At 67.9% G+C, this 56586-nt stretch carries 54 protein-coding genes (1 of these 54 only partly in view); 31 read left to right on the forward strand and 23 right to left on the reverse strand.

Going from position 1 to position 56586, the window contains the following annotated elements:
• The first annotated feature begins 323 nt into the window (after positions 1-323).
• The 6 genes from OC534_RS14370 to OC534_RS14395 all read left to right on the forward strand — a co-directional run bounded on the left by OC534_RS14370 (position 324) and on the right by OC534_RS14395 (position 5046).
• Positions 324-800, forward strand: coding sequence for a DUF2244 domain-containing protein (locus OC534_RS14370; RefSeq protein ID WP_017356556.1), 477 nt, complete (start codon positions 324-326; stop codon positions 798-800).
• A gap of 86 nt (positions 801-886) precedes the next feature.
• Positions 887-1747, forward strand: coding sequence for a cytochrome c oxidase subunit II (gene coxB, locus OC534_RS14375; RefSeq protein WP_262072018.1), 861 nt, complete (start codon positions 887-889; stop codon positions 1745-1747).
• A 65-nt stretch (positions 1748-1812) separates the two neighbouring features.
• Positions 1813-3423: a cytochrome c oxidase subunit I gene (ctaD, locus tag OC534_RS14380; RefSeq protein WP_153164999.1), complete on the forward strand. Its 1611-nt coding sequence runs from the start codon at positions 1813-1815 to the stop codon at positions 3421-3423.
• 7 nt (positions 3424-3430) lie between these two features.
• Positions 3431-3565, forward strand: a complete 135-nt coding sequence (locus OC534_RS14385; RefSeq protein ID WP_017356559.1) for a hypothetical protein — start codon at positions 3431-3433, stop codon at positions 3563-3565.
• A complete protein-coding gene (locus OC534_RS14390) occupies positions 3562-4149 on the forward strand; it encodes a cytochrome c oxidase assembly protein (protein ID WP_017356560.1) in 588 nt (195 codons plus the stop codon). Before OC534_RS14385 ends, OC534_RS14390 begins: the two co-directional genes overlap by 4 nt.
• A 21-nt stretch (positions 4150-4170) precedes the next feature.
• A complete protein-coding gene (locus tag OC534_RS14395) occupies positions 4171-5046 on the forward strand; it encodes a cytochrome c oxidase subunit 3 (protein ID WP_017356561.1) in 876 nt (291 codons plus the stop codon).
• Positions 5047-5085: 39 nt separating this feature from the next.
• Here OC534_RS14395 and OC534_RS14400 read toward each other — a convergent pair whose 3' ends face one another.
• Positions 5086-5304 (reverse strand): twin transmembrane helix small protein, encoded by a 219-nt coding sequence (locus OC534_RS14400; protein ID WP_017356562.1) that lies wholly within the window; start codon positions 5302-5304, stop codon positions 5086-5088.
• Positions 5305-5361: 57 nt separating this feature from the next.
• Here OC534_RS14400 and OC534_RS14405 point away from each other — a divergent pair, with 57 nt between their 5' ends.
• The 5 genes from OC534_RS14405 to OC534_RS14425 all read left to right on the forward strand — a co-directional run bounded on the left by OC534_RS14405 (position 5362) and on the right by OC534_RS14425 (position 9732).
• The gene (locus tag OC534_RS14405) at positions 5362-6108 is read left to right on the forward strand and encodes an SURF1 family protein (protein ID WP_262072019.1); all 747 of its coding nucleotides are present in this window, start codon (positions 5362-5364) and stop codon (positions 6106-6108) included.
• A 37-nt stretch (positions 6109-6145) separates the two neighbouring features.
• A complete protein-coding gene (locus OC534_RS14410; protein WP_017356564.1) occupies positions 6146-6721 on the forward strand; it encodes a hypothetical protein in 576 nt (191 codons plus the stop codon).
• Between the two features lie 10 nt (positions 6722-6731).
• Entirely contained in the window at positions 6732-7937 is a 1206-nt protein-coding gene (locus OC534_RS14415) for a COX15/CtaA family protein (protein WP_262072020.1), read from the forward strand.
• A gap of 4 nt (positions 7938-7941) precedes the next feature.
• On the forward strand, positions 7942-8835 hold the full coding sequence (cyoE, locus tag OC534_RS14420) for a heme o synthase (RefSeq protein WP_017356566.1): 894 nt from the start codon (positions 7942-7944) through the stop codon (positions 8833-8835).
• Positions 8836-8916: 81 nt separating this feature from the next.
• Positions 8917-9732 (forward strand): hypothetical protein, encoded by an 816-nt coding sequence (locus OC534_RS14425; protein ID WP_026070843.1) that lies wholly within the window; start codon positions 8917-8919, stop codon positions 9730-9732.
• 36 nt (positions 9733-9768) lie between these two features.
• Here the strand turns inward: OC534_RS14425 and OC534_RS14430 are convergent, their stop codons facing one another.
• The 6 genes from OC534_RS14430 to rpsU all read right to left on the reverse strand — a co-directional run bounded on the left by OC534_RS14430 (position 9769) and on the right by rpsU (position 15021).
• Entirely contained in the window at positions 9769-10767 is a 999-nt protein-coding gene (locus OC534_RS14430; protein WP_262072021.1) for a bile acid:sodium symporter family protein, read from the reverse strand.
• Between the two features lie 52 nt (positions 10768-10819).
• Positions 10820-11293 carry a sulfur transferase domain-containing protein gene (locus OC534_RS14435; RefSeq protein WP_166473622.1) on the reverse strand — a complete coding sequence of 158 codons (474 nt, stop codon included), beginning with the start codon at positions 11291-11293 and terminating at the stop codon, positions 10820-10822.
• A 71-nt stretch (positions 11294-11364) separates the two neighbouring features.
• The gene (gene dnaG / locus OC534_RS14440; protein WP_136007119.1) at positions 11365-13095 is read right to left on the reverse strand and encodes a DNA primase; all 1731 of its coding nucleotides are present in this window, start codon (positions 13093-13095) and stop codon (positions 11365-11367) included.
• Between the two features lie 66 nt (positions 13096-13161).
• Positions 13162-14112 (reverse strand): YihY/virulence factor BrkB family protein, encoded by a 951-nt coding sequence (locus OC534_RS14445; RefSeq protein WP_262072022.1) that lies wholly within the window; start codon positions 14110-14112, stop codon positions 13162-13164.
• 111 nt (positions 14113-14223) lie between these two features.
• Positions 14224-14670, reverse strand: a complete 447-nt coding sequence (locus OC534_RS14450; RefSeq protein ID WP_136007121.1) for a GatB/YqeY domain-containing protein — start codon at positions 14668-14670, stop codon at positions 14224-14226.
• 135 nt (positions 14671-14805) lie between these two features.
• Complete coding sequence (rpsU, locus tag OC534_RS14455; RefSeq protein WP_002808376.1) at positions 14806-15021, reverse strand: 30S ribosomal protein S21; 216 nt, start codon at positions 15019-15021, stop codon at positions 14806-14808.
• Positions 15022-15187: 166 nt separating this feature from the next.
• On the opposite strand from rpsU, the gene tsaD reads away from it, so the two are divergent.
• The 5 genes from tsaD to OC534_RS14480 all read left to right on the forward strand — a co-directional run bounded on the left by tsaD (position 15188) and on the right by OC534_RS14480 (position 21291).
• The gene (gene tsaD, locus OC534_RS14460; RefSeq protein WP_262072023.1) at positions 15188-16213 is read left to right on the forward strand and encodes a tRNA (adenosine(37)-N6)-threonylcarbamoyltransferase complex transferase subunit TsaD; all 1026 of its coding nucleotides are present in this window, start codon (positions 15188-15190) and stop codon (positions 16211-16213) included.
• 219 nt (positions 16214-16432) lie between these two features.
• On the forward strand, positions 16433-16795 hold the full coding sequence (folB, locus tag OC534_RS14465; protein WP_136007126.1) for a dihydroneopterin aldolase: 363 nt from the start codon (positions 16433-16435) through the stop codon (positions 16793-16795).
• Between the two features lie 243 nt (positions 16796-17038).
• Positions 17039-18313: a mechanosensitive ion channel family protein gene (locus tag OC534_RS14470; RefSeq protein ID WP_262072024.1), complete on the forward strand. Its 1275-nt coding sequence runs from the start codon at positions 17039-17041 to the stop codon at positions 18311-18313.
• A gap of 136 nt (positions 18314-18449) precedes the next feature.
• Positions 18450-20624, forward strand: a complete 2175-nt coding sequence (locus OC534_RS14475) for a glycoside hydrolase family 3 N-terminal domain-containing protein (protein ID WP_136007066.1) — start codon at positions 18450-18452, stop codon at positions 20622-20624.
• A gap of 97 nt (positions 20625-20721) precedes the next feature.
• Positions 20722-21291 (forward strand): hypothetical protein, encoded by a 570-nt coding sequence (locus OC534_RS14480; protein WP_136007067.1) that lies wholly within the window; start codon positions 20722-20724, stop codon positions 21289-21291.
• Between the two features lie 75 nt (positions 21292-21366).
• On the opposite strand, the gene OC534_RS14485 is transcribed toward OC534_RS14480, so the two are convergent.
• Positions 21367-22515 (reverse strand): PQQ-dependent sugar dehydrogenase, encoded by a 1149-nt coding sequence (locus OC534_RS14485; RefSeq protein WP_262072025.1) that lies wholly within the window; start codon positions 22513-22515, stop codon positions 21367-21369.
• 173 nt (positions 22516-22688) lie between these two features.
• Here OC534_RS14485 and yiaA point away from each other — a divergent pair, with 173 nt between their 5' ends.
• Positions 22689-23141, forward strand: coding sequence for an inner membrane protein YiaA (gene yiaA / locus OC534_RS14490; RefSeq protein ID WP_017357500.1), 453 nt, complete (start codon positions 22689-22691; stop codon positions 23139-23141).
• A 29-nt stretch (positions 23142-23170) separates the two neighbouring features.
• On the opposite strand, the gene OC534_RS14495 is transcribed toward yiaA, so the two are convergent.
• The 6 genes from OC534_RS14495 to OC534_RS14520 all read right to left on the reverse strand — a co-directional run bounded on the left by OC534_RS14495 (position 23171) and on the right by OC534_RS14520 (position 29212).
• Entirely contained in the window at positions 23171-23518 is a 348-nt protein-coding gene (locus OC534_RS14495) for a hypothetical protein (RefSeq protein ID WP_017357501.1), read from the reverse strand.
• A gap of 128 nt (positions 23519-23646) precedes the next feature.
• Positions 23647-24939, reverse strand: coding sequence for an amino acid permease (locus OC534_RS14500; protein ID WP_017357502.1), 1293 nt, complete (start codon positions 24937-24939; stop codon positions 23647-23649).
• Positions 24936-25712 (reverse strand): L,D-transpeptidase family protein, encoded by a 777-nt coding sequence (locus OC534_RS14505; RefSeq protein WP_262072026.1) that lies wholly within the window; start codon positions 25710-25712, stop codon positions 24936-24938. The genes OC534_RS14500 and OC534_RS14505 overlap by 4 nt, the downstream gene beginning before the upstream one ends.
• A gap of 27 nt (positions 25713-25739) precedes the next feature.
• Positions 25740-26588 (reverse strand): MurR/RpiR family transcriptional regulator, encoded by an 849-nt coding sequence (locus OC534_RS14510; protein WP_262072027.1) that lies wholly within the window; start codon positions 26586-26588, stop codon positions 25740-25742.
• Between the two features lie 72 nt (positions 26589-26660).
• Entirely contained in the window at positions 26661-27767 is a 1107-nt protein-coding gene (locus OC534_RS14515; RefSeq protein WP_017357505.1) for a dipeptide epimerase, read from the reverse strand.
• Positions 27764-29212 carry an SH3 domain-containing protein gene (locus OC534_RS14520; protein WP_136007076.1) on the reverse strand — a complete coding sequence of 483 codons (1449 nt, stop codon included), beginning with the start codon at positions 29210-29212 and terminating at the stop codon, positions 27764-27766. The genes OC534_RS14515 and OC534_RS14520 overlap by 4 nt, the downstream gene beginning before the upstream one ends.
• A gap of 207 nt (positions 29213-29419) precedes the next feature.
• Between OC534_RS14520 and OC534_RS14525 the strand changes: the two genes are divergently transcribed.
• The 9 genes from OC534_RS14525 to OC534_RS14565 all read left to right on the forward strand — a co-directional run bounded on the left by OC534_RS14525 (position 29420) and on the right by OC534_RS14565 (position 40193).
• On the forward strand, positions 29420-30832 hold the full coding sequence (locus OC534_RS14525; RefSeq protein WP_262072065.1) for a transglutaminase domain-containing protein: 1413 nt from the start codon (positions 29420-29422) through the stop codon (positions 30830-30832).
• A 43-nt stretch (positions 30833-30875) separates the two neighbouring features.
• Positions 30876-33878: a TonB-dependent receptor gene (locus OC534_RS14530; RefSeq protein WP_017355914.1), complete on the forward strand. Its 3003-nt coding sequence runs from the start codon at positions 30876-30878 to the stop codon at positions 33876-33878.
• Positions 33879-33942: 64 nt separating this feature from the next.
• Positions 33943-35472, forward strand: a complete 1530-nt coding sequence (locus tag OC534_RS14535; RefSeq protein WP_262072028.1) for a serine hydrolase — start codon at positions 33943-33945, stop codon at positions 35470-35472.
• Positions 35426-36163: a M15 family metallopeptidase gene (locus OC534_RS14540; protein WP_262072029.1), complete on the forward strand. Its 738-nt coding sequence runs from the start codon at positions 35426-35428 to the stop codon at positions 36161-36163. Before OC534_RS14535 ends, OC534_RS14540 begins: the two co-directional genes overlap by 47 nt.
• A 64-nt stretch (positions 36164-36227) precedes the next feature.
• A complete protein-coding gene (locus tag OC534_RS14545; RefSeq protein WP_262072030.1) occupies positions 36228-36605 on the forward strand; it encodes a hypothetical protein in 378 nt (125 codons plus the stop codon).
• Positions 36606-36825: 220 nt separating this feature from the next.
• Positions 36826-37242: an EF-hand domain-containing protein gene (locus OC534_RS14550; protein ID WP_017355910.1), complete on the forward strand. Its 417-nt coding sequence runs from the start codon at positions 36826-36828 to the stop codon at positions 37240-37242.
• Between the two features lie 137 nt (positions 37243-37379).
• Entirely contained in the window at positions 37380-38129 is a 750-nt protein-coding gene (locus tag OC534_RS14555) for an HAD family hydrolase (RefSeq protein WP_017355909.1), read from the forward strand.
• A 31-nt stretch (positions 38130-38160) separates the two neighbouring features.
• The gene (locus OC534_RS14560) at positions 38161-38706 is read left to right on the forward strand and encodes a hypothetical protein (protein ID WP_262072031.1); all 546 of its coding nucleotides are present in this window, start codon (positions 38161-38163) and stop codon (positions 38704-38706) included.
• Positions 38707-38825: 119 nt separating this feature from the next.
• Positions 38826-40193, forward strand: a complete 1368-nt coding sequence (locus OC534_RS14565; RefSeq protein ID WP_262072032.1) for a VOC family protein — start codon at positions 38826-38828, stop codon at positions 40191-40193.
• Positions 40194-40217: 24 nt separating this feature from the next.
• On the opposite strand, the gene OC534_RS14570 is transcribed toward OC534_RS14565, so the two are convergent.
• Entirely contained in the window at positions 40218-41732 is a 1515-nt protein-coding gene (locus OC534_RS14570) for an acetyl-CoA hydrolase/transferase family protein (protein WP_262072033.1), read from the reverse strand.
• A gap of 314 nt (positions 41733-42046) precedes the next feature.
• Here OC534_RS14570 and glnE point away from each other — a divergent pair, with 314 nt between their 5' ends.
• Positions 42047-44875 carry a bifunctional [glutamate--ammonia ligase]-adenylyl-L-tyrosine phosphorylase/[glutamate--ammonia-ligase] adenylyltransferase gene (gene glnE / locus OC534_RS14575; RefSeq protein ID WP_262072034.1) on the forward strand — a complete coding sequence of 943 codons (2829 nt, stop codon included), beginning with the start codon at positions 42047-42049 and terminating at the stop codon, positions 44873-44875.
• 316 nt (positions 44876-45191) lie between these two features.
• On the opposite strand, the gene OC534_RS14580 is transcribed toward glnE, so the two are convergent.
• From OC534_RS14580 to OC534_RS14600, 5 genes are all read right to left on the reverse strand, one after another.
• A complete protein-coding gene (locus OC534_RS14580) occupies positions 45192-45746 on the reverse strand; it encodes a queuosine precursor transporter (protein ID WP_017356638.1) in 555 nt (184 codons plus the stop codon).
• Between the two features lie 85 nt (positions 45747-45831).
• Entirely contained in the window at positions 45832-46353 is a 522-nt protein-coding gene (locus OC534_RS14585) for a hypothetical protein (RefSeq protein WP_017356637.1), read from the reverse strand.
• 5 nt (positions 46354-46358) lie between these two features.
• Complete coding sequence (locus OC534_RS14590; protein WP_017356636.1) at positions 46359-46865, reverse strand: hypothetical protein; 507 nt, start codon at positions 46863-46865, stop codon at positions 46359-46361.
• Between the two features lie 34 nt (positions 46866-46899).
• Positions 46900-47763, reverse strand: a complete 864-nt coding sequence (locus OC534_RS14595; RefSeq protein ID WP_166472535.1) for a DUF2145 domain-containing protein — start codon at positions 47761-47763, stop codon at positions 46900-46902.
• Between the two features lie 37 nt (positions 47764-47800).
• Complete coding sequence (locus tag OC534_RS14600) at positions 47801-48769, reverse strand: mitochondrial fission ELM1 family protein (protein ID WP_166472536.1); 969 nt, start codon at positions 48767-48769, stop codon at positions 47801-47803.
• 96 nt (positions 48770-48865) lie between these two features.
• On the opposite strand from OC534_RS14600, the gene OC534_RS14605 reads away from it, so the two are divergent.
• The 3 genes from OC534_RS14605 (at position 48866) to OC534_RS14615 (ending at position 51388) form a co-directional block, all read left to right on the forward strand.
• Positions 48866-49456 (forward strand): malonic semialdehyde reductase, encoded by a 591-nt coding sequence (locus tag OC534_RS14605; RefSeq protein WP_017356633.1) that lies wholly within the window; start codon positions 48866-48868, stop codon positions 49454-49456.
• 83 nt (positions 49457-49539) lie between these two features.
• The gene (locus OC534_RS14610) at positions 49540-50250 is read left to right on the forward strand and encodes a YceI family protein (RefSeq protein WP_017356632.1); all 711 of its coding nucleotides are present in this window, start codon (positions 49540-49542) and stop codon (positions 50248-50250) included.
• Between the two features lie 352 nt (positions 50251-50602).
• Positions 50603-51388, forward strand: coding sequence for a hypothetical protein (locus OC534_RS14615; protein ID WP_262072035.1), 786 nt, complete (start codon positions 50603-50605; stop codon positions 51386-51388).
• A 351-nt stretch (positions 51389-51739) separates the two neighbouring features.
• Here OC534_RS14615 and OC534_RS14620 read toward each other — a convergent pair whose 3' ends face one another.
• The 3 genes from OC534_RS14620 to OC534_RS14630 all read right to left on the reverse strand — a co-directional run bounded on the left by OC534_RS14620 (position 51740) and on the right by OC534_RS14630 (position 53623).
• Positions 51740-52171 carry a hypothetical protein gene (locus OC534_RS14620; RefSeq protein WP_262072036.1) on the reverse strand — a complete coding sequence of 144 codons (432 nt, stop codon included), beginning with the start codon at positions 52169-52171 and terminating at the stop codon, positions 51740-51742.
• Between the two features lie 57 nt (positions 52172-52228).
• On the reverse strand, positions 52229-53026 hold the full coding sequence (locus tag OC534_RS14625) for a siderophore-interacting protein (protein ID WP_262072037.1): 798 nt from the start codon (positions 53024-53026) through the stop codon (positions 52229-52231).
• Between the two features lie 93 nt (positions 53027-53119).
• Positions 53120-53623, reverse strand: a complete 504-nt coding sequence (locus OC534_RS14630) for a helix-turn-helix transcriptional regulator (RefSeq protein ID WP_136003451.1) — start codon at positions 53621-53623, stop codon at positions 53120-53122.
• 481 nt (positions 53624-54104) lie between these two features.
• Between OC534_RS14630 and aceE the strand changes: the two genes are divergently transcribed.
• A protein-coding gene (aceE, locus tag OC534_RS14635) for a pyruvate dehydrogenase (acetyl-transferring), homodimeric type (RefSeq protein ID WP_262072039.1) crosses the window boundary here: on the forward strand, positions 54105-56586 show its 5' portion. 206 nt of this gene lie beyond the right edge of the window; only the first 2482 of its 2688 coding nucleotides appear in the window; it begins with the start codon at positions 54105-54107; the stop codon falls past the right edge of the window.

Genomic DNA, 56586 nt, shown 5'->3' on the forward strand with positions numbered 1-56586 from the left:
GCGCCGGACGAGGCCGGTGCAGGGGGAAGCGCGGAAGGTGCGGTCATGCCGATCGGCTCGTGGAGAACTTGACCATTTTAATCGTTTTTCGGTCGATTCAACCGCTTTCCGGGTGCTGCGCCGTGCGCGCCATAGCCTTTCATACAGCGGGATTCCCCCGATCCGGCGAGGGTCTGGAAAACTGTGCCGGTTTCGTCAAAACGGCCGCCGGGTCAATGCTGTATTGCACCATTCCTGAAACTGTGAATGGACCCTTGCGGCTCGCTGGAAAGCAGGGCTACCATCGGGACGTTTCCCGCGGCAGGAAAAAACGCGGTTGCGACATGATCGAGGTGCTGTCAGCTCCGGACGGATCAGGAACGCAACTGCGGCTGCGTCCCCCACGGGCGCTCGATGCCCGGCAGTTCGTCCTGTTGTTTGCCGTGTTGGCGGGTGCGATGGGGGTGGTGGCCGGCCTGGGCTGGTTCGCCGGCAACGTGTTCGCTCCCCTCTTCGCGCTGCTGTACAGCCTGTTGCTGGCAGTGGCACTGCGTGCGTTGTGGCGCAGTGGAGAGCGGCAGGAAGAGATACGGGTAGTGCCAGGGTGCGTGGAGGTCATCCCCGTACCCGGGCAGTTGCCGGTGTTCAGTGCCCACCCGTACTGGGTGACGCTGGTCGCCGACGATGAGGCGGTCCGACTGGTGTCCAGCGGTCGGCAGGTGGCGGTGGGATGTTTCCTCGCACCGGTCGAACGCCAGGCACTGGCTCAGAAACTAGAAGGCTTGCTCGCGGCCAGCGATGGCTGCAACCGACGACGCTAAGGGTCTAGGCAATGAAGCAATGCAGAAAGTGGGGCAGGACGTTCGGAACATCAGGCGTGTGCGGGGCGGCGCTGCTGGCGCCGGCGATGGCGTTGGCCCAGGCGGCCGACCCCAAACCGTGGCAGTTGAACATGGGCAAGGGGGTGACCCAGAGCTCGCGGTTGGCGTGGGAATCCAACCTGTTCTCGCTGTGGGTCTGTACCGTGATCGGGGTGCTGGTCTTTGGCGCGATGTTCTACGCCATCTTCAAGTTCCGTAAGTCCAAGGGCGCGGTCGCTGCCCAGTTCAGCCACAACACCAGGGCCGAGGTCATCTGGACGGTGATCCCGGTGATCATCCTGGTGGTGATGGCGTGGCCGGCCACGGCCAATCTGATCAAGTTCTACGACACACGGGATGCGGAGATGACCGTCAAGGTCACCGGCTACCAGTGGATGTGGAAGTACGAGTACCTCGGCGAGGAAGTGGCCTTCACCAGCCGCCTGGACCGCGAGTCCGACCGCATGCGGCAGAGCGGCAAGGTGCCCACCCGCGAGTCGCACCCGCACTATCTGCTGGATGTGGACAACCGGCTGGTGCTGCCGGTGGATACCAAGGTCCGCTTCGTCATCACCTCCGACGACGTGATCCACGCGTGGTGGGTGCCGGCACTGGGCTGGAAGCAGGACGCCATTCCCGGCTTCATCAACGAAGCCTGGACCAACATCGAAACCCCCGGCGTCTATCGCGGCCAGTGCGCCGAGCTGTGCGGCAAGGACCACGGCTTCATGCCGATCGTGGTCGAAGCGGTGTCCAAGGAGGACTTCCAGAAATGGCTGGCCTCGCGCAGGCCCGCACCGGCGCCGGCAGCGGAAACGCCGGCTGCGGCACCGGCTGACGCCGCACCGGCCCCGGCCGCCGAACCCACGGCACCGGCAGCACCGGCCACAGCAGACAGCAACGCCTGAAATCGAGCCGCGTCCGCCAGCCGGCGGGCGGGGGGTACCACCGGATCCAGTGAGGTGTAGTTGCGATGGCGCATTCCGCAGTTGACCACGACGGGCACCACGGGCATCAGCAGAGCTTCTTCGAGCGTTGGTTCTTCTCGACCAACCACAAGGACATCGGCACGCTCTACCTGCTCTTCAGCTTCATCATGTTCATCATCGGCGCGGCGATGAGCGTGATCATCCGTGCCGAGCTGATGCAGCCCGGCCTGCAGTTCGTCAGACCGGAGACCTTCAACCAGCTCACCACGGTGCATGCGCTGGTGATGATCTTCGGCGGCGTGATGCCGGCGTTCGTCGGCCTGGCCAACTGGATGATCCCATTGCAGATCGGCGCGCCGGACATGGCGCTGCCGCGCATGAACAACTGGTCATTCTGGCTGCTGCCGGTGGCCTTCAGCCTGCTGCTGCTGACCTTCCTGCTGCCGGGCGGTGCCCCGGCCGGTGGCTGGACCCTGTACCCGCCGCTGTCGCTGCAGGGCGGCTACAACGTCGCCTTCACCGTGTTCGCCATCCACGTGGCCGGCATCAGTTCGATCATGGGCGCGATCAACATCATCGCCACCGTGCTGAACATGCGTGCCCCGGGCATCGACCTGCTGAAGATGCCGATCTTCTGCTGGTCCTGGCTGATCACCGCATTCCTGCTGATCGCGGTGATGCCGGTGCTGGCCGGCGCGGTGACCATGCTGCTGACCGACAAGTTCTTCGGCACCAGCTTCTTCAACGCGGCCGGCGGCGGCGACCCGGTGATGTTCCAGCACATCTTCTGGTTCTTCGGGCACCCGGAGGTGTACATCATGATCCTGCCGGCCTTCGGCGTGGTCAGCGAGATCATTCCCACCTTCAGTCGCAAGCCGCTGTTCGGCTACCAGGCTATGGTGTACGCGGTGGCCGCCATCGCCTTCCTGTCGTTCATCGTCTGGGCCCACCACATGTTCACCGTGGGCATGCCGCTGGGCGGCGAGATCTACTTCATGTTCGCCACCATGCTGATCTCGATCCCCACCGGGGTGAAGGTGTTCAACTGGGTCAGCACCATGTGGCGCGGCTCGCTCACCTTCGAAGCGCCGATGCTGTGGGCGGTGGCCTTCGTGATCCTGTTCACCATCGGTGGCTTCTCCGGCCTGATGCTGGCGATCGTGGTGGCCGACTTCCAGTATCACGACACCTATTTCGTGGTGGCGCACTTCCACTACGTGCTGGTCACCGGCGCGGTGTTCGCGCTGATCGGCGCGGTGTACTACTGGTGGCCGAAGTGGACCGGGCGCATGTACAACGAAACGTGGGCCAAGATCCACTTCTGGTGGACGATCGTGTTCGTCAACCTGCTGTTCTTCCCGCAGCACTTCCTCGGGCTGGCCGGCATGCCACGCCGCATCCCGGATTACAGCGTGGCCTTCGCCGACTGGAACCTGATCAGCACGATCGGTGCGTTCGGTATGTTCGCCACGCCGTTCATGATGGCCGCCATCCTGATCGTCTCGCTGCGCAACGGCGAGAAGGCGGCAGACCGCTCCTGGGAAGGCGCACGGGGGCTGGAATGGACGATTCCCTCACCGGCACCGGCGCACACCTTCACCGTGCCGCCGGTCATCCGCCCGGGCGATCTGGCCCACGACGACATCACCCACTGAGGTTGCCATGCACACGCCTCCGCACGACATCGACAGCCTGGCCCTGCGCCGCCGCCGCGCGCAACGTACGGCGTGGGTAGTGGGCGGCGTGGCCGTGCTGGTCTATGTGGGCTTCATCCTCAGCGGGGTGATCGGGCGATGAGCGACGAACGCCCCACGCCGCCTGCGCGACACGCGGGTCTGCCCCGGCTGATCGGGGTGGCGGTGGCGGTGTTCGTACTGACGTTCTCGCTGGTGCCGCTGTACCGCATCGCCTGCGAGAAAGTGTTCGGCGTGCGCCTGGAGCGTGGCCCGGGCGCGACGGCGGCCACCACCGCCGGCGGCAAGCGCACGGTACGCGTGGAGTTCGACGGCGGCGTGAATTCCAAGCTGCCGTGGTCGTTCCATCCCGAACAGTTGACGATGGACGTCGTTCCCGGTGAGCTCAACGAGGCGCTGTACTACGCGCGCAACGACAGCGATCGTGCACTGGTCGGCAGCGCGGTGCCGTCGGTCGCGCCGGCCAAGGCATCGGGCTACTTCAGCAAAACCGAGTGCTTCTGCTTCACCGCCCAGACCCTGCAGGCCGGCGAGAAGCGTGACATGCCGGTGCGCTTCATCGTCGACCCGGACCTGCCCGCCAACGTCACCACGATCACGCTGTCCTACACCTTCTACAAGAACGACGCACTGTCCGCGCAGCTGGCCCCGGCGACACCGCCGGCCACCGCGCGCTCGGCTCCCTGATACGCACCCGGACACAGACTCATGGCCCAGCAAAGCCCCGATGCCAACGTGTACTTCGTGCCCACGCACAGCAAGTGGCCGTTCATCGGCTCCATCGCGATGATGGTGACGATGGTCGGCGTGGCCAGTTGGCTCAACGATTCCGGTTGGGGCAAGTGGACGTTCTACGCGGGCCTGGCGATGCTGGTGCTGACGCTGTTCTGGTGGTTCAGCGACGTGGTGCGCGAATCGCAGGCCGGCAACTACAACCGCCAGGTCGACGGCTCGTTCCGGATGGGCATGGTGTGGTTCATCTTCTCCGAAGTGATGTTCTTCGGCGCCTTTTTCGGCGCGCTGTTCTACACCCGCAACCTGGGACTGCCGTGGCTGGGCGGCGAGGGCGATGGCGTGATGACCAACGAACTGCTCTGGGACGGCTACTCGGCCGCCTGGCCGACCAACGGCCCGGGCAGCATCGGCGGTCACTTCCAGACGATCCCCGCGTGGGGCCTGCCGCTGATCAACACGCTGATCCTGCTCACCTCCGGCGTCACCCTCACCATCGCCCACCACGCACTGAAAGCCGGCCATCGCCGCCAGCTGCTGGTGTGGCTGGGCATCACCGTGCTGCTGGGCGCGTTCTTCCTCACCCTGCAGGCCGAGGAGTACATCCACGCCTACAAGGAACTCAACCTGACGCTTGGTTCGGGCATCTACGGCTCGACCTTCTTCATGCTCACCGGTTTCCACGGGGCGCATGTGTTGCTGGGCACCATCATGCTGGTGGTGATGTGGCTGCGCTCGGCCAAAGGCCACTTCACCCGCGACAACCACTTCGGCTTCGAAGCGGCCGCGTGGTACTGGCACTTCGTCGACGTGGTCTGGCTGATGCTGTTCCTGTTCGTCTACGTGCTGTAGCGTCGCAGCGACGGGATGCCGCGTCGGTGCGACGCGGCATCAGCCACCGATCCCGTGGGGCTTGATCCAGCCGCTGTAGATGCCGATGACCACCAGCAGGAACAACGCCACCGACACCGCGATGCGGCGCGTGAGGGCGTTGACGGTTCGCTTGGTCTGGCCGCGATCGACCAACAGGTAATACAGTCCCGCGCCCAGATTCCAGACGATGACGATCAGAAACGCGATTACCAGCAGGGTCTTCAACGAATCATTCATGCGCGGCTCGATGGCAGGGCGGGGTGGCCTATCTGACCGCGTTTTGCCGGCGTTGTCATGATGCGCCAGCACACACGCCTGATGGGCTGGATCGCGGCGCTGGCGACCATCGCCCTGTTCTGCTTCCTCGGCCACTGGCAACTGCAGCGGATGCACGAGAAACAGGCACTGCTGGACCAGCAGGCGCCCGCCCGCGCGCAGGCCCTGACCCTTGCCGAGGCGCTCGCAGCGCCGCCACAGCTGCGGTGGGTGGTGGATGCCGGATGCTTTCTTCCCGTGGCGCTGCTGCTCGACAACCAGATGCGCGATGGCCGCGCCGGCATCAAGGTCTACCAGCCGTTCCGCAGCGATGCCGGTGCGCTGGCGCTGGTGGACCTGGGCTGGTTGCCGATGCCACCCGATCGCACGGTGCCCACTGTCACCTTGCGCGATGACCACGTGCGGCTGGCTGGCCTGCTCGCGCCGCCGCCGGCCGCCGGGCTGGCGCTCGGCCCGGCGATGTCGCCCACGCAGCAGACCAACGTCTGGCTGGCCAGCCGGATGCCGCCGGACGAGGTGGCGGTTGCGCTGTCCCTGCCACCCGGCAGCCTGCCGGCCCGCGTGCTGCGGCTGGACCCGGCGCTGCCCGGGGGCTACGCGCGCGATCTGGAGCTGCTGCCCAACACCCTGCCGCCCAGCCGCCATCTCGGTTACGCCGTGCAGTGGTTCGGCCTGGCCCTGACCGTTCTGATGGTTGCCCTTCTGCTCGAATGGCGCCGCCACCGTCGTCCGGACGGATCGTCCAGCCCTGGCCGCGCCCCCTGACCGGCACACCTCCTCCTTCCATGAGAAAATCGCACGCATGAATGCCACCCCGCAGGAACAGCTCAACGCCCGCAACCGCGGTCGCTGGACCCTGATCGCCCTGTTCGGCCTGTTCTTCGGGGTGATGGCGCTGGCCGGCGTGCTGCGTTTCTCCGGCTGGCAGCCCACGGCCCATCGCAACACCGGGCAGATGCTCGCGCCGCCGGTGGATCTGGTGGCCAGGCCGCCCACGCTCGCCGATGGCCAGCCCTACCCGTGGAATCCGCAGGCACGCACCTGGCGCATTCTGGTGGCACCGGGAGACGGCTGTGCGGCCGAGTGCGTCACTTTGTCGCAGGGATTGGGCAAGGTGTGGCAGCTGTTCGGCCATAAAGCCGATAATGTCGAGATCCTGTGGCTGGGCACGCCGCCGGCCGAGGTCCAGGGCCTGCCCGCGCTACGCGTGCTGCGCGCCCAGCCGGACCTGCGTGCCGCCTTGCCCGCCGTGGATGACGCCGCCGGCACGCCTGTGTATGTGATCGATCCCAACGGGTTTGTGATCATGCGGTATGCGCCGGGATTCGCATTGGCCGGTCTGCACAAGGACATGGCCACGCTGTTGAAACTGAAGTGAGTTCCGTTTGATGAACCCCACCGCGCGCCCGGCGCTGCATCGCAATTTCCACCGTCTGGCGTGGTTCGCCCTGATCATGACGGCCAGCACGATCATGTTCGGATCGTTCGTGCGTCTGTCCGATGCCGGCCTGAGCTGCCCGGATTGGCCAACCTGCTATGGCCGTGTCACCTGGCCGCAGCATGCCGAAGAAGTCATCGGCCACGAGGCGGCGAAGATCCGGCCGCTGGAAACCCACAAGGCATGGCGCGAGCAGGTCCACCGTTTCCTCGCCGGCGCGTTGGGCATCGAGATCCTGACCCTGGCCCTGCTGGCCACGCGCCGCCGCCGCTGGGGAAGCACGGCGGTGGTGACCGCCTGCGTCCTGGTGGCCACCGGCATACCGCTATACATGATGGGCATGCATGTCCCAGCGAGCATCATCGCGCTGATCGGCGAGGTGATCCTGCTGGTCGCCGCGTGGCGCTGGACCAACAGCGATCTGGCCCGCGTCGCGCTGCTGACCCTGGCCGTGGTGATCTTCCAGGCACTGCTGGGCATGTGGACGGTGACCTGGCTGCTCAAGCCCATCGTGGTGATGGGTCACCTGCTGGGTGGGATGCTGATGTTCGGGCTGCTGGTGTGGATGGCGTGGCGCGCCACGCACATGCCGATCACCCTGGCCGAGGCACCGAAGCTGCGGTGGCTGATCCGCGCCGGTGTGGCCCTGCTGGTGCTGCAGATCGCCCTGGGTGGCTGGGTCAGCGCCAACTATGCCGCGCTCGCCTGCGGCGGCGGCAGCGCTTCGCTGGACAACTTCCCGCGCTGCGTGAGCCAGTGGTGGCCACCGCACAACTTCAGTGAAGGCTTCACCCTCTGGCGCGGCATCGGCGTGGATTACGAAGGGGGGGTGCTCGACGGTGCGTCGCGCATCGCCATCCAGATGGCGCACCGCCTGATGGCCATCGTGGTGGGCCTGTACCTGCTGTGGCTGTCGGTGCGCCTGTTCCGCCTGCCGAGCATGCGCGGCTGGGCGACGGCGCTGGGTCTGCTGGTCGCCCTGCAGATCACGCTGGGCGTTCTCAATGTGAAGCTGGCCGTGCCGCTGGAAGTGGCCGTCGCACACAGCGGCGGCGCGGTTGCGCTGCTGTTCGTGCTGGTGACGCTGCTGGCGCGCCTGCGGTCGCCGGATGCGGCCAGCCGGCCCTCGGCCGTGGCCTCCGGTACGGTGGGCTGACGACATGCTGAGCAACTACCGCCAATACTGGGACCTGACCAAGCCCAAGGTCGTCGCCCTGATCGTGTTCACCGCGCTGGTGGGCATGTTCCTGGCCATTCCCGGGCTGCCCACCGCGCAGCAGGCGCTCGACGGCGCGCTCGGGTTCCTCGGCATCTGGCTGGCCGCCTCGGCGGCCGCGGCGATCAACCAGCTGCTGGATGCGCACATCGATGCGCAGATGGCGCGCACCTCGTGGCGCCCGCTGGTGGTGGGCAAGGTCAAGCCGTGGCAGGTGCTGGTCTTCGCCGGCCTGCTGATCGCGCTGTCGATGACCATCCTGATCGTGTGGGTCAACGTCATCACTGCGGTGCTGACCTTCGCCTCGCTGATCGGCTACGCGGTGATCTATACCGTGTACCTCAAGCGTGCGACCTCGCAGAACATCGTGATCGGCGGTCTGGCCGGCGCCACCCCGCCGATGCTGGGCTGGGCCGCGATCACCGGCATGCAGGGGCCGTGGGACTGGGCCTATGCGTCGTTGCTGGTGCTGATCATCTTCATCTGGACGCCTCCGCACTTCTGGGCGCTGGCGATCTTCCGTCGCGAGGATTACGCCAAGGCAGAGATCCCGATGCTGCCGGTGACCCACGGGGTGGTGTACACCCGCAAGTCGATCATGGCGTATTCGATCGCACTGGCCGTTGTGAGCATCCTGCCGGTCGTGTTCGGCATGAGCGGCATGTTCTACCTCGGCGGGGCAGTGGTGCTCAACGCGGTCTTCCTCTGGTACGCCTGGCGCATGCTCAACCCGCCGGATGAACTGTTCTCGATGAAGATGTTCGGCTACTCCATCGTCTACCTGATGGCGCTGTTCGCCTTCCTGATGGTGGACCACTGGATGCTGCCTTGGTTGTAGGACGCGGGCGCGCTGCGACGCGCGCCTTGAATCTCCGGCAACTGTCGCCATTGCTTTCATGACCCAACAGGACGTGACGTCATGAAACGATGGATGCCAAGCGCAGTGCTGGCCATGACGCTGCTGTGCAGCGCGGCGATGGCCGCGCCTGCGCCCGATGACACGGCCACGCAGATCATGGCGCACGCCGGCGACCACCGCCTGGTCGTGCTCGGCGAGTACCACGGCACCGCCGAAACGCCGCTGCTGGTGGCCGACCTGACGGAGCGTTACAGCCGCGACAATGCCGCCGTGCGGCTGGCGCTGGAACTGCCGATGAGCGAGAACGCGGCCCTGGCGCGCTATCTGCGCTCGGACGGCGGTGCCGACGCGCGCGACGCGCTGCGCACTTCGCCGTTCTGGGCGGTCAAGGACGATCAGCATGACGGGCGCCGCAGCAGCAACATGCTGGACCTCATCGACGCGGTGCGCGCGCTGCGCGCCCAGGGCCGCGATGTGGGCATTGCCGGCTATGACGTGGAAACCGGCACCTCAAAGGACAACCAGACGCGCGATACGGCGATGGCAACCCACCTGCGGCAGCAGTTCAGCGCGCTGCCTGCCGATGCGCGGATGCTGGTGCTCACCGGTAACGCGCATGCGCTGCGCGCGCGCCCGCAGGGCGCACCGGCGGAGATGCAGCAGCAGCCGATGTCAGCGCAACTGCGCGATCTGCCGCTGTACAGCGTACGCCTGGACGCGCTGCGCGGAGAGGCGTGGGCCTGCCTGGACCGCTGCGGCCCGCGATCGCTGGTCGAACAGCCGGCACGCGCGCCGCGCGTCGATACGCATCCACGGCGCAGCTACGATCTGGTGGTGTGGATGCCGCAGCTCAGTGTTGGCCGTCTGGTCGATTGAACGGGCTGGCGACAGGGCGTACACGTTGGAACGGGCTCACTGTCCTCCACCATCTTTCACCGGCTTCACCGGATCCCGCGCATACCGCTGCGCGATCATCGCGCAGACGATCAGCTGGATCTGATGGTAGATCATGATCGGCAGCACGATCGCGCCGAGGCTGCCGCCGGTGAACAACACCTTGGCGATCGGCACGCCGGTGGCCAGGCTCTTTTTGGAGCCGCAGAACAGGATGGTGATCTCGTCTTCGCGGTTGAAGCCCAGCCGCCGTGCGATGAAGCGGATCGTCGGCATGGCGATGCCGAGCAGTACCGCCGCCACGATAGCTACCGTGAGCAGGGACAGCAGCGGCGTCTTGCTCCACAGCCCTTCGCTGACCGCTTCACCGAAGGCCGAGTACACCACCAGCAGGATGGTGCCCTGGTCGGTGTAGCGCAGCAGCGCGCGCTGCCGCTCCACCCAGCGGGCGATCCACGGCCGCAGCAGGTGGCCGGCCACGAACGGCACCAGCAGCTGCAGCATGATGCTCACGATGGCATGCACGGGGTTCTGCATGCCGCCTTCGGTACCGGCCAGCACCGTCAGCAGCAGGGGGGTCAGGAACACGCCGAGGATGCTCGACAACGAGGCACTGCAGACGGCGGCCGGCACGTTGCCGCGTGCCATCGAGGTAAAGGCGATCGACGACTGCACGGTCGAGGGCAGCGCGCACAGGAACAGCACGCCGATGTACAGCTCCGGCGTCAGCAGCCAGCCGTCCAGCGGTTTGAACAGCAGCCCCAGCAGGGGGAACAGCACGAAGGTGCAGCCGAGGATGGTCAGGTGCAGCCGCCAATGCAGCATGCCGGCGACGATCGACTCGCGCGGCAGGCGCGCGCCGTGCAGGAAGAACAGGGCGGCGATGGCGACGTCGGTGACATCGTCGAGCACCATTGCCGCGGCGCCGTGCATGGGCAGCAGCGAGGCCAGCAGCACGGTGCAGAGCAGGGCGAGGGTGAAGTTGTCCGGCCGCAGGCGCGACCACCAGGGCGTCATGCGCGGCATGCTCCTGTCGTGGGGGGAAGGGGGGACGGACACGCGTACTGGATCAACGCGCGGTGTCCTGTTCGAGCAGGACGCGGGTCCTGGCGTCCAGCGAGGTCATGCCGGCATCGCGGCCGAACTGCAGTGCGTCTTCGACGGACGCGCCCTGCCGGGCCTTCATCAGCGCCAGCAGGGCGCCGACGCGGTTGCCGGAGGCGCAGTGCAGCAGGACCGGGCCCTGGCTCTGTGCCAGCGCGGTGCGCAGGGCCTGCACATTGGCGTCGGTGAGGCCGGCAGCGCCGGCAACCGGGATGCGGACATAGCGCAGGCCCAGGCGTTCGGCAGCGGCGGTTTCGTCGAACCCGCGCTCCTCGTCGGGCTGGCGCAGGTCGATCAGGGTGGTGATCCCCGCGGCGGCGGCCTGCTGCAGTTCGGCGGCGCTGGGTTGGCCGGCGGTGTAGAGCTGCGGCCGTGGCTGCGCGAACGGCAGCGTCGCGGCCCAGGCGGGCAGGGCCAGCGCGAGCAGCGCGGCGATCAGGCCGGCACGGCGCCAGTGGACGATCGATTCAGCGGGACGCGCGATGTGGGGTGCCACGGCAGCTCCGTCGGTCAGAAGCGGATGGTGCTGCGCGCTTTGAGCAGTTCGCGCAGCTCGTACTTGTCAGTATCGTCCAGACCCTGCTGGCTCTGCTTTGCCTGAAGCTCGTCCAGACGTTGCATCAACAGCTGCTTTTCCAGCTGGGCGACCGCATCGTGCAGTTCCTGGGTCCACATCGCCTCGTCGCCGGGCAATGTCTGCGCGGCGAGTCTGTGCAGCGCCTCCTGTTCCTCGCGGCCGTCGAAGTGCTGCAGCAGGGCACCGGTGCTGATATCGGGCCGCTGCTCGACCAGGGTCAGCAGTTCCAGCAGCAGGTCCACGCCGGGCAGGCGCAGGCCGTTGAAGTGATGCCCCTCCAGGGTCATCGCCAGCGACGGCTGCTGCAGCAGGATGGCGATGGCCGCGCGCACCAGGCTGCGGCGCTGCGCCGGAGCGACCGCGCGCGATGGCGGGCGCGCGACCGGCGTGGCCGTACCCGGCTTGGCGCCCAGCCCGGTCAGCGCGGTCAGCTGCTGCTTCATCAGGTCGCCGAAGGCGCCGTCGGGAATCTGCGCCAGCATCGGTTTGGCGCGCTCGGCCAGCCGTGCCTTGCCGTCCAGCGTGGCCATGTTGACCTCGCGGGTGAGCTCGTCGAAGAAGAACTGCGACAGCGGCGTGGCCTGCTGCAGGCGGGCATCGAAGCCTTCGCGGCCTTCCTTGCGCACGATGGTGTCCGGGTCCTCGCCATCGGGCAGGAACAGGAAGAAGGCCTGACGGCCATCCTTCATGCGCGGCAGCACCGATTCCAGCGCACGCCAGCCGGCGCGGCGACCGGCGGCATCGCCGTCGAAGCAGAAGAACACGTCCGGCGCGTTGCGGAACAGCAGCTCGGCATGGTCCGGCGTGGTCGCCGTGCCCAGCGTGGCCACCGCCTGGGTAACGCCGAACTGGAACAGCGAGACCACGTCCATGTAGCCCTCGACCACGATCAGCCGCTCGATCTTCTGGTTGGCCTGGCGCACCTGCCACAGGCCGTACAGCTCGCGGCCCTTGTGGAACAGGGCGGTCTCGGGCGAATTGAGGTACTTGGGCCCATCGTCCTTTTCCATGACCCGGCCGCCATAGGCGATCACGCGGCCACGGCGATCGAAAATCGGGAACATCACCCGGTCGCGGAACTTGTCGTAGACGTGCCCGCGGTCGTTCTTGGAGAACAGGCCGGCGCGGTCGAGCAGCTTCATGCGCCGCTCGTCCTTGCCCAGCGCATCCTTCAGCGCGCTGTAGCCATCGGGCGCATAGCCGATCGCAAAGCGCGCGCGGTTCTCTTCGTCCACGCCACGCTGGTCCAGGTAGGCACGGGCCTTGTCGCTGCCCTCCAACGACTTCTGGAAGAAGCGCGTGGCCGCATCCAGCGCGGAGTACAGATCGCGGCTGTCATCCTGCTGCTGCGCCGTGCGCGGCTGCGTATCGCGCGGTACTTCCATGCCGACGCGCTTGGCCAGTTCGTCGACTGCGTCGAGGAATTCCAGGCGGTCGTAGTTCATCAGGAAGCTGATCGCGGTGCCATGCGCGCCGCAGCCGAAGCAGTGATAGAACTGCTTGGTCGGGGAAACGGTGAACGAGGCCGAGCGCTCGTCGTGGAACGGGCAACGCGCCGCATACTCCTTGCCCTGGCGTTTCAACGGCACGCGGCTGCCCACCACCTCGACAATGTCGGAGCGGGCCAGCAGGTCATCGATGAATGCGTCGGGGATACGGGCCATAGGCAGCAGGCAGGTGGCGCGGCCGGAGAACGGCCACGCAGGGCAGCGGGGGACCGGACTAGTCTACTAGCTGCCGGCCACTTCGCCCGGTTTGGGCGCGGCGATCCCGGCCCGCGCCAGGTGGAACCGGGCGCGCAGCCGCTCATCGACCACCGCGGTCATCAGCGCGCCCACGAAGAACACCACAGTGGCGTAGTAGATCCACACCAGCGAGATCACCAGCGCGCCCATCGAGCCGTAGGCGCTGCCAGGGGCGACCGTAGCGATGTACAGGCCGATGGCATAGCGGCCCAGCGCGAACAGCGCCGAGGTGATCGCGCCGCCGATGAAGGCCTGGCGCCACGCCACGCGGCGGTCCGGCAGGTAGTGGTAGAGAAAGGCGAAGCCCACCGTGTACAGGGCCAGGCTGGTCAGGTAGCCCACGGCCGGCAGCACCGAGGGCAACTGCGCGAAGGCCACCTGCAGCATGGTGGTGGCGGTCATCGACAGGATCAGCAGGAAACCCAGGGCGAGCACCACGCCGAACGAGAACACCCGCTTGCGCAGCCACGCCACGATGCCGTCCAGGCGCTCGCCGCTGGTGTTGAAGATCAGGTTGAGGGCGTTCTGCAGCTGCGCGAACACGGCCGTGGCGCCGATGAACAACAGCAGCGTGCTCCACACGCCGGCGAGCGAGCCGACATCGGGCTGGTTGTCGGCGTTCTTGAGCACGGTGTCGGCCACGGTGGCGGCACTGCTGCCGGCGACGTCGTGGATCTGTGCGATCAGCGCCTGTTGGGCCGGCGGATACAGCGAGGCGGTCAGCCACAGCAGCAGGACCAGCAGCGGCGCCATCGACAGCAGCGCATAGAAGGACAACGAAGCGGCCTGGGTCAGTACGTCCACCTCGACAAAGCGCTTGCCCACGGCAACTGGAAAGCTGCGTTCAAGCCGGTCCACATACTTGCGCAGGCGGTGCGGAACGCGGGAGGGGTCTTGCGCCGGGTCGGGCGCCGGAGAAGGGGGCAGCGAAGACATGCCGGGATTTCTAGCAGCCCCGGTTCGAAGACCGGGTGAAACGCGCGCAGTGCTGCACCACGCGCGTCGATGATCGGCGCCCGCCACGGGACGGGCGCTGCATGCGGGCGCTCAGCCGGCCAACTGCGCCTTGACCAGCTTGGACACCAGGCCCATGTCGGCCTGGCCCGCCAGCTTGGGCTTCAATGCGCCCATCAGCTTGCCCATGTCCGCTGCGCCGGTCGCGCCGGTTTCGGCGATGGCGGCCTGGATGGCGGCCACGATCTCGGCTTCGCCCATCTTGGCGGGCAGATACTGGTCGATGACCACCAGCTCATCGCGCTCGATCTGCGCCAGGTCGTCACGATTGGCCGCTTCGTACTGGGTGACCGAGTCCTTGCGCTGCTTGACCATCTTGTCCAGCACGGCAACAACGGCGGCGTCGTCCAGCTCGATGCGCTCGTCCACTTCCTTCTGCTTGATCGCCGCGTTGATCAGGCGGATCACGCCCAGGCGGTGCTTCTCGCCGCTCTTCATGGCGGCCTTCATGTCATCGGTGAGCTGCTGCTTCAGGCTCATGGAACACCTCGTATCGGTGGAAGAGGGGGCAATCGATAGCTGGGGACGGGAACGCAAAAAGCCGGTAACGCTTGCGCGTTCCGGCTTCGGCTCCGCCGCGACAGGACAGGCCTGCCGCATCGAAGTTGCGTCCGATCAGTACAGGCGCTGACGCTTGGTAACGTCGCGCGACGAGCGGCGCAGCTGACGCTTCACAGCAGCAGCAGCCTTACGCTTGCGCTCCTGGGTCGGCTTTTCGTAGAACTCGCGCTTGCGGGTTTCGGCCAGCACGCCGGCCTTTTCGCAGGTGCGCTTGAAGCGACGGAGCGCAAACTCGAAGGGCTCGTTCTCGCGGACTTTGACGCTGGGCATGGAATCTCCGGGACACAGTAGAACCGGGTCACGCCCGGTGAGAGCCGCACATTATAGCGGCGACAAAAGAAGTTGCAACCCACCCCGGCAAACTTCTTGGCCACAGGTGGTGTCAGATGGGCTGGCGGTGCATCTGCCGGGCCTCAAGAGGTCCATAATACGCGTTATGCGAGTCCTTGGTATCGAATCTTCCTGCGATGAGACCGGCGTGGCGGTGTACGACACCGCGCTGTCCGGTGTCGACGCCCTGCGCGCCCATGCGGTCTACAGCCAGATCGCCCTCCACGCTGAATACGGTGGGGTGGTGCCCGAACTGGCCAGCCGCGACCATGTGCGCAAGCTGCTGCCGCTGATCCGGCAGACCCTGGCCGAGGCCGGCATGCAGGTCTCGGACATCGACGGGGTGGCCTTTACCGCCGGTCCGGGGCTGGTCGGTGCCCTGCTGGTCGGCGCCGGCGTAGCCCGTTCGCTGGCCTGGGCGCTGGAGGTGCCGGCGGTGGGTGTCCACCATATGGAGGGTCATCTGCTGGCCCCGCTGATGGAAGACGACCCGCCGGAGGCCCCGTTCGTGGCCCTGCTGGTGTCCGGAGGCCATACCCAGCTGGTGGCGGTGGACCGGATCGGCCAGTACCGCCTGCTGGGCGAGACCCTGGACGATGCGGCCGGCGAGGCCTTCGACAAGACCGCCAAGCTGATGGGCCTGCCGTATCCGGGGGGGCCGCAGCTGGCTGCGCTGGCCGAGCGTGGAACACCGGGCAAGTACCGTTTCACCCGGCCGATGACCGATCGCCCCGGGCTGGATTTCAGCTTCTCCGGCCTGAAGACCCAAGTGCTCCTGGCTTGGCGCGACAGCGACCAGAGCGAGCAGACCCGCGCCGATATCGCCCGTGGGTTTGAAGATGCCGTGGTGGAAACCCTGGCGATCAAGTGCGACCGCGCGCTGGATGCCGCCGGCTGCGACGTGCTGGTGGTGGCCGGTGGCGTGGGGGCCAACCGGCGCCTGCGCGCCCGCCTGGACGAGATGGCCCGCCGCCGTGGCGGCCGCGTCTGCTTCCCGCGCCCGGCGCTGTGCACCGACAACGGCGCGATGATTGCCTTCGCCGGCGCGCTGCGGCTGGAAGCGGGGCAGCACACCCCGCCGCAGGTGCAGGTCACCCCGCGTTGGGACATGGCTACGCTGCCGGCGGTGTAGGACGCCTCAGCGGCCGCATCAGACCGGCCGTTGATGCAGGCGCTGGGTCACGGTCTTCTCGCGTTGCATCCAGTGGTCGAACTCTGCGCATTTGGGCACCACGGCCACTGCGGACCGTACTGCAGCGCGAGTGCATCGGCGATGGCGCTTCGTTCCGGGTTCCCGGCACGTTCCGGACCGGCCCGTTACCATGTTCGCCATCTTCCACGTGGCATTCCTATGGACAAGGTATTCATCGAAGGGCTCGAGATCGACGCCCTGATCGGGATCTACGACTGGGAACGGCGGATCCGCCAGACCCTGCGTTTCGACCTGGAAATGGGCTTCGACAACCGCCGCCCGGCCGCCAGCGACGACATCGCCGATACCCTCAATTACAAAGCCGTCAGCAAGCGCATCGAGCAGTTCGTGCGCGAGTCCGACTTCGGCCTGGTGGAGACACTGGCCGAACGCATCGCCGAGATCGTGCTGCGCGAGTTCAACGTGGAGTGGCTGCGGCTGAAGCTGAGCAAGCCGGGCGCGGTACGCGGCGCCCGCGCGGTCGGCGTGATCATCGAACGCACCGCCACCCAGCACCCGTAATGCCGGGCTCCGCCCGGCAACGCAACCCCGTAGTGCCAGGCTCTGCCCGGCAACGCGCACCCGTAATGCCAGGCTCTGCCCGGCAACGCACACCCGTAGTGCCAGGCTCCGCCCGGCAACGCACACCCGTAATGCCAGGCTCCGCCCGGCAACGCACACCCGTAATGCCAGGCTCTGCCCGGCAACGCAAACCCGTAGTGCCGGGCTCTGCCCGGCAACGCACGCATTTGGAGACCCCCCACCATGCTTGATGCGGTAGTGGCACCCCAATGGCTGCAGGACCTGCAGCGCACCCTCGAACCCTGGCCCTGGGCCTACACCCTGGTGGTGGTGGCAGCCGTGGCGCTGGCCGCCTGGCTGGCCAACTTTGTCACCAAGCGGATCCTGCTGCGCGGCCTGCGCAAGCTGGTCAACCGGCTGCCCGGCAATGGAGCGGGCAATGAAGGCCGCAACAACCTGCGGGTGATCTCGCGCCTGGCCAACGTGGTGCCCAGCATGGTCATCGCCGCCGGCGTCCAGGTGGTGCCGGGCCTGCCGCCCCAGCTGGTGGAGTTCGTGATGGGGGCCTGCCGGGCATGGGCGGTGCTGACCGTGGCGCTGGCCGTCTCGCACGCACTGGATGCGGCCAACGATCTGTACGAGCGCCGCCCGGACGCGCGCAACAAGCCGATCAAGGGCTACCTGCAGGTCGTGAAGATCGTGGTGTTCGTGATCGCCGGCCTGTCGATCGTGGCGACCCTGCTCGGCGTGAAACTCGGCCCGCTGGTCACCGGTCTGGGCGCGGCCACCGCCGTGCTGATGCTGATCTTCCAGGACACCATCCTGTCGCTGGTGGCCAGCGTGCAGATCAGCGGCGATGGCCGGGTGCGGCTCGGCGACTGGATCGAGATGCCCAGCCAGAACGCCGATGGCGATGTGATCGACATCGCCCTGCACACCATCACCGTGCAGAACTTCGACAAGACCATCACCACCATCCCGACCAAGAAGCTGGTCACCGAGTCGTTCAAGAACTGGCGCGGCATGCAGGAGGCCGGCGGACGCCGGATCAAGCGCGCGCTGTACCTGGACCAGCACAGCGTGGATTTTCTGGATGCGACGGCGCTGGCCCGGCTGGAGCAGTTCGCGGTCCTGCGCGAGTACCTGCGCGACAAGCAGGCCGAGCTGGAGCAGTGGAACGCCGACCTGCGTGCCAAGGGCATGGACGCGATCAACGCGCGCCGGGTGACCAACCTGGGCACCTTCCGCGCGTATGTTGAACGCTATCTGCGCCAGCACCCGGGCATCCATACGGACATGACGTTGCTGGTACGGCAGCTGCAGCCCACCACGGAAGGCCTGCCGCTGGAGATCTACTGCTTCACCCGGACCACCGCCTGGGCCGACTACGAAGGCGTGCAGTCGGATGTGTTCGACCACCTTCTGGCGATCCTGCCGGCCTTTGGGCTGCGGGTATTCCAGGCGTCGAGCGATGCCATGTTGATGGTTGCGCAGCAGCAGCGCGCCTTCGCGGAGTAAGCTCCTCTGCCCCCGGCGGCGCCCCTGCGACGCCGGAATTTCCCCACGGGGAAGAAAAATGAACGCCAAAATCATTCACAACGGGCTCGGGAACGCTAGAATCCCGGCCTTGTAAACGTTTTCATAAGGACAGCCGGTGGCCGCCGATCGCATCGAAACCCTCATTGCCCAGATGACCGTCGAAGAAAAAGTCGGCCAGCTGGGTGTGTTCGCGGACATGGTCCGGCCGTTCGCGCCGGATGTGAATCCGGAAGCGAACGTCAGCAACGCCGACCAGGTGCTGCAACAGGTCCGCGAAGGCAAGGTGGGGTCGCTGTTCAACGGCGTGGGCGTGGAAGCCGGCCGCCGCATCCAGCAGGTGGCGCTGGAAGAGAGCCGCCTGGGCATCCCGGTGATCCTGGCAGCCGATGTCATCCACGGCATGCGCACCGTGTTCCCGATCCCGCTGGGCGAGGCCGCGAGCTTCGAGCCGGAGCTGGCCGAGCGCACCGCGCGCGCCACGGCGGTGGAAGCCACTGCCGCGGGCCTGCACTGGACGTATGCGCCGGCGGTGGACATTGCCCGCGACCAGCGCTGGGGCCGTGGCGCCGAGGGTGCCGGTGAAGACGTGGTGCTGGGCTGTGCGTTCGCCGCCGCCCGCGTGCGCGGCTTCCAGGGCCCGGACCTGCGTGCGGCCGATGCGCTGCTGGCCACGCCGAAGCACTTTGCCGCCTATGGCGCGGTGATGGCCGGCATGGAATACAACATGGTCGACATCTCCCCGCAGACTCTGCGCGATGTCCACCTGCCGCCGTTCAAGGCGGCCTTCGAGGCCGGCGCGCTCACCGTGATGTCGTCCTTCAACGACATCAACGGCGTGCCCGCCAGCGCCAATGCCGAACTGCTGACCGACATCCTGCGCGGCGAATGGCAGTTCCCGGGCGTGGTGATCTCCGATTACACCGCCGACATGGAACTGGTCGCCCACGGTTATGCCGCCGACGACCGTGATGCCACCGCCAAGGCGTTCACCGCCGGGTTGGACCTGAGCATGCAGAGCGGCTTCTACGCCGAACACCTGCCGGGCCTGGTCGCCAGTGGCGAGGTGCCGATGGCCACGCTGGATGAATCGGTGCGCCGCATCCTCAGGCTGAAGGAAGCGATTGGCCTGTTCGACGATCCCTACCGCTCGCTGGATCTGGCGCGTGAAGCCGATACCGCGCACATCGCCGCGCACGACGCGCTGTCGCGCGATGCCGCGCGCCGCTCGATCGTGCTCCTGAAGAACGACGGCGACGTGCTGCCGCTGAAGAAGGCCGGGCAGAAGATCGCGCTGATCGGTCCGTTCGTGCAGGACCGCGACAACATCGAAGGCTGCTGGACGCTGTTCGGCGACAAGTCGCGCTATGTCACGCTGGAAGCCGGCGTACGCGCGGCCATCAGCGATGAGGCCCTGCTGGAAATCGTCCCGGGCTGCGCGCTGGAAGCGCCCCTGCAGGACGGCATCGAACAGGCCGTGGCCGCTGCGCTGCGCGCCGATGTGGTGGTGCTGGCGCTGGGCGAACCGCAGCGCTACAGCGGTGAGGCGCAGTCGCGGGTGGAGATCACCCTGCCGCCGGCGCAGCAGGCGCTCGCCGAAGCGGTGGCGATGACCGGCAAGCCGCTGGTGGTGCTGCTGCGCAATGGCCGTGCGCTGGCGCTGCAGGGGGCCGTCCGCAACGCGCAGGCGGTGGCGGTGACCTGGTACCTGGGCACGCAGACCGGGCCGGCCGTGGCCGATGTGCTGTTCGGCGACTACAACCCGTCCGGCCGTCTGCCGGTGAGCTTCCCGCAGGTGTCCGGCCAGCAGCCCTTCTTCTACAACCATCCGCGCACCGGTCGCCCGGAACTGCCGACCATGTCGGAGTTCAAGGCGCGCTGGCGCGAGATTCCCAACGCGGCGCTGTACCCGTTCGGCCACGGCCTGGGCTACACCACCTTCGACTACGGTGTGCCGCAGCTGAGCAGCAAGACGCTGGGCTGGGACGACACGCTGACCATCACCACCACGCTGACCAACACCGGCGCGGTGGCCGGCGAGGAAGTGGTGCAGTTGTACATCCACGACCGCGTCGCCAGCCGCGTGCGTCCGGTGCGCGAGCTGAAAGACTTCCGCAAGGTGGCCCTGCAGCCGGGGCAGAGCACGCAGGTGCAGTTCACCCTGGATCGCCATGCGCTCGGGTTCACCGGCCGCGACGGCGTGTTCGGCGCCGAACCGGGGCAGTTCGACCTGTGGGTGTGCGCCTCTTCGGCCAGCGGCGAGCCGGTGATCTTCGAACTGCTCGCCGGTTGATCGGCGGTGCCGGCGGCTGGCCGGCACCGCGCTCGTCATCCTTGGCTGACGGCGCCGGCGCTAGGCTGGCAACCCGGCTGAACCGATGGAGCGTCCGATGCGCCTGATCCCATTCCTGGTCCCCACGCTGTTGCTGGCTGCCTGTTCGCAGCCGGCATCGCCACCGGCAGAGACGGCCGCCACGTCGCCACCGGTGGCCAGCACCGCGCCACCCGACGAGGCGCCAGCGGCCGGCCTGTCGCCGGATGCGGTGGAACCGGCCGCCGATGCGGCGCCGCCGCCCGCCGCCCCCGCGCCTGCCGCCGCCGCCGACGACGTGCGCCAGCGGATCGACCGTGTTCTCGGTGATGCCGCGCAGTACGAAGCGGTCTTCATCGCCTTCCAGAAGGCGGTCAATGGCGGCGACCGTGCCGCGGTGGTCGAGGAAGTCCGCTTCCCGTTGAAGATCGCCAACGGCGCCACGATCGCCGGCCCGGGCGAGTTCCAGCGCAATTACGAGCGCATCCTGACCCCGGCCGTGCGCAAGGCCATTGCCGCGCAGACCTTCGACACGGTGATGGTCAACCAGCAGGGGGTGATGATCGGCGACGGCCAGGTCTGGCTCAACGGCGCCTGCCTGGACACGGCCTGCAGCCGTACCGAGGTCAAGGTCGTCACCATCCAGTAGGGCAGCGCGCGGCCGCGCCCCCGCCAGACGGCGAGGGCGCCAGGCCAGTGCCGGCGCGGTGCCGGCGCTGCAGGATCAAGCTTTCGGGGTCAGCTTCAGCAGCTTGCCGTTGCTGCCGTCTTCCAGCAGCCAGATCGCGCCGTCGGGCCCTTGCTCCACTTCGCGGATGCGCTCACCCATGAGGAAGCGTTCGGCTTCGCGTGCGTTGTCGCCGTCGAAGGCCACCCGCACCAGCGAGGTCGACGACAGCCCGCCGATGAAGCCGCTGCCCTTCCACTGCGGGAACAGCGTCCCGGAGTAGATGATGAAACCGGCCGGCGAAATCACCGGCGTCCAGGTCACCTTCGGCGCGGCGAACTCGGGCCGGGTGCTGTGGTCGGGAATCTCGCGGCCGTCGTAGTGGTTGCCGTTGGAGACCACCGGGTAACCGTAGTTCGCGCCGCGCTCGATCAGGTTCAGCTCGTCGCCGCCGGCCGGGCCCATCTCGTGCACCCATAGCTTGCCGCGCGCGTCAAAGGCGATGCCCAGCGCGTTGCGATGGCCGAGCGACCACACCTGCGCGGCCACGCCACCCTGCGAGGCGAAGGGATTGTCGGCCGGCACGCTGCCGTCGTCGTTCAGCCGTACGATCTTGCCGAGATTGCCGCCCATGTCCTGCGCCGGATCGAACTTCTGGCGCTCGCTGGAGGTGATCCACAGCTTGCCGTCCGGCCCGAACGCCAGGCGGTGGCCGTAGTGTCCCTTGCCCTCGACCTTGGGGGTCTGCCGCCAGATCACCTTCAGATCCTGCAGCGCGCCGCTGCCGTCGGGCTGCAGCACCAGTCGCGCACGCGCCACGGCCGCGCCACGGGTGTCGCCTTGACCGGCCTCGGCATAGCTGACGTACAGCAGTTGATTGCGGGCGAAATCCGGATGCGGCAGGACATCGCCGAGGCCGCCCTGGCCGCCGTAGGCCACCGCGGGCACGCCGCTGATGGTGGCGCTGGTGCCGCTGGTGGGGTTGACGTGCTTGAGCGCGCCGCGCTTCTCGCTGACCAGCAGGCTGCCGTCAGGCAGGAAGCTCATCGCCCACGGCTCGTTGAAGGTGCCGACGGCGGTAGCGGTGAACGGCCAGTTCGCCTTTTCGACCGCAGGCGCGGTGGCCGTATCGGCGGCCACGCAGGCGGTGGTGAACAGGGCGGGGGTAAGGCTGATGGCGAGCGAGAGCAGCAGCTTGCGGGTCATGGAGTATCTCCGGAGGGGATGCGATGGCCAGATAGGCGTTGTACACCATGCCTGTCCTCGCCGCGTGCACCATACGTCATTCCCCGTATGCGCCAGTGCGTGGATCGGCTACCGTTGGCGCCAGCCGCCCGTGGGGCGGCCCCGCAGCACTGTCTTCCAAGGGAGTTGGAATCATGAAGCAACAGGTACACAAACCGTCCGCCGCGTTCATCGCCGCCTCGTGGAGCGCGCTGCTGCTGGGCGCTGCTGCTTATCTGGTGGGCCTGTTCAACGCCGAGATGGCGCTCAACGAGAAGGGCTACTACCTCACCCTGCTGCTGTTCGGTCTGTTTGCGGCGGTGTCGCTGCAGAAGAGCGTGCGCGACAAGGCCGAGGCCATTCCCGTCAGCGGCCTGTACTACGCGCTGTGCTGGTTCGCCCTGCTGGCTTCGCTGCTGTTGCTGCTGGTGGGCTTGTGGAACGCCACCCTGCTGCTGAGCGAGAAGGGCTTCTACGGCATGGCCTTCGCGCTGGCGCTGTTCGGCGCCGTGGCCGTGCAGAAGAACACCCGCGACCTGATGGCCGCCAACGGCGCAACGCTGCCGCCGCTGCCGGCCCGGCCGGTCACGCCGCCCTCGCTGGACTGAGGGCGACACCGGGTGGCTGCGCGGGCCGGTCAGGTCCCGCGCGGCACGCCCTTGTCCAGGTGCGCCTGGCGCAGGGCAGTGGATTCGTCCCAGCCACGGCGCACCGCATTGCGCGCCTGCGCCCAGGTCAGCCTGCTCTTGCCACGCTCCTGCGCCCAGCGCGTTTCCAGCTCGGCTTCAACCTCTTCGTACGCACGGATGATGTCGTCGGCGCGGGAGTAGTGGCCGAGCTGGTAGGCCGGCTCGTAATCGTCGAAGAACTGGCTCTGGTCATAGTACGGTTCGCTGGAGAACCGCTCGCGCCAGTAGTCCGACACGGCCTGGCGCGGCACGCCGTCTTCCGGCACCCGGCCGGGAATCTGGTAGTCAGGGCTCATCTGGTAGCTCCGGTGGGGTGAGGCATCACCGTAGCGGAGCACCGGTTAACGTCATGGGCCAGCGGAGTGAATGCCGCATCAAGCGCCGCGCGGCACATCAGCCCGCATTCCCGCGTGTCAACGCGTCGTCACGTCGCCTTGCGCGGCAGTCTGTAAATTACCGCGCCCACCGCGAAGGCGACCAGTGCCGCCGCAATGTTCTGCCAGCTCGCACTGGCGAACAATGCCAGGCACAGCACCAGCGCCAGCACCGGAATCAGCGGGCCGCCCGGCAGTTTCAGCGCCCCGGGGCGGTCGGCGAAACGCCGCGCCAATACCAGTACCGCCGCCGCTGTGCCGATGTAGGCGAACAGACGCGTGGTCATCGACAGCAGCGCCAGCTGCACGAACGACCCGGACAACGCCAGCGCCAGTGCGATCACGCCCTGGGTGACAATGGCCGCCGCCGGTGTGCGGAAGCGCGGATGCACGTTGGCCAGCACCTTCGGCCCGTAGCCGTCGCGGGCCAGCGCGAACAGGAACCGCGGGCCCATCATCATGGTGTTGCTGTTGGTGCCCAGAATGGAGATGGTGGCACCCACCGTCAGGATCAGCGCCAGCGCTTCTCCCCCGAAACTGGACGCGGCATCGGCCAGCGGCGTCGGCGAGGTGGCCAGGTTGGCCAGCGTGCCCTGCGCCACCAGCTGTACCGCGCCATAGATGATGGTGACGCTGACGATCATGGTGATCAGCGCGAACGGGATGTCACGGCGCGGGTTCCTGTACTCGCCTGCGGCGGCCGGAATATTCTCGAAGCCGGCGTAGGCGTACAGCAGCAGCAGCGCCGCCTCGCCCATCCGTTGCAGGTCGTGCGGGTCCGGGCGGACGCCGGAGAAGGCCAGGTCCATGTCAACGTAGAACGCGCCGATTGCCACGAACAGCAGCAGCGGCAGCAGCTTGCCGATCACCAGGATTACCCCGGTGCGTGCGGCCGACCGAACGCCGGCCACGTTCACCGCGGTAAGGAAGCCCAGCGACACCACGATGATCGCAATGCGGCCGATGTCATGCCCGGCCCACGGCCAGAAGCGCGCCACCGCATCGGCCAGCGCATTGCTCAATGCGGCCGCCGAGCTGATCCGGGTCAGCCAGATCATCCAGCCGATCTCGAATCCGGCGAAGCGCCCGAAGGCCTCGCGTGCGTACAGATAGCTGCCGCCGGGCTCATCGAAATAACTGGCCGCCTGGGCGTAGCACAGCACCAGCAGCGCCACCACGATGCCCGCAGCCACCACGCCCCACAGGCTGAAGGGCCCGAGCAGCGCCACCGTGGCGGCCGGCAGGAGGTAGATACCGCTGCCGATCACATCGTTGATCGACAGCCCGACGATCTGCCAGCGGCTGACCGCGCGTTCCAGCTGCGGTTCGGACGGGGCGCTCAATGCATCGCTCCGGTCAGGACCGGCAACTGCCACGGCACCTGCAGGTTGTCGTACTCCGTCTTCGGCAGCAGGATGAATGCCGCGCGCGTATCCGGCTTCAGCCAGGCCAGCAGGGCCTTCATGTGACGCGGCTCCATTGCCGTACAGCCGGCCGTGGCCTCGCCCGGCGTGCGCCAGAGGTGGGCGAAGATGCAGCTGCCCCTGCCAGGCGTACGGCTGCTGTTGTGCTCGATCACAAAGCCTTCGCGATAGCGCACATCGCCCTTGTTGTGCAGGTCCAGCCGCATCGGTTCGGTGGATCCTTCCACTGCGGTGGCACCGACGTCCTTCGCATCGACGATGCGGTTGTAGTGGGGCGAGGTGGGCACATCCATGCAGTAGTGGCTGGCCGTCATCGGCTGGTACGGCATCGCACTGGCGATCTTCGACGCATACCCGAACGCAGGGCCGATCTCGAAGATGCCGGCGGGGCTGCGCCCATCGCCTTCCTGCTTCTGCGGCCCCTGATTGTGCAGCGACGCACGGCCCACGCCCCAGGCACTGCCGTTCCGCCCCACGGCCACGGTGAAGGCGGGGCCGTGCCTGCGCCACGGGCCACTGCTGCTCCGGCGTTCATAGGCCTGCAGCCGGCCCTGGGTGGCGTCCCAGCTGTCGGTGACCACCACGATGGCCTGCCGGCTGTGCGACAGCGGCGGCAACGGGGTGAGTGCGCCAGCCGGCAGCGCGGTGGCGAGAGCGGTGACGGCGAGGGCGGTACGCAGCAGCGGCAGCATCGTGGACTCCGGTAAACCAGGGGTCGATCAGGTGTCGATCAGGTGTTCGATCCGTTCCAGGTTCACCCCGAGCTGGCGGTGGCGGTCCGGGTTGGCGTGGCACAACAGGACGAAGACGAAGTCGAGCAGGGACTGCAGCGAAGCACGGTACAGCAGCTGGGCGACGTGCGGCGCAGGGTCGTGCGCGCAGACCACCAGTGACCGGTCGGCATGCGCGCGCAGCGGATTGGCGCTGTGGCGGGTGATCGACACCACCTTGCCACCCATGTCCTGGAACTGCCGCGACAGCTGGAACAGCTGCGGCAGCTTGCCGAACTCGGAGAACACCAGCATCGCATCACCGGCCCGTGCCGCCGACAGGTTGGCCATCATCAGGATCGGGTCGGCATGGTGCACCGTCAGCATGCCCAGCAGCGACAGCCGCATGGCGAATTCGCGCGCGTACAGGCCGTCGTCGCCCAGCCCATAGACGAATACCTTGGGCGCGCCATCGAGCAGCCGCACGATGGCCTCGACATCGGCCTGTGGATTGGCCAGGCCGGTCTCTTCCTCGGCGGCTGCCTTGCTCAGGCGCAGGCGTGCGGCGATGCCGGCGTAGTCGTCGTCGGCGCTTGGCGACGGCGGGTGGGCCTGTGGATCGTGGCCGGCGCGCGCCACCGCTTCGCCGATGGAGTATTTCAGGTCCGGGTAGCCCTTGAAGCCCAGCTTCTGGCTGAATTTGACCACGCTGGACTGGCTGATCCCCAGCGCACTGGCCAGCTGCTGGGACGAGTAGTCGCGCAGCAGGTGGGCATTGTCGAGGATGAAGTCGGCGATGCGGCGCTCGATCGCCGACATGTGGTCACGCTCGGAGCGGATTTTCACCAGGGGCGGCATGGGGCTCAGCGTGGGTCCGGTTGCAGAAAGGGTAAGCGGGATCAACGGGCGGTGGTAGCGCCCGGCCGCGGCCTACCAGCGCGGCGGCGTGATCATCTCCAGTCCGCGCACTTCGGTGATCCCCAGCCCGGGCGCATCGCTGATGGTGATCTCCGATTCGTTGAAGTTGACCCCGCCGGTGACCGGGTTGAACTGCCCCAGCGAGGGACCGTCCAGGTCCACCTTGGTGATCACCTCGCTCTTGGCCACCGCCAGGTGCACGGCGGCCGCCACGCTGATGCTCGACTCGATCATGCAGCCGATCATGCACGGCACGCCGTAGATGGCGGCGATGTCGGCGATGCGGATCGCGTTGGAGAGCCCGCCGGTCTTCATCAGCTTGATGTTGATGATGTCCGCCGCGCGCTGCTGGATCAGGTCCACCACCTGGCCGGGATTGAACACGCTTTCGTCGGCCATCACCGGCGTGTTGACGCGGTCGGTCACGTACTTCAGCCCGCTGATGTCGGCCGCCTTGACCGGCTGTTCCAGCAGCTCCAGCACTACCCCGGCCTCTTCCAGCGTGCGCATCGCATACACGGCCTGCTTGGCGGTCCAGCCCTGGTTGGCGTCCAGGCGCAGCAGGGCGCGGCCCTGCACGGCGGCGTGGATCGCCTTGACCCGTTCGATATCCAGGCCGATGTCCTTGCCGACCTTGATCTTCAGCGACTCGAAACCGCGGTCGATGGCCGACAGCGAATCGGCCACCATCTTGTCGATGTAGTCCACGCTGATGGTGATGTCGGTGGTGATCACCGGATCGCCACCGCCGAGCATGCGGTACAGCGGGGCGTTGTGCAGCTGCGCCCACAGGTCGTAGAGCGCGATCTCCACCGCCGCCTTGGCGCTGGTGTTGCGCTCCAGCGAGGACTGGACCAGGCCACACAGATGGTTGAGGTTGGCCACGTCCTGGCCGATCAGGCGCGGCTTGATGAAGGTGGTGATGGCCTCGATGATCGAGCCGTGGGTGTCGCCGGTGATCACCGCGGTGGCCGGCGCCTCGCCGTAGCCGGTGTGGCCACTGTCGGTACGTACCAGCACCACCACATCTTCCACGGTATCCACGGTGCGCAGCGCGGTCTTGAACGGGGTTTTCAGCGGCACGCGCAGCATGCCGAGTTCGATGTCGGTGATCTTCATTCAGGGGTCTTGGCTCGAATGCGCTGGATGTTGGTGATGCGGTCGATGTAGCTGGCGGTGTCGCTGGCCATCATCGGCTCCAGCGGTGTCACCGACACCCCGTTGAGATGTGCCTGCACCCGCGTGCCGTCGGCGCCGGACCAGCTGCCGCCGGCGGTGTCGTGGATCAACCAGGTGCGGCCGTCGAGGTGGCCGATGGTGACCATCACGTGGCCGGGGATATAGACCAGGTCGCCGACCTGCAGCTGCTGTACCGCCGCCTCGCGACGACCCTTGCCATCCTTCGCGTCGAAGGCGAGGCGGTCCAGTGCCGGGCTGACGGCCTGCGCGCTGGTGTTGCGCGGCACGAGCACGCCGACGCTGCGGTAGATCTCCGAAACGAAGCCGCTGCAGTCGCGGGTGTCGTAGTCGTGGCCCCAGCCGTAGCGCTCGCCGAGGAACTTGAAGGCCTGCTGCAACAGCGTGCGCGGGGTCAGCGGCAGGTAATCGGCCGCGCTGTCCTGCGAACGCGGCAGCAGCGCCGGTACCAGCGCCAGGCGGCCATCGGGGTCGCGCACCGGCATCTGCACCACGTGCGCGGCATGTGCCTGCTGGCCGTTGACCGGCGTATTGGCCGGCCAGTCGGCCAACACCGGCAGGCGCACGCCCATGTCCAGCTGCAGACGCGACACGCGCGGTTCTTCGGGCGTGTAGGCGGTGAACGCGGTGGCACCGGTAATCACCCGGTACGGGCCGTGCTGGCCGTAGCCGAGCACCGTCTCGGCATCGCCGATGCCAACGTAGCGCCGCTCGATCCAGGCCGAGTAGCGCTCGCTGGTGATGAACAGCCACTGCCCGTCGGCGCTTTCATGCAGTACCGCCACCGCATCGCCGGGGAACAGGGCCGACTCCTGGAAGCGGTCGATATCGGTGTCGCCCTGCGTGGTGAACACCCGCAACGTGGTCGGGAAGGCGCGCAGCGCGGCGCGATGGGTCACCAGGCCGTACTGCAGCGGGCGCTGGGCCGGCACCGCCTCCAGACCGAGGTTGGCCAGTGCGGCGCGGCGTTGTGCCTCACTGATGGGCTTCCCCTCCACGCCATACAGCGGCTTGGTCGGCCAGCGCGACAGCGCCTGGATGTCGGCCAGCACCCGCGCGCGCGGCAGCTGCGCCGGCAGGGCGCGCAGGTCGTGAATGGACGGGTCGGTGGCGCGCATGCGCGCGTTCTGCGCGGCGATGCCGGCACGGTCGAGGATCACGCGGTCCGGGTCAGGCAGGCGAGCGGCCCAGAACGCCGGGTCCAGGTACGCCTCGCGCAGGCCGATCACACCCAGGGTGTCGGCGGCCGAGGCGGCAGGCGGCGGGGCATCGGCGGCACCGGCCGTGCCGCCGGCCAACAGCGTCAGCAGCAACGCGCGGGCCAGCCACGGGGTCCGCACGGGGCGGCAGGGGGAAGCCAGGATCATGGAGCGGTCACCCTCCTCGGAAGCGTCAGGAATATTTATTCCTTTTTTCATGGAAAGCAAGAATAAATTATTGACCGACTTCCCACCTCGTGTTACACAGCGATTACCACCCGCACCTTGGGAAGTGTCGCTGTGGATCCTGCTTCGCGCAAACCGTCTTCATGCCGTCGTGCCGTCTGGCGCACCGTTGCCTGCCTGCTGCTGGCGCTGCCCCCGCTGTGGGCCGCGGCGGCCGTGCCGTTGCCGCAGGTGATCTCGCAGATCGACCGTGGCGCGTTCGCCGAAGCCGATACCGCCATTGCCGCTGCGCTGCAGGACGCCACGCTGGGCACGGCCGCGCGTGAGGACTACGCCTTCCAGCGCGAACGCATGGCGCGCATCCGGCTCGACTTCACTCTGGATGCCGAGGTCGCCAAGACGCAGGTGCGCCGGCAGATTCCGGACCTGCGCGACGACGAGTTCGCGCGCTGGGACGCGGCCGGGCTGATCGAGCACCTCGATATCGATGGACAGCGGCGCTACTTCAAGCGCGCACCGTCCAATCTGTTCCGGGTCAGCGCGGAGGCACGCGCGCGGCGGGCGCCCTCGGTACCGGACCCGGTCGATGGCCCCTACGAACACCTCGGCCCGCACCACCACGAGATTGTCGCGGCCGCGCGCGCCAGCGGCGCCACCAGCTTGGTGCCGCGCCGGGTCGAGGTCACCCAGTCGCTGGTGGTCAAGGCCGATGCCGTACCTGCCGGCGAGACCGTGCGGGCGTGGATTCCGTATCCGCGTGCGATCCCCGGCCAGCAGCAGGACATCCAGTGGATCGCCAGCACGCCGGCCGGCGCGCGCATCGCCCCGGAGGCGACGCTGCAGCGCACCGCCTACCTGGAGCAAACCGCCGTGGCCGGCACGCCCACCGCCTTCCAGATCCGCTACGCGGTCACTGTGTACGCGCGGCATGTCCCGATCGACCCGGCCAAGGTGCTGCCCACCCCGGACGATCCGGCGTTGCAGCCCTACCTGGCCGAACGCGCGCCGCACATGGTGTTCACACCTGCGCTGCGCGCGTTCTCGCAGCGCGTGGTGGGCGCCGAAACCAACCCCTATCGCATCGTGCAGCGGCTGTTCGACGCGGTCGACCGGATCCCGTGGGCGGGCGCACGGGAATACTCCACGATTTCCAACATCAGCGACTACGCCCTGCATGCCGGCCACGCCGATTGCGGCCAGCAGACGCTGCTGCTGATGACCCTGCTGCGTCTCAACGGCATTCCGTCGCGCTGGCAGTCCGGCATGGTCTATTCCGATGACGCCGTGGGCTACAACAACCTGCATGACTGGGGTGCGGTGTACCTGGCGCCATACGGCTGGGTGCCGATGGACGTGACCACCGGCCGCCTGGACAGTCCCGAGCCCGCGCTGCGCGACTTCTACCTCGGTGGCCTGGATGCCTACCGCATCGCCTTCAACGACGACTATGCCCAACCGCTGGTGCCGGCCAAGCAGCACGCCCGATCGGAGACCGTGGATTCCCAGCGCGGCGAAGCGGAGTGGTCCGGCGGCAATCTGTATTTCGATCAATGGAACTACGACTTCCAGTCGCACGTGGTGCCGCTGGAGGCCGCGCGGTAATCGGCGGTATCCCTGATTCAACATCTGCAGGAGAGAGCAGGCAATGAAGGTGAATCGATTGAAGCGGGCGGCGCTGTGCGTCGCACTGGGGGCGTGTCTGGGCAGCGTGGCGCCGATGGCGCTGGCGCAGGACGGTGCGGTGGTAGGCAAGCTCGTCACCGATGGCGGGCAGGCGCTGGACAACGCCACGGTGACCGTACGCAATCCGGCCACCGGCTTTGTGCGCTCGGTGAAGGCGGATGCCAATGGCGGCTATCGCATCCCGCTGCTGCCGGTGGGTACCTACGATCTTGAGGTGTCGGTTGGCGGTGGCGCTGCCACACGCGTCGGCCAGGTGGATGTCGGCCTGGGCAACACCACCACGGTCAACGTACCGGTCAGTGGCGTGAACACGCTGGGCACGGTGGAAGTGCGCGCACCGCAGGTGGTGTCGATGGTGGACGTGAAGTCCACCGAATCGGCCACCAATATCACCCGCGAAGAACTCTCGCGCCTGCCGGTGGACCGCGATATCACCGCCGTAGCGCTGCTGGCGCCCGGCGCGGTGAAGGGCAAGGGCTCGCTGGGCGGGCAGGGCATCTCCTTCGGTGGCTCCTCGGTGGCCGAGAACACCGTCTACATCAACGGCCTGAATGTCACCGACTTCTATAACCGTGTCGGCTTCTCCTCGGTGCCGTTTGCGTTTTACCAGGAATTCCAGGTCAAGACCGGCGGCTATTCGGTGGAGTTCGGGCGCAGCACCGGCGGTGTGATCAACGCCGTGACCCGTTCGGGCAGCAACGACTTCAAGGCCGGTGCCGAACTGGTGCTGGAACCGCGCGCCTGGCAGTCGCAGGCGCGCGACCGCTACGACGCCGACGGCAGCCGCTACATCACCGCCAGCCGCGATGACTATTCGCGCAGTGCGCTGAACGTATTCGCGTCCGGTGCGCTGGTGCAGGACAAGCTGTTCTTCTTCGGCATGTACGAAGCGCGCGACTACAGGCCCAACTCCACCAACGATGCCGGCACCGTGCTCAACCGCGGCACCGCAGACGACCCGTTCTGGGGCGGCAAGCTCGACTGGCAGATCACCGACAACCAGATGCTGTCGCTGTTCGGCTTCTCCGACAAGAGCGACACTGTCACCGACGTCTACCGCTACAACTACGACACCGGCCTGGCCGAGGGCGACCGCACCAACCAGATCTACAACACCGTGGGCGGCACCAACTGGTCGGGCACCTACAGCTGGCAGGTCAACGACACGCTGACCATGAAGCTGATGTACGGCGAGAACAAGCGCAACCGCTCGCAGAGCAGTCTGATGGACGAGAACTGCAACCGCGTGTTCGACAACCGCACCGCCAGCCAGGGCGTACCCACCGATCTGCAGGGCGACCGCAGCTGCACCAGCAGCTCGCAGCTGGAGTCGGCACTGGACACCCGCAAGGCCGGCCGCGCCGACTTCGAATGGTCCATCGGCAACCACCTGCTGCGCTTCGGCCTGGACCGCGAGGAGAACACCTCCGATTACGAGCGCGCCTACCCCGGCCCGGGCGGTCTGCGCTACGACGTGTACTACCGCACCCCCGGCAGCTCGCTCAATGGCGGCGTGGTGCCGGCCAGCGGCCTGGTCGTGCGTACCCGCCGCTATGAAGTGGCCGGCTCGTTCGAGACCATCAACTCGGCTTACTACCTCGAAGACAACTGGCAGGTCACGCCGAATTTCCTGCTCAACATCGGCGCGCGCATGGAAGGCTTCGACAACAAGGGCGGCGACGGCGACAGCTACATCAAAATCGACGACATGATCGCCCCACGCCTGGGCTTCTCCTGGGACATGCGCGGCGACGGCACCACCAAGGTGTTCGGCAACCTTGGGCGCTACTTCCTGCCGGTGGCCAATGTCATCAACATCAAACAGGCCGGCGGCTTCCTCGACGAGCGCACCTGGTACGAGTTCCTCGGCTACAGCGGTGCCTCCAACAACGTGCCCTACCTGGGGGGGCAGATCGGCCCCGTCGACAACTCGCAGGGCGATGGCAGCGTTCCGGACCTGCGCGCCGAGGTGAACCGCGACATGGACCCGGTGTACCAGGACGAGGCGATCCTGGGCTTCCAGCACATGCTCAGCGAATCCTGGTCGGTGGCCGCCAGCGTCACCTACCGCCGCCTGCACAACGCCATCGATGACATGAACATCACCGCCACCGCCCAGTGCGGTGCGGTGGACAGCGTGTGGATCATGGGCAATCCCGGCCGCACCAACACCGTGTGGGGCGACAGCGACTGCGACGGCAGCAACGATGCATGGATCGACATCGACACCTCGCGCGAAGGCTGGGCGCTGTACGACGACGATGGCAACTATGTAGGGCAGCGCGGCTGGGTCAAGCCCAAGCGCGACTACAAGGCGCTGGAACTGCAGGTCGACCGCGCCTGGGATGGCGTGTGGGGCTTCAATGCGTCCTACACCCTGGCCTACGGCCGCGGCAACGCCGAAGGTCCGGTCAACTCCGATACCGACTTCGCCGATTCGGGGCGTACCGAGAACTTCGACAACCCGTGGGTGAACTACCGCGGCTACGGCTACCTGGCCAACGACCGCCGCCACCAGTTCAAGTTCCGCGGCAGCTACGCGGTGACCGGGAACCTGACCGTGGCCGCCACCCTGGGCGTTCAGTCGGGCAGCCCGATCACCCGCTTCGGCGCCGGCAACCCGTTCGACGACACCGACTTCCACAGCTACTACGTGTGCGTGGCCAACTGCCAGGCGTCGGTGCCGCCGTCCGAGCGCGTATTCGTGCATTCGCCGCGCGGTGGCGATGGCCGCACCCCGTGGACCTACGATCTGGACCTGAGCGTGGCCTACAAGGTTCCGGTGCCGCTGGATCTGCGCGTCAAGCTGGCGGTGTACAACGTGCTCAACCAGCAGCGCACCGTGTCGGTGGACCAGGATTACGAGCCGCAGGACAGCATCGGCACGCCCAATCCGCTGTACGGTTTCGGCACCGGGTTCCAGTCGCCGCGCTACGCGCAGTTGACGGTGACCTGGAACTACTGAGTCCCCAGGGCGGCCCGTCCCGCGGGCCGCCGCGGAGAATGCGATGCGCAGCAGGTGGTGTGCCATGTTGGGCCTGCTGGTGGCGGGGAGCGCCCCTGCCGCCGGCACCGGCCCGGCGGCGGCGGTGTTCGACCCGATGTACGACCAGGCCCGTCAGCGGGACGTGGCCGGCATGGCGGTGGCCGTGGTCGATCAGGGCCAGCTCGTCTACGAGCGTGCCGAAGGACCGCGCGGCGACGCCGCCGATACACAGGTCGATGCGGATACCCTGTTCAAGATCGCCTCCAACAGCAAGGCGATGACCGCTGCGCTGCTGGCACGGCTGGTGGAGCGTGGACGGCTGCGCTGGGATGACCCGGTCATCCGCTATCTGCCGCAGTTCCGCATGCACGATCCGTGGGTCACCCGGAACATGCAGGTGCGCGATCTGCTTGTTCACAACAGCGGGCTGGGGCTGGGCGCGGGCGACCTGATGCTGTGGCCCGAGCCCAACCACTTCACCCGCCAGGACATCATTGCCGGCCTGGCCCACCTCAAGCCGGTGACCAGTTTCCGCAGTGGCTATGCCTACGACAACCTCCTGTATGTCGTGGCTGGCGAGGTCGCCGCCGCTGCCGGTGGCAAGCCCTACGACGAGCTGCTGCGCGAGGAGGTGTTCGTGCCGCTGGGGATGACGCGCTGCCAGGTGGGCGCGTGGTCGGTGGCGCAGGTGGGCAATGTGGCCCAGCCGCACCGGCATGCGCACGGCCGGCCGGTGGTCGAGGGCGCCGATGGCGACACCAGCTCCGACCTGCCTTCGATGGCGGCCGGCGGCATCCGCTGCAGCCTGCGCGACATGACCCGCTGGATGCAGGTGCTGCTCGATCCCACCCTGGTGCCGGACTGGCTGGGCAGTGCGCAGCGGCAGGCACTGTGGACCGCGCACATGCCGATGCCGCTGGGCGAGCGCCAGCGTCACTGGGACAACGCGCATGTGTTCGCCTATGGCTACGGCTGGCGACTGTCGGACATGGATGGGCAGTGGAAAGTGGCGCATACCGGGACCCTGTCGGGCATGTACTCCTCGCTGGCGCTGCTGCCCGACCGCCGTGTCGGCGTGGTGATCCTGATCAACAGCGATGCCGAGGACGCGCGCACCGCGCTGATGCAGGCCGCCTTGAAGCACTACACCGCACCGGCGGCGGGAGAGACAGTGGCGGGCTATCTGCGGCAGCTCGATGACGAGCGTGCCGCGCGCCGCAGCGCCGGCCACGTGCGGCCCGATACCCGCGCGCGCCGACCCGCGCCGCTGGCCGCCACCGTACGCTGGCAGGGGCGCTACCGCGATCCCTGGCTGGGCGAGGCGTCGGTGTGCCCCGAACGGGGCGTGCTGCGGCTGCAGGTGGACAAGTCGCCGCGGCTGCGTGGCCGCGTGATGCAGCTTGGCAACCGCTGGCTGGTGCAGTGGGATACGCTCGGTGCCGATGCCGAGGCCTGGCTGCAGCCCGATGACGGCACGCCGCCTGGCATCGCCCTCGCCGCGATCGACCCGGGGATCGACTTCAGTTATGACTACCAGGACCTGCATTTCACCCGCATCGGCGATTGCCCATAGCCTGCTGGCCGTCGCGCTGGCGCTGCCCGTGCAGCCCGCAGGCGCAGCCACGGTGACCGTCTCGTCGGCGCGCGATCTGGCCGAGGCCGGGCTGGTGGACGTGGGCCGGGCCATTCCCGGCCTGGACCTGGATATCCGCTATGCCGGCCCGGACAACTTCACCGCCGCGCCGGTTCCCGGCTACGAGGCACCCAGGTGCTACCTGCTCGCACCGGTCGCTGCGGCGCTGGCCCGGGTGCAGGCCGATCTCCGGCGCGACGGCTTCGCTCTGCGCATTTACGACTGTTACCGGCCGGTGCGGGCGGTGCAGGCGTTCGTCGCCTGGGCGCACGATCCGTCCGAGCAGTCGCGCAAAGCGCTGCAGTATCCGCAGGTGGACAAGCCGGACCTGCTGGATGGCTACATCGCCGGGACCTCCGGCCACAGCCGCGCCGCCACCGTCGACCTGACCCTGCTCGACTGCCGCGCCGGCCCCTGCACCGCCCTGGACATGGGCACCGGTTTCGACTTTTTCGGCGCGCGCGCCCACACCGATGCGCCGGACATCAGTGCCGCACAGCGCGCCCACCGCCAGCAGCTGCTGCGCGCGATGCAGCGCCACGGCTTTGCCAACTACCCGCTGGAGTGGTGGCACTACACCCTGCAGCCCGAGCCCAGCCCCGCCACCGCCTACGACATCCCGGTGCGCTGAGCCGCAGGGCCGGGTCGCCCCGGCGCACCGCTACACTGTGCGCTGACCTGCCGACCGGACCGCGATGAACCTGCCACTGCACTTTGGACTGCTGGGAACGCTGGAAGCGGGCCTGATCGCGTTGCTGGTCGGGCTGCTGGTGTACAGCCTGTGGCACTGGCTGTGCCGTTGGGCGCAGTGGTCGATGGGCCACGCCATCGGCTGGTCGTGCGTCATTGCGGTGATCGTCTCGGCCGGCATCGATGCCTGGAAGCTGTTCTACATGGGCATGATGCGGCTCGAATCGCCGTTGTATGCGCGGTTGTTCCTGGCCAGCATCCACGATCCGAACGAACTGGGCTCGCGCGTCGTGCTGGAAGTGGCCGGCGCGTTGGGCGGTGTCGCCCTGGGCTGGATGATATTCAGTTCGCGCTCAGGCGAAAAAAACGCCACCCACGACTGAGTTTCCGTTCGCATCCGGTTAAATCCGGGCCGGTTGAATGCGTGTCTTACTGTCTGCTCACCTGCGCGTAACCAGGGCGGTAATCCACGCCCTGGGCCGGGTGGTTAAGACCGTGTGCGGGCGTTGATCGCGACGCAATATCGATTCACAAAAGGGCTGGCAGGGTGGAGGCCGTGCGGAAACAACGGCCGCGCACCATCCACCCAAGGAGACCACCCCAATGACTATTCGCAACCGCAAGCCCCTGATCGCACTGATCGTCGCCGCCGGCAGTGTGTTGGCCATTCCGGCGATGGCCCAGTCGGCCCAGCAGAGCGCCGCGCAGGCCCAGACCCAGGCGGCGCAGGCGCAGCAGGCGGCAGCGCAGGCCGGTGACGCTGCCGATGCAGCGTCCGGTGCCGCGGCACAGGCCTCGGCCCAGGCCAACGGTGGCGGCGGCCAGACCTGGGCCAGCGTCGACACCGACGGCAACGGCACCATCAGCAAGGCCGAATCCCAGGTCAACGCCGGCCTGGCCCAGGTTTTCGACCAGGCCGACACCAACAAGGACGGCGAACTCAGCCCGGATGAATACAAGGCGTATGTCGCCGCCCAGCAGGGCGCGGCTGCCGGCAACGGCGCACAACCGGGCAAGTAACGCGATCCCGCACAGGCAGGGCCCGACACCGCTGGACACCGGTGAACGGCAGTGAGGGGGAAGGGCGGCTTCGGCCGCCCTTCTTTTTGCCTGTTTCCGTCATTGGGCGCGATGCCCGGTGTTGCTATCCTTGGCCGATGATGACCTCCATGCCCACGCCGCAAGGCGCTATCGGCCTGGTCGGTTTTGACGGTGACGACACGCTGTGGAAGAGCGAAGACTATTACCGCAAGGCCGAACAGGACTACCTCGACATCCTGTCGCGCTACATCGACGTCCACGACACCCGGACTGCGCGCCACCTGCTGGAAGTGCAGCAGCGCAACCTCGGCGTGTTCGGTTACGGCGTCAAGGGCATGACCCTGTCGATGGTTGAAGCGGCCATCGAGATCACCCGGCAGATGATCAGCGCGCGTGACTTGCAGCAGATCCTCGACATCGGTCATGACACCCTGCGTCACCCGGTGGAACTGATTGACGGGGTGCGCGAGTCGGTCACCGAGATTGCCCGCGAGTACCCGGTCGTGCTGATCACCAAGGGCGACCTGTTCCACCAGGAAGCCAAGATCAAGGTGGCCAACCTGCGCGATCTGTTCCCGCGCATCGAGATCGTGTCGGAGAAGGACCCGGAAACCTACGCACGCGTGCTCGAAGAGTTCGACCTGCCGATCGCGCGCTTCTGCATGGTGGGCAACTCGCTGCGCTCGGATATCGAGCCGGTGATCACGCTGGGCGGCTGGGGCATCCATACCCCGTACGCCGTGACCTGGGCGCATGAAACCCAGCACGGGGTGGCGGACGACGAGCCGCGCATGGTCGATGCCCCCACCGCCTTCGATTGGCCGCAGGCACTGCGCGCCATCGAAGCCAAGGCTGTGCAGGCCTGACACGCATGCAGCGCTGCGGCAGAATCGTCCCATGACCCTGCGCACGCTGCTTGCCCTGTTGCTGCTGGTGCTGCCTCTGGCCGCACCGGCACAGCAGACACCGGAGAAGTCCGCGGCGTATGTCGTGGCCACCGGCGATGACTGGGTGGATGCGCAGCTGCGCGACATCAACCACTACGCCGAGCGCTACCCCGACAGTTTCCTGGACGAGGTCTCGCGCTATGCCGGCGTCCCACGCGGGTATATCGCCGCGCTGATGTACACCCACGGCTGGCAGGCCGGCGACATCTACTTCGCGTGCTTCTGGGCCCATGCCATCGGCCGGTCGTGCCGCGACAGCGTGCAGGCCTGGAGCCGTGCCGTGCCGGCCGAGGGGCAACCGCGCCAGTGGCAGGACGTGGTGCAGGACCTGCCGGTCGCGCCGCAGAACCTGCACTGGCGCGCGCTGCGCCACGCCATCGTGGCCAGCCACGACCACTGGGACCGTCCGGTCACCCTCGACGCCACCCTGCAGCGCCAGCTCGGCGACCACGCCCAGCGCCAGCGTGCCGCGCGCAGTTCAACGTCCACGCCCTGAAGCGGCGGCCGTTCGCGGCATCGGTGGATTCGTGCTGCTATGCAGATCGCCGCCGCCGGCCCGCTCGGCGACAATACGCGCTTGCCTGTTCCCCCCCGTGATCCGTTGCCGAGTACGTAATGAGCGCCGACCGTTTCGTTTCACCCGACGATATCCGCAGCCTGTTCGCCCAGGCCATGTCCAGCATGTACCGCACCGAAGTGCCGTTGTACGGCACGCTGGTGGACCTGGTGGCCGAGATCAACGATGCCGTGCTCACCGCCGATCCGGCGCTGGCCGGGCAGATGGACCGCACCGATGAGCGCGCGCGCCTGGCGCAGGAGCGCCACGGCGCCATCCGCGTCGGCACCGCCGAGGAACTGGCCACGCTGGGGCGCCTGTTCGCACTGATGGGCATGTACCCGGTGGGCTACTACGACCTGTCCGTGGCCGGCGTGCCGGTGCACTCCACCGCGTTCCGCCCGCGCACGGCCAAGGCGCTCGCGCACAACCCGTTCCGCGTGTTCACCTCGCTGCTGCGGCTGGAGCTCATCGAAGACGCCGCGCTGCGCGAGCAGTCCGCGCAGATCCTGGCACGCCGCCGCATCTTCACCGACGAGGCGCTGGCGCTGATCGCGCAGGCCGAGCGCGATGGTGGGCTGGATCAGGCCGACAGCCGGCGTTTCGTCATTGCCGCGCTGGAGACCTTCCGCTGGCATGGCGATGCCACCGTGTCGCTGGCCACCTACCATGCCCTGCACGACGCCCATCGGCTGATTGCCGACGTGGTCAGCTTCCGTGGCCCGCACATCAACCACCTCACCCCGCGCACGCTGGACATCGATGCCGCCCAGGCCGGCATGCTCGCGCGCGGCCTGGCCGCCAAGGCGGTGATCGAAGGCCCGCCGCCGAGGCGTTGCCCGATCCTGCTGCGCCAGACCAGCTTCAAGGCGCTGGAGGAGCCGGTGCACTTCCCGTCGGGCGACAGCGCCGATGCCGGCACCCATACCGCGCGATTCGGCGAAATCGAGCAGCGCGGCCTGGCGCTCACGCCCAAGGGGCGCGCGCTGTACGACCAGCTGCTGGCCCAGGCGCGCGACAGTGGCGGCGCCGGCAGCACCGGCCAGGACTATCCGACCCGCCTGGCGGCGGCCTTCCGTGCGTTCCCGGACGATCACGACACCCTGCGCCGCGAAGGGCTGGGGTATTACCGCTACGCGCTTACCGACGCCGGCCGTGCCGCCCCCGACGCCGTTGGCGATCTTCCGGCCGAGGCACTGATCGCCGCCGGCCTGGCCAGCGCCGATCCGATCGTCTACGAGGATTTCCTGCCGGTCAGCGCTGCGGGCATCTTCCAGTCCAATCTCGGCGGCGAAGAACAGCGCGCCTACGCCGCCCACGCCAACCGCGACGCCTTCGAGCACGCGCTGGGCATGAAGGTCGAAGACGAGTTCGCCATCTACGAGCGCCTCCAGGCCGAGTCGCTGGCCACCCTCCACGCCCGGTAGTGCCGGCCGCTGGCCGGCACTCCCTCACACCTTCATCGTTCCCGTATCCAGCCACCGCTGGTGCCACGACAACGCTTCGGGCAGCAGGTGCGGCGTGTGCTTGCCGTAGCTGTCGCGGCTGGCGCGCTCGACGTAGTCCTTGAGCTGGTCGCGGAAGTCCGGGTGCGCGCAGTTGTCGATCACCACCCGCGCGCGCTTGCGCGGGGTCAGCCCGCGCAGATCGGCCAGGCCCTGTTCGGTCACGATCACCGACACATCGTGCTCGGTATGGTCGACGTGGCTCACCATCGGCACGATCGCCGAGATCGTGCCGTTCTTGGCCGTGGACGGGCTCAGGAAGGCCGACAGGAACCCGTTGCGCGCAAAGTCGCCCGAACCGCCGATGCCGTTCATGATCCGGCTGCCCATCACGTGGGTGGAATTGACGTTGCCGTACAGATCCACCTCGATCATCCCGTTCATGCCGATGCAGCCCAGTCGGCGCACCAGCTCGGGATGGTTGGAGATCTCCTGCGTCCGCATGATGATGCGCTCGCGGTAGAAGTCGATGTTCGCCTTGAACGTTTCATTGGCCTGCGGGCTCAGCGCGAACCCGGTGCACGAGGCATAGCTCAGCACGCCGTCGCGCAGCAGGTCGAGCATGCCGTCCTGGATCACTTCGGTGAACGCACTCAGGTCGCGGAAGCCGCTTTTGCCCAGCCCGGCCAGCACGGCATTGGGAATGTTGCCCACGCCCGACTGCAGCGGCAGCAGGTTGGCCGGCAGGCGGCCACGCGCCACTTCGTGCTTCAGGAACTCGATCAGGTACGCGGCGATCTGCTCGCTGGTGCTGTCGATGGGGCTGAACGGGCTGTTGCGGTCCGGTCCGTTGGTACGCACCACCGCCACGATCTTGTCCGGGTCGCAGCGCAGCGCCGTCTCGCCGATGCGGTCGTTGGCATGCACCAGCGGGATCGGCTTGCGGTGCGGCGGCAATGCCGTGCCGTAGTAGATGTCATGCATGCCGTTCACGCCGGCCGGCTGCCACTCATTGACCTCGATGATCACCTTCTTGGCCAGGTCCAGCCAGGTCTTGTTGTTGCCCACCGACGTGGAGGGCACCAGCGACCCGTCTTCGCGGATCGCCGAGACCTCGATCACCGCCGTGTCGATCTCGCCGTAAAAGCCGAACCAGACGTGCTGGGCGACGTGGCTGAGATGGATGTCGATGTAGTCCAGCTTGCCAGCGTTGATGCGGTTGCGCGCGTCCGGGTCGCTCTGGAACGGCATGCGCATGGCGATGCCGTCGGCCTTGGCCAGCGCACCATCCAACTCCGGGGCGGTGGACGCGCCGGTCATCAGGCTGATCTGGAACGGTTGGCCCTGGGCATGGACGGCCTCGATGCGCTGGGCAAGCGCGATCGGCACAGCCTTGGGATAGCCCGAACCGGTGAAGCCACTCATGGCGACAGTTTCGCCCGGCTGGATCAGGGCGGCGGCGGCTTCGGCGGATACAACGCGGTCACGCAGACGCGCGTTGGCAATGCGATCGACAGACATGACGACAACGTTTCTGGGGGGATTCACATTATCGGCGATCCGATCCCCCCCGGGTGTGCGACCAAGGTGGGATGGCAATCCAGGCAGAGCGCTCCCTGTTCAGGTTTATCGGCACTTCTGTACCCGCAAGTATTGTTTTGCAGTGCAGCGTGCAAGTTCTCCGCCGACCCTAGAAGATCGACCTGCATCCCGACGTGGGGGAGGGAGCAGAGCCCGCTGGCAGTTCGCTGCAAGCGGGCTTTTTTATGCCCGCCGTTCGGGATCGACGGTCCCGCCGCTGCGCTGCGTGTGCACGCGCCCGGCATAATCCCCGCATGCCGATGCCCGCCGACGCCGTCCCCGCCACCCTCGTTCCCCTCGTCGACCGCGCCCTCGCGCGCCTGGCGCTCTCGCTCACCGACGGCGGCCACTGGCCTCCTTCGGCCGACGTGCTCGACCAGGTCCGCCTGCTGGCCATCACCAGCGACTTCGCCATCGACACCCTGTGCCGGCAGCCGGCGCTGCTGTCGCACCTGGCCCAGCCCGGTTGCCCGCCGTTGCCGCTTCCCGCGCTCGACCCCCAGCATCCCAGCGACTGGCCGCAGCGCCTGCGCCGCTACCGTACCGCCGCCTCCACCCGGCTGATCTGGCGTGACCTGGCCGGCCTCGACGACGTGCCCGCCACCCTGGCCGGCGCCACCACCCTGGCCGAAGACTGCCTGGGCCTCGGCCTGGCCGCGCTGGAGCAGGAGTTTGCCGGCCGCCACGGCGTGGTGCGCGCCGCCGACGGCAGCGCCCAGCAACTGGTCGTGTTCGGGCTGGGCAAGCTCGGTGGGGGCGAACTCAATTTCAGTTCCGATGTCGACCTGGTCTACGCCTACCCCCAGGGCGGCGAGTCCGACGGCGCCCGTCCGCTGGCCGCCGAAGAGTATTTCGCCCGGCTCGGCCAACGGCTGGCCAAACTGCTCGACGACACCACCGTGGACGGCTTCAGCCACCGCGTGGATCTGCGCCTGCGCCCGTTCGGCAGCGCCGGCCGGGTGGCCCTGTCGTTCGCCGGCATGGACCAGTACTTCCAGCGCGAAGGCCGCGACTGGGAGCGCTACGCCTGGCTGAAGGCGCGCGCGGTGGCCGGCGACATCGCCGCCGGCGAAGCCTGGCTGCAGACCCTGCGACCGTTCGTCTACCGCCGTTACCTCGACTTCACCGCGCTCGACGGCCTGCGCGAGATGAAGGCGGCGATCATCGCCGAAGTGGCGCGCCGCGAGATGTTCGATGACATCAAGCGTGGCCCCGGTGGCATCCGCGAGATCGAATTCCTGGCGCAGGCGCTGCAGTTGATCCGCGGTGGCCGCGACGCCTCGCTGCGCGAGCGCCGCCTGCTGCACGCACTGCCGGCGCTGGTCGCCTGCGGCCAGATGGCCGCCCGGGACGGCGCCGACCTGCTGCAGGCGTACGCCTTCCTGCGCCGCCTGGAAAACCGTCTGCAGATGCTGCGCGATGCCCAGACCCACGCGCTCCCGGCCGATCCCACCGACCGCCTGCGCATCGCCGTCGGCCTGGGTCATGCGGACTGGGATGCCCTGGTTGCCGCGCTGGAGGTGCAGCGCCAGCGCGTGGCCACCGAGTTCGGCGCGCTGCTGGCCCCGCGTGCCGGGCAGGCCGCGCCCGATGCGCTCGCCAATTACTGGCGTGGCCTGCCCGACGCCGGCAGCGCCGAGGTGCTGGCCAGCGCCGGCTTCCACGATGCCGGGGGGGCCGACCAATCGCTGCGCGACTTTGCCCAGTCCCTGGGCGTGCGTTCGCTGTCCGATGGGGCGCGTGCGCGCCTGGACCGCGTACTGCCCGCGCTGCTGCATGCCGCCACCGGCTCGCCGCACCCCGATGCCGCGCTCAAGCGCGTACTCGGTCTGCTCCAGGCCATCCTGCGGCGCACCAGCTACCTGGCACTGCTCGACGAGCAGCCCAGCGCCCTGGCGCGGCTGGTGGACGTGCTCGCGCGCAGCGCGCTGCTGTCCGAGCGGCTGGCGGCCTATCCGTTGCTGCTCGACGAACTGCTCGACGTGCGCGTGTCCGGGCCGATGCCCGATGCTGCGGCAATGCAGGCCGAGTGCGACGCCGCGCTGGCCGTGGACGATCCCGAAGCCGCCCTGCGCCTGCTCAATGAAACCCGCCTGGCGCTCAGCTTCCGCATGGCGATGGCCACCCTCGACGGCCGCCAGCGTGCGGTCGACACCACCCGCCAGTTGGCCGAACTGGCCCAGGCGGTGGTGGTGACCGTGCTGGCGATGGCCGAGGCCGACCTGCGCCACGTCCACGGCGCCATTCCCGGCGGCCGCTTTGCGATCATCGGCTACGGCAGCCTCGGCGGACTGGAGCTGGGCTTCGGCTCGGACCTGGACCTGGTGTTCCTGCACGACCATCCGGCCGGCGTGGACGCCAGCGATGGCGCGCGCCCGCTCGATCCCGGTCGCTGGTACGCGCGGCTGGCGCAGAAGGTGATGGCGCTGCTCGGCGCCGTCACCGCCGCCGGGCGCCTGTACGACATCGACGTGCGCCTGCGCCCGGATGGCGGCAAGGGCACGCTGGTGTCGTCGCTGGCCAGCTACACCGAGTACCAGCGCGAGCGCGCATGGACGTGGGAACACCAGGCCCTGGTACGCGCGCGCGGCATCGCCGGCGATGCGGGCCTGCTGGCCGATTTCGACACCGTGCGTGCGCAGACGCTGGGCCGCGCGCGCGACCGCGACGTGCTGTATGCCGATGTGGTGAAAATGCGCGGCCGCATGCGCACCGAACTGGACCGCAGCGACGCCGCGCGGCTGGACCTGAAGCAGGGCGCCGGCGGCATCGTCGATCTGGAGTTCCTGCTGCAGACCGGCGTGCTCGACAGCGCCGCCAGCCACCCGCAGGTGCTGCAGCCGCGCGACACCCCCCGCCTCATCGACGCCCTGGCCGACATCGCCTGGCTGCCGGGCGGCACCCGCCAGGGCCTGCACGCCGCCCACGCCGCCCTGCTGGATGTCGGCCTGGCCTGCACCCTGGATCGCCGCCCACGGCTGGCCGCGCCCACCCCGGCGCTGGAAGACGCACGGATCATCATCAGCGCCGCCTGCGATGCAGCCGGGCTTCCCTTCCAGGCAGCGGTAAACGCCGCCGGCTGACGCGCGGACGGACGAGGGCCCCAATGCGCGCACGGGACGGGCGGGCAAACCGGATGCGCAACACCGATGCGCGCGGGACACGCGGACAACACGGATGCGCAACGCGGACGCGCACGGAACGGGCGGACAACACGGATGCGCAACACGGACGCGCACGGGACGGGCGGACAACACGGATGCGCAACACGGACGCGCACGGGACGGGCGGGCAACACGCGCCCTCGTAGAGCCGGGTTCTACCCGGCTGCTTTTCGCGGCCACCCCCCAGCCCGGCAGATCCCGGCGCAATACAAAGGCAGCCGGGTAGAACCCGGCGCTACGCCGTACGCGGCGCCATGCGCCACAGCAGCGCGCGGAACGGCGCCAGCAGGAACACACCGATCGCCAGCTTCACCGCCAGATCGCCCGCCGCCCAGCTCACCCACGGCAGGCCGGACCCCGCAAACGCGATGCTCCAGAAAATCGTCGTGTCCAACGTCGCACTGCAGGTGGTGGCCACCATCGGTGCACGCCACCAGTGGCCGCGACGCAGACGGTCGAAGACGGTGATGTCCAGCAGCTGCGCGGCGATGAAGGCCAGGCACGACGCCACCGCAATGCGCGGCGTCGCGATCCAGATCGACAGCAGTACCGCCAGCGCGAAACCCGCCCAGGCCACCTTGCGCGCGGCCTGCGGGCCGAACCGGCGGTTGATCAGATTGCTGACCAGGAACGCCACCGGATAACTGAAGGCCCCCCAGGTCAGCCAATCGTTGATCGGGTACTGCACCAGCACGTTCGACCCCAGCACCACCGTGCCCATTGCCAGCACCGCCAGCAGCAGCGAGCGCACGGTCAACGGGGCAAAGGCAATGGCAGAACGCACAGGCATGGCGCACCGGGGGCAGGCGGGGAAGCGGCGGATTATCCCGCCTGACGCAGCGCGGGGCCACCCCGCGCCGGTGCCGTCGGTTCAGCTAGAAGCGCTCGCTCATGCGCTGGGCGGCCGCATCGCTGGTCGGCAGGAACGCCAGCGCCGTGCCGTCGGCCGCGGCCACCGTCCAGCCCGCACCAAGCGGCGTCGGCCTGAACTCCAGCACGTCGCCCACCTTCACACCGGCGGCCGGGTTATCGGCGCGCGCCGGCCAGGCCACCACGGCCAGGTCCTGAGGCGCCTGCGGATTCTGCAGCGCCACCTCGTAGCTGCCGTCGGCCTGCTGCTGCACCCGCTCCACGGTCAGCGGCGGCAACGGGCCGGCACGCCTCGCCTCGCGTCCGGCGCGGTGGTGGCGTGCAGCGGCGTCATGCATCTCGCTCACCCCCAGCGCGCTCAGCCACACCGGCGCGGTAATCACCGCCAGGCTTACCACCGAGGTGGTCAACACACTGCTGGTGACGGGCGAGGCATGGGCGAAGTTCTGCGCGGAGGCCATCGGCGCGCCGGCAATCAGCCCCGGCACGAGCAACGGCACAACGGCCAAGCGGGTGATCCGCTGCATGCGGCTCACCAGCGCTCACTGGCCTGCGTTGCCGCGGCCTCCGGCGTCGGCAGGAAGGCGAGGGCAGCACCGTCGTCGGCCTGCACCATCCATCCCGCCCCGGCATCGGTTGGCGCAAAGGTGAGGACATCGCCCACCTTCAATTGTGCGGCCGGGTTGTCCGGGCGCGCCGGCCAATTCACCAGCGCGTTCTGCTCGGGCGCTTCGGGGCGCTGCAGCGCCACGTGATAACCACCATCGGGCTGACGCTCCACAGCCTGCACCGCCATTGGCGGCAATGCGGCGGCCTTGGCCGGCTTCTCGCGGCGCGTGCTCTCGCCCACGGCCTTCGAGCCGCCAGCCACCAGCAGCACCGGCGACACCGCGATGAACGAAATCGCATACACACTCACCACCGCGCTCACCGCCGACTGCTGATTGCCCGTCAGGTTGCCGGCCTGCGCCGGCAGCACCGCCGACACGTGCATCCCGAGCACGGCGAGGGCGAGGGCGGATTTGCTCAACAGATGCATGACAGAACTCCTTGGCACGATGAAACGAAGGGGGTTACGGCCTGGGTGCCGTGATGCCGGCAACGGGAACATGCGCCACCGACAGTTCCTGCTGCAGGCTGCTGCGCTGCTGCAGGAAATCGAAGATCGACTCCACCGTCACCACTGAATAGTTGCCGGAGATGCGCTCGCTGGCGGGGTGGTCGGTGACCGCCGCGTTGGGCACGAAAAAGCGCGCACCCAGACGCTTGGCCACGCCGATGTGCAATGTGCTGGGCGTATACCTGTGCCGCTGCAACCATGCCTGCGCCTGGGTGCGGTTGACGATCAGGGTGCCTTCCTCCACCTGCGCCATCGCCGCGCCCAGCACTTCCAGCACCCACTGGTTGGAGTTCTGGTACTCGGTACGGAACGGGTAGGCCACCACGCTGTAGCGCGCTTCGTGCAGGGCACGCGCCTGGATCGCCGGCTGGGTCAGCATCGCCTTGAGCGCATCGCGCAACGCCGGCGTCGGCACGCCGATACGCAGGTCGGTATGGCTGGAGGTTTCACCGATGAAGGTGGCCACCCCCTCGCGGAACAGATGCGATTGGGCGGTCTTGCACGGATTGAGCAGGTGCACCGCACGCCACTGGCCGTCGTCTTCGCGTACCAGGAAGGCCACGTGGCTGTGGCGCAGCCCGTACCGGCTCAGATCCTGCCCGCCGCGCGCGACAAGCACGACGTCCACGCCGTCAAGCGCATCGAGCTGTTCGGTGGTCGTCAGCGCCACATCGAACATCGACGCCAGCGCGGCCGGGGTGGGATAGCGTTCCACGCACGCTGGTTCGGCCTGCGCGATGGCGGCGGCACCCATCAGCATCGCGCACAGCAGTGCACGGTGCAGGCGCGCGGTCATCGCGGGTCGGGCGTCATCCATGTGGCGTGTTCTCCAGCGGCACCGTGCCGCCGCGGCATCATACCGGCAGCAACCGTTCCCGCACCTGAGCGGCAATCCGCGCCGTCTCGCGCAGCGGTTCAATGCGGCCATCGGTGTGCCAGTCCAGCCAGCGCGTCTGCAACCGCCCGCGCTCGTGCAAGGCCCGCTGGAAGCGCGCCATGCGGCCCTGCGCCTGCGTGGCCAACGCCACGCTTACCGGCATGCGCGTGGCGCACGCTTCGGACAACAGGTTCACCGAATCGGGCGACACCACCACCCGGTTGGCCCAGCCCAGCAGCCCGGCATACGGATTGACGCCATCGCCGCCGTCGCCCCAGATCACATGCGGCAGATCGGCGAAGGCACTGCGCAGCGCACCCACCAACGCGGCCGGTGTGCGTCGCGACGTGGTTGCCAGCAGGCTGCCGCCCTCGGCACGTACCTGCGCCGCCACCTGCTGGAATACCTGCACCATGTCAGGCTCATGCCAGGGCGCATGCGGGGTAGGGCCACCCACCAGCAGCGCCGTGCGGGGGCCGGGCAGTTCACTGAAAGAGGCGAACGCGGCACGGCCACAGGCCAGCCAGTCGTCGTTGACCGGATTGAGGCTGCCCAGCAGGGTCAGCACGTTGCCGCCGCGCAGGGTGTCGTGCTCGGGCACCACCACCAGATCCCAGTGGCGCGCGCCGATACGCGGATCGAGGATCTGCACCACTTTGCTGCCGTGCCGCCGCAGTTCCCGCAGCGCGCCGGCTGCCTGCCGGCCACAGCCGATCGCCAGTGCCGGCGGCGCGGCGGCCAGCGCCGTGAAGGCCTCGCCGTAGCCCTGTGCCATGCCGGGCAGCCAGCGCGGCGCCAGCCAGCGCCACGGTGCGCGCGGGCTGAGTACCAGCGGACGATGCGCCCCCAGCTTCAAGGCCGAGGCCAGGGCCACCGCCTGCCGCACATTGCCGGCACGGCCGTCAGTGATCGTCCAGGGAGGACTCCATCGTTTCACGTATGGCATTAATTCGTTTCAGTCAGGCTGGGTGTTGCAACTGTCACGACACTCTACACTGCCAGCCTTCGCCGATCCGCCCCGATTCCCTTTTCTGGAGGCTTCATGTCCCACGTACTCAACGATGCTGCGCTCGACCAGTTGTTCCGTACCGCCCGCACCCAGAATGCCTTCCTCGACACGCCCGTCGAAGACAGCCAGCTGCAGGCCCTGTACGAGCTGCTGAAGTGGGGCCCCACGGCCGCCAACTCGAGCCCGGCGCGCTTTGTGTTCGTGAAGTCGCCCGAGGCCAAGGCCAAGCTCGCCCCCGCGCTGTCCGAAGGCAACCATGACAAGACCCTGGCCGCGCCGGTCACCGTCATCATCGCTTTCGACGAAGACTTCCACGAGAAGCTGCCCTACCTGTTCCCGCACACCGACGCCAAGGCCTGGTTCGACGGCCCGCGCGAAGGCCGCACTGAGTCCGCGTTCCGCAACGGCAGCCTGCAGGGCGCCTACCTGATCCTGGCCGCCCGCGCGCTGGGTCTGGATGCCGGCCCGATGTCCGGTTTCGACCCGGCCAAGGTCGACGAAGCCTTCTTCAAGGGCACGTCCATCAAGTCGAACTTCCTCGTCAATCTGGGGTACGGTGACCCGTCGGGCCTGTTCCCGCGCCTGCCGCGCCTGTCCTTCGACGAAGCGGCCCGCATCGAGTAAGCGTTTCCGCTGGATCCTGCCCGTCCGCGCGGACGGGTGGTTGCAATGCTTCCTTCCCTTCGCATCCGAGAGAGAGACCTGACATGACCGTGACCCGCAAACTGCTCCTGCCGCTGGCCCTGACCCTGGCCATCGCCGCCTGCTCCAAGCCGGCCGACGACGCCGCCGCCCCGGCCGCCGACGCGGCGCCGGCCGCTGCTGCTGCCGAAACCACCACCCCGGCTGCCGATGCCGCTGCTGCCGCACCGGCTGCCGAAGCGATCCAGATCGCCTCGGGCACCTACAAGCTCGACCCGACCCACACCGACGTGCTGGCCCAGTGGAGCCACTTCGGCTTCTCGCACCCGAGCGCCCACTTCGGCGCTGCTGAAGGCACCCTGGTGTATGACGCCGCCGACGTCACCAAGTCGACCGTGGAAGTGAAGCTGCCGCTGACCGGCCTCAACAGCTTCACCGCCAAGTTCGACGAGCACCTGAAGAGCGCCGACTTCTTCGACGCCGCCAAGTTCCCGGCCGCCACCTTCAAGAGCACCAAGGTGGAAGCTGCCGGCACCAACAAGCTGACCGTCACGGGCGACCTGACCATCAAGGACATCACCAAGCCGGTGACCCTGGACGTCACCATCAACGGCGGCGGCGAACACCCGATGGCCAAGGTGCCGGCGGCCGGCTTCGATGCCACCACCACCATCAAGCGCAGCGATTTCGGCGTGGGCGCATACGCCCCGAACGTCAGCGATGAAGTGACCATCCGCATCACCACCGAAGCCACCGGCGAAAAGCCGGCCGCGTGATCCCTCCCCACGCGTCGTGAGATGCAGAAAGCCCGCCGCACGGCGGGCTTTTTGCTGAAAACGACACCGAATCGCATCGCGCTACCGCGACCGCCTCGTAGCGCCGGGCTCTGCCTGGCCGCCCTCCGTTCCGCACCCCATGCGCCACCCGCGACAGCCCCGTAGCGCCGCGCTCTGCCCGGCTGCTCTCCCTTCCGCACCCCATCGCGCTACCCGCGACAGCCGCCTGGGGCCGCGCTTTGCCCGGCTGCTGTCCGTATCAAAACCGGTACCTCGCATCGCGCCATGCACGACAGCCGGGCAGAGCCCGGCTCTACAATGAGCGCTGCATTTCGCAATCAAGGACGCCTACGTGCAAGACGCACAGTACTGGATGATGGAATTCTGGACCGGCCTCAGCCTGCTCGACCTGATCGGCGGCGCGGTCATCGGCACACTGATCGGCCTGCTGCTCGGCATCGCCACCTGGTTCGCCCTGCGCCGCCGCCGCTGGCTCGCACGCCAGCGCCGTTGGCATCACTGGTTGATCGCCAGTTACGTCGTCGTACTGCCCCTGTTCTTCGCCTTCACCGGCCTGCAGCTCGGCTTCGCCGCAGGCGCGCAGCGCGCCCTCTACAAACAGATCGACCACTTCCAGCCCCACCTGCAGACGCTGGTCGGCGACTGGCAGCAGGAGTTCGAGCGCTCGCTCGACGACCAGTCCTTGGCCGCCCTCATGCGCAGCGATGCCACCGTGCATGAGGTTGCCCGCGATGCCGTGGATGCCTACCTCACCGACCACCCGTTGCCGGGTGCCGAGTACCTGCAGGGCGAAGGCTGGGTGATGCGCTGGACGCGCGGCGGCCTGCAGCGCCTGCGCGGCGCACTGATGTCAGAATGGGTCGAAGACAGCCTGGCCAAGCAGGCCGGCCGTACCGGCGTGGACAAGGCCGTCTTCCGCGAAGCCCTCGGCATGCGCATGAACGAACTGCTGCACACCCAAGGCGTGATCCGCCTGCTCAAAGCACAGCTCAGCTCCATGATGCCCGGCCTGTACCTGGGCCTGCTGCTCCCGCTGCTCATCATCATGGTGCTGGTGCTGCTCGAAATATGGCTGGCCCACCGCTTCAACTGGCGCCGCACCCCGCCAGCCCCGTAGCGCCGAGCTCTGCTCGGCTGCCGTCCGTTCCGGCACCGATAGCCCACCATCGCGCTGCGCGCGACAGCCGGGCAGAGCCCGGCTCTACAGGTGCGGCAGGCACCATCACCGCGCTGCGCGCGACAGCTCCGTAGAGCCGAGCTCTGCTCGGCTGCCGTCCGTTCCGGCACCGATAGCCCTTCATCGCGCTGCGCGCGACAGCCGGGCAGAGCCCGGCTCTACAGGTGCGGCAGGCACCATCATCGCGCTACGCCCGCCAGCCCCGTAGAGCCGAGCTCTGCTCGGCTGCCGTCCGTTCCGGCACCGATACCCCATCATCGCGCTGGCCCGACATCCCGGCGCGGCCGTGCTTTACGCGAGCGCGGCAGCGACCTTGCCCAGCCACAGCGTGGTGAAATCGGTCGGGGTGCGCCGTGCCGGGGCCGTCAGCCCGCTGTCGCGCAGGAATGCATGGGTGGCCTGCGCGTAATTCTGCCGCGCGATCAGCGCCGCCTGCTTCACCGTTGCCTGCTGCTTGCGCAACTGCACGATCTGCAGGCTCGGCTTTCCGGGAAGCGCGTACTTCTGGTAGCGGCGCAGCTCATCGGCTACCAGCGCGATATCGGCATTGGCCTTCACCAGCGCCAACTGCGACTGCGCCAGCGGCACCAGCGCCGCACGCAGCGGCGCCACATTGCCGCCCACCGACGGTGCCAGCGCCACCAGCGCGGCATCCAGCGTGGCGTCGGCGCGCTCGGCACGGTCGATCAGGTCGGCCAGTGCCGAAGGAGAAACTGCTTGCATGGAAAGGCACCGGCCCAAAATGCGATTGTCGCATCCGCGGCCGGTGCCCGTCGCGGCTCAGTCGCCGTCGTGCTCGTCGGCGTGGGCCTTCCAGTAACCGGTCGAGCGGATCCACTCCTTCGGCACCCCCAGATGGCCCTCGATGTACTTGCGCATCATCCGGGCCCGGCGCGATTCGGCCGCGATCCAGTAGAACGTGTCGCCGTCGGGCGTCTCGAAATCGGTCAGCACGTCCTCCAGCAGCGTACTGCTGACCGCATCGAAGCCATTGCGCTCCAGCCACGACACCCGGATGCGGTCGTCCTCCGGCAGTGCCTGGCGGTCGGCCGATTCGGGAATCTCGATATACACATCGGCCTGCGCCGTCGCCGGCAGCGTCTCCAGCCAGCGACCAATCGCCGGCAGCGCCGTCTCATCGCCGATCAGCACATAGGTGTCGAAATCCTGCGCGGTCATATGCGAACCCCGCGGCCCGCCCACCGCAATCGCATCGCCCGGCTGCGCATTGGCGGCCCAGCTCGACGCCACCCCATGCCCGTGCATCACAAAGTCCAGCGCCAGTTCCCCGGCCTCCAGGTCCCACCAGCGCGGCGTGTAGTCGCGTGCCGGCGACGGCACCTGGCCTTCGGGGTAGCGCGGGCCTTCCGGCGTCATCGTCGGCACCACGAACTGGCCTTCCGCATTGGGGAAGAACAGCTTCACGTGGTCATCCGGCGAGGGCGAATCGAAGCCGGCCAGCGCCTCGCCGCCCACGATCACCCGGCGCATGCACGGGCTGATTTCCTCGGTGCGCAGCACCTGCAGCGGGCGGAACTTCACGGTATGACGGAGCAGTCGGTGTTCATGCAGAGCCATCGGAGCAATCCTGTTTCGGTGCCGCAGCGGCGGCGAAGGGGAGGGTGGACCTGGCGGGCGGAGGCTGGCTGGGTCGTGAAAGAAGAAGGGGGATCAACGCGCCTGCTCGCGCACCCGCGCGGCGGCCTCGCGCAGGGCCTGCGCCACCTCGGCGGCGCTGTCGTCCTGCCAGCGCCCGTGGCACAGGCCGAGCGCATGCTTGAGCTCGCGCAGCGCCTCGCGCACCACCGGCGGCAGGTTGGCCTTGGTGATCGCCCGCGCGCTGTGGCGCACGCGCTGCAACGCCGCGTCCACCTCCTCGCGCTCGGCGGCCAGGTGGGTCTGGCCCAGCGCGCTCAGGCGATACCGCCGGCGCCCGCCATCCTCCACCGCGTTCACCCAGCCGGCCGTCTCGAACTGCGCCAGCACCGGGTAGATCGAGCCCGCGCTCGGCGTATAGGCCCGCACGAACATGTCACTGATCAGCTGGATCAGCTCGTACCCGTGGCGCGGCTGCTCCGCCAGCAGTGACAGCACCAGCAGCCGCAGGTCGCCACGGCTGAGGGGCCGGGCGGTCAGCGGGCGGGCAGGGCGGTCGAGATCGCGGGCAGAGGTCATTTCGATATATCGAATGAAGTGACGGAACGATATATCGAAAACCTTCGGCAAGCCAGCAGCGGCGCACGCGCGGCAGGGATGCGTTCAGCTCATTCGGCCGTGCGACGGTGCGTGTGTCTGATGGAACAGTGCACGCGGGCAGCCCATTACGCGCCAGGTTCCACGGTGGCCGCCAACGCCCCACCGGCCAAGGGCCCGGCCCACCCACACCCGCCGCATGCCTGAAAAACAGCCATTCCCCGCGTGCGGCCTGTCCAGCGGTGTCCTCCCGTCGCCGCCGTGTCATCGCCTTCGCCGATGCTCAGCGTGCGTGTGGAACCTGCTTGCCGCCCTCCGCGCGCTGTCGCGCACTGTCCGCCAGGACAGCCCCGCGCCCTTCCATACGCAGGCGTAGCGAAGTGCGCAAAGCCTATCGTGCGCTACACTTTGCGGCTAGAAATCTAAAACAGTCGCGCGCGTGCGTGCGGTCATGGGAGCGCAAATGAACTGGTTGAACGAGGTGCTGAACAACGACCCGAATCCTGTGGAAACCCAGGAATGGATCGAGTCGCTGAAGGCCGTTATTGATGTCGAGGGCCCCGAGCGCGCGCATCAACTGTTGGAAGGCATGGTGGAACTGACCCGTCGTTCGGGCGCCTACCTGCCGTTCTCTCCCACCACCGAATACGTGAACACCATCGCGCCGACCCTGGAGGCCAAGAGCCCGGGCAACGCCGAACTGGAATGGCGCATTCGTTCCATCATCCGCTGGAACGCAATGGCCACCGTGGTGCGTGCCAACCGCAAGCCGGGCGACCTGGGCGGCCACATCGCCAGCTTCGCCTCCGGCGCCACGCTGTACGACGTGGGCTTCAACCACTTCTGGCGCGCCCCGAGCGACAACCACCCGGGCGACCTGCTCTTCATCCAGGGCCACAGCGCCCCGGGCATCTACGCCCGCGCCTTCCTGGAAGGCCGCATCGACGAGCAGCAGCTCGACAAGTTCCGCATGGAAGTGGACGGCGGTGGCCTCTCCAGCTACCCGCACCCGTGGCTGATGCCGGACTTCTGGCAGACCCCCACCGTGTCGATGGGCCTGGGCCCGCTGGCCGCCATCTACCAGGCGCAGTTCATGCGCTACCTGGAAAACCGTGGCCTGATCGAGAAGTCCGACCGCAAGGTGTGGTGCTTCATCGGCGACGGCGAGAGCGACGAGCCGGAAACCCTCGGCGCCATTGCGCTGGCCGGCCGTGAAGGCCTGGACAACCTGATCTTCGTGGTCAACTGCAACCTGCAGCGACTCGACGGCCCGGTGCGCGGCAACGGCAAGATCATCCAGGAACTGGAAGGCGTGTTCCGTGGCGGCGGCTGGAATGTCATCAAGCTGCTGTGGGGCGGTTACTGGGATGCCCTGCTGGCCAAGGACACCAACGGCGTCCTGCGCAAGCTGATGATGGAAACCGTCGACGGCGAATACCAGAACTGCAAGGCCTTCGGCGGCGCGTACACGCGCGAGCATTTCTTCGGCAAGTACCCGGAAACCGCGGCAATGGTGGCCGGCCTGTCCGACGACGACATCTGGCGCCTCAACCGGGGTGGCCACGACCCGCACAAGGTCTACGCCGCCTACCACCAGGCCGTGAACACCAAGGGCATGCCGACCGTGATCCTGGCCAAGACGGTCAAGGGCTACGGCATGGGCAGCGCCGGCGAGGCGCTCAACCCCACCCACCAGACCAAGAAGCTGGACGACGAAGCCGTCAAGCACTTCCGCGACCGCTTCAACATCCCGGTCACCGACGCGCAGCTGGCCGACGGCCAGGTGCCGTTCTACCACCCGGGCCCGGATTCGCCGGAAGTGCAGTACCTGCAGGAGCGTCGCGCCTCGCTGGGCGGCTACCTGCCGCAGCGTCGCCGCAAGGCCACCAAGAGCTTCAACGCACCGAAGCTGGAAACCTACGAGCGCCTGCTCAAGAGCAGCGGCGAGCGCAGCTACTCCACCACGATGGCCTTCGTGCAGAGCCTGAACATCACCCTGCGCGACAAGGAACTGGGCCCGCACATCGTGCCGATCGTGGCCGACGAAGCCCGTACCTTCGGTATGGAAGGCCTGTTCCGCCAGATCGGCATCTACGCGCCGTTCGGCCAGAAGTACAAGCCGGTCGACGCCGACCAGCTCATGTTCTACCGCGAAGACCAGAGCGGCCAGGTGCTGCAGCAGGGCATCAGCGAGCCGGGCGCCATCAGCTCCTGGATGGCCGCCGGTACCAGCTACTCGGTCTCCAACGTGCCGATGCTGCCGTTCTACATCTACTACTCGATGTTCGGCTTCCAGCGTGTGGGCGACATCGCCTGGCAGGCTGCGGACATGCGTACCCGCGGCTTCCTGCTCGGCGGCACTGCCGGCCGCACCACCCTGAACGGTGAAGGCCTGCAGCACGAAGACGGCCACAGCCACCTGTTTGCCGGCGGCATCCCCAACGTTCGCAGCTACGACCCGACCTTCGGTTACGAAGTGACGGTGATCCTCCAGCACGGCACCAAGGCCATGATGGAAGACCAGATCGATGAGTACTACTACATCACCCTGATGAACGAAAACTACACCCACCCGGAAATGCCGGAAGGTGCAGCGGAGTCCATCGTCAAGGGCATGTACCTGCTCACCGACGCCGGCAAGCCGAAGAAGGGCGAGCTGCGCGTGCAGCTGCTGGGGTCGGGCACCATCCTGCGCGAAGCCATTGAAGCGGCCGCGCTGCTGGAGAAGGACTTCGGCGTCACCGCCGACATCTGGAGCTGCCCGAGCTTCAACGAACTGCGCCGCGATGGTTTCGACGCCGAGCGTTGGAACCGCCTGCACCCGGAAGCCGACCAGCGCGTGCCGTTCGTGACGCAGCTGCTGGAAGGCCGCCAGGGCCCGGCCATCGCCGCCACCGACTACGTGCGTGCGTATGCGGACCAGATCCGCGCCTTCGTGCCGATGT

It is taken from the genome of Stenotrophomonas sp. Marseille-Q5258, from assembly GCF_946900935.1.
GTDB classification, from domain to species: Bacteria; Pseudomonadota; Gammaproteobacteria; order Xanthomonadales; family Xanthomonadaceae; genus Stenotrophomonas; species Stenotrophomonas nematodicola.

Bases quoted from the DNA above. Each gene is read 5' to 3' on its own strand.
- OC534_RS14540 (WP_262072029.1), top strand. From the start codon at position 35,426: ATGACTACCAGGACCTGCATTTCACCCGCATCGGCGATTGCCCATAGC.
- OC534_RS14565 (WP_262072032.1), top strand. From the start codon at position 38,826: ATGAGCGCCGACCGTTTCGTTTCACCCGACGATATCCGCAGCCTGTTC.
- OC534_RS14415 (WP_262072020.1), top strand. From the start codon at position 6,732: ATGAACCCCACCGCGCGCCCGGCGCTGCATCGCAATTTCCACCGTCTG.
- OC534_RS14620 (WP_262072036.1), bottom strand. From the start codon at position 52,171: ATGCAAGCAGTTTCTCCTTCGGCACTGGCCGACCTGATCGACCGTGCC.
- rpsU (WP_002808376.1), bottom strand. From the start codon at position 15,021: ATGCCCAGCGTCAAAGTCCGCGAGAACGAGCCCTTCGAGTTTGCGCTC.
- OC534_RS14405 (WP_262072019.1), top strand. From the start codon at position 5,362: ATGATGCGCCAGCACACACGCCTGATGGGCTGGATCGCGGCGCTGGCG.
- dnaG (WP_136007119.1), bottom strand. From the start codon at position 13,095: ATGGCCCGTATCCCCGACGCATTCATCGATGACCTGCTGGCCCGCTCC.
- OC534_RS14515 (WP_017357505.1), bottom strand. From the start codon at position 27,767: ATGAAGATCACCGACATCGAACTCGGCATGCTGCGCGTGCCGCTGAAA.
- OC534_RS14400 (WP_017356562.1), bottom strand. From the start codon at position 5,304: ATGAATGATTCGTTGAAGACCCTGCTGGTAATCGCGTTTCTGATCGTC.
- ctaD (WP_153164999.1), top strand. From the start codon at position 1,813: ATGGCGCATTCCGCAGTTGACCACGACGGGCACCACGGGCATCAGCAG.
- OC534_RS14550 (WP_017355910.1), top strand. From the start codon at position 36,826: ATGACTATTCGCAACCGCAAGCCCCTGATCGCACTGATCGTCGCCGCC.
- OC534_RS14545 (WP_262072030.1), top strand. From the start codon at position 36,228: ATGAACCTGCCACTGCACTTTGGACTGCTGGGAACGCTGGAAGCGGGC.
- coxB (WP_262072018.1), top strand. From the start codon at position 887: ATGGCGTTGGCCCAGGCGGCCGACCCCAAACCGTGGCAGTTGAACATG.
- yiaA (WP_017357500.1), top strand. From the start codon at position 22,689: ATGAAGCAACAGGTACACAAACCGTCCGCCGCGTTCATCGCCGCCTCG.
- OC534_RS14505 (WP_262072026.1), bottom strand. From the start codon at position 25,712: ATGCTGCCGCTGCTGCGTACCGCCCTCGCCGTCACCGCTCTCGCCACC.
- OC534_RS14510 (WP_262072027.1), bottom strand. From the start codon at position 26,588: ATGCCGCCCCTGGTGAAAATCCGCTCCGAGCGTGACCACATGTCGGCG.
- OC534_RS14430 (WP_262072021.1), bottom strand. From the start codon at position 10,767: ATGACGCCCTGGTGGTCGCGCCTGCGGCCGGACAACTTCACCCTCGCC.
- OC534_RS14370 (WP_017356556.1), top strand. From the start codon at position 324: ATGATCGAGGTGCTGTCAGCTCCGGACGGATCAGGAACGCAACTGCGG.
- folB (WP_136007126.1), top strand. From the start codon at position 16,433: ATGGACAAGGTATTCATCGAAGGGCTCGAGATCGACGCCCTGATCGGG.
- OC534_RS14605 (WP_017356633.1), top strand. From the start codon at position 48,866: ATGTCCCACGTACTCAACGATGCTGCGCTCGACCAGTTGTTCCGTACC.
- OC534_RS14495 (WP_017357501.1), bottom strand. From the start codon at position 23,518: ATGAGCCCTGACTACCAGATTCCCGGCCGGGTGCCGGAAGACGGCGTG.
- OC534_RS14390 (WP_017356560.1), top strand. From the start codon at position 3,562: ATGAGCGACGAACGCCCCACGCCGCCTGCGCGACACGCGGGTCTGCCC.
- OC534_RS14560 (WP_262072031.1), top strand. From the start codon at position 38,161: ATGACCCTGCGCACGCTGCTTGCCCTGTTGCTGCTGGTGCTGCCTCTG.
- OC534_RS14535 (WP_262072028.1), top strand. From the start codon at position 33,943: ATGTTGGGCCTGCTGGTGGCGGGGAGCGCCCCTGCCGCCGGCACCGGC.
- OC534_RS14570 (WP_262072033.1), bottom strand. From the start codon at position 41,732: ATGTCTGTCGATCGCATTGCCAACGCGCGTCTGCGTGACCGCGTTGTA.
- OC534_RS14425 (WP_026070843.1), top strand. From the start codon at position 8,917: ATGAAACGATGGATGCCAAGCGCAGTGCTGGCCATGACGCTGCTGTGC.
- OC534_RS14395 (WP_017356561.1), top strand. From the start codon at position 4,171: ATGGCCCAGCAAAGCCCCGATGCCAACGTGTACTTCGTGCCCACGCAC.
- OC534_RS14520 (WP_136007076.1), bottom strand. From the start codon at position 29,212: ATGATCCTGGCTTCCCCCTGCCGCCCCGTGCGGACCCCGTGGCTGGCC.
- OC534_RS14595 (WP_166472535.1), bottom strand. From the start codon at position 47,763: ATGGATGACGCCCGACCCGCGATGACCGCGCGCCTGCACCGTGCACTG.
- glnE (WP_262072034.1), top strand. From the start codon at position 42,047: ATGCCGATGCCCGCCGACGCCGTCCCCGCCACCCTCGTTCCCCTCGTC.
- OC534_RS14445 (WP_262072022.1), bottom strand. From the start codon at position 14,112: ATGTCTTCGCTGCCCCCTTCTCCGGCGCCCGACCCGGCGCAAGACCCC.
- OC534_RS14580 (WP_017356638.1), bottom strand. From the start codon at position 45,746: ATGCCTGTGCGTTCTGCCATTGCCTTTGCCCCGTTGACCGTGCGCTCG.
- OC534_RS14610 (WP_017356632.1), top strand. From the start codon at position 49,540: ATGACCGTGACCCGCAAACTGCTCCTGCCGCTGGCCCTGACCCTGGCC.
- OC534_RS14600 (WP_166472536.1), bottom strand. From the start codon at position 48,769: ATGCCATACGTGAAACGATGGAGTCCTCCCTGGACGATCACTGACGGC.
- OC534_RS14625 (WP_262072037.1), bottom strand. From the start codon at position 53,026: ATGGCTCTGCATGAACACCGACTGCTCCGTCATACCGTGAAGTTCCGC.
- OC534_RS14480 (WP_136007067.1), top strand. From the start codon at position 20,722: ATGCGCCTGATCCCATTCCTGGTCCCCACGCTGTTGCTGGCTGCCTGT.
- OC534_RS14450 (WP_136007121.1), bottom strand. From the start codon at position 14,670: ATGAGCCTGAAGCAGCAGCTCACCGATGACATGAAGGCCGCCATGAAG.
- OC534_RS14555 (WP_017355909.1), top strand. From the start codon at position 37,380: ATGATGACCTCCATGCCCACGCCGCAAGGCGCTATCGGCCTGGTCGGT.
- tsaD (WP_262072023.1), top strand. From the start codon at position 15,188: ATGCGAGTCCTTGGTATCGAATCTTCCTGCGATGAGACCGGCGTGGCG.
- OC534_RS14410 (WP_017356564.1), top strand. From the start codon at position 6,146: ATGAATGCCACCCCGCAGGAACAGCTCAACGCCCGCAACCGCGGTCGC.
- OC534_RS14485 (WP_262072025.1), bottom strand. From the start codon at position 22,515: ATGACCCGCAAGCTGCTGCTCTCGCTCGCCATCAGCCTTACCCCCGCC.
- OC534_RS14470 (WP_262072024.1), top strand. From the start codon at position 17,039: ATGCTTGATGCGGTAGTGGCACCCCAATGGCTGCAGGACCTGCAGCGC.
- OC534_RS14530 (WP_017355914.1), top strand. From the start codon at position 30,876: ATGAAGGTGAATCGATTGAAGCGGGCGGCGCTGTGCGTCGCACTGGGG.
- OC534_RS14385 (WP_017356559.1), top strand. From the start codon at position 3,431: ATGCACACGCCTCCGCACGACATCGACAGCCTGGCCCTGCGCCGCCGC.
- OC534_RS14590 (WP_017356636.1), bottom strand. From the start codon at position 46,865: ATGCATCTGTTGAGCAAATCCGCCCTCGCCCTCGCCGTGCTCGGGATG.
- OC534_RS14630 (WP_136003451.1), bottom strand. From the start codon at position 53,623: ATGACCTCTGCCCGCGATCTCGACCGCCCTGCCCGCCCGCTGACCGCC.
- cyoE (WP_017356566.1), top strand. From the start codon at position 7,942: ATGCTGAGCAACTACCGCCAATACTGGGACCTGACCAAGCCCAAGGTC.
- OC534_RS14585 (WP_017356637.1), bottom strand. From the start codon at position 46,353: ATGCAGCGGATCACCCGCTTGGCCGTTGTGCCGTTGCTCGTGCCGGGG.